This window comes from Parabacteroides sp. merdae-related_45_40, from assembly GCF_001915675.1.
In genome coordinates this window covers 1-57671 of record NZ_MNQY01000042.1, presented here as the reverse complement: position 1 = coordinate 57671, position 57671 = coordinate 1, and the positions used below count along the sequence as shown (strand labels likewise).

Sequence of the window (57671 nt, the reverse complement as noted above, 5' to 3'; positions counted from 1 at the left end):
AAATCGCTTATGATGTGGACGATAATCCGAAAGCCTATTATATCCAGCAGGCACGCAACGGACTGTTCGCCCGTCAAGCCATCATCTGCGAAGTGTTGGGCATTTCCGTTGAAGATTAAGAATCCCGTTTCCTGATTTTCAACTTTCAATTATCAATTTTCAATTATCAAAAGTTATGTCAGCAGAAAAGAAAAAAGAATTGCAGGTCGCCGCTTTAGAGAACGGTACTGCCATTGATCATATTCCCCCCAGCCAGTTGTTTAAAGTAGCCAAATTACTGGGGCTGGAAAACATGGACAATACGATTACGATCGGCAACAATTTCCACAGCAATAAAATGGGCAGTAAAGGCATGATCAAAATCTCCGACAAGTTCTTCTGTGACGAAGAGATCAACCGCATCGCCCTGATCGCCCCAAACGTGATCCTGAACATTATCCGCGATTACGAAGTGGTGGAGAAAAAGACCGTTACCTTACCAGACGAACTGGTAGGGCTCGTAAAATGCAACAATCCGAAATGCATTACCAATAATGAACCAATGCCGACTCGTTTCGATGTAATCGACAAAGAAAAGGGTACAATCAGATGCCATTATTGCGAACGCAAGATTAATAAAGAAGACATCATCGTTAAATAATTAACAATCGACAATGGACAATCGACAATTATTTGTCGCAGTCTTTTAATTGCCCATTGTCAATTACCAATTGTCATGAAACACGACTGGAAGCCCGGCACGATGATCTATCCGCTGCCAGCAGTAATGGTTAGTTGCGGCTCTGAGCCTTCAGAATACAATATTATCACTGTCGCGTGGGTGGGTACGATATGTACTAACCCACCGATGTGTTATATCTCCGTCCGTCCGGAACGTCACTCCTACCCGATCTTGAAAAAGAACATGGAATTTGTGATTAACCTGACAACCCGCTCTTTAGCATACGCAACAGACTGGTGTGGTGTCAATTCCGGCAAAGATCATACTAAGTTCGAAGAGATGAAACTGACGCCAGGAAAAGCCTCAGTCGTAAATGCTCCAATCATCGAAGAATGCCCGCTCTGCATCGAATGCCGGGTAAAAGAAGTAATGGCATTAGGCAGCCATGACATGTTTATCGCCGATGTGGTAAACGTGCAGGCCGACGACAAATATCTGGACCCGGAAACGGGAGCTTTCGATATGCAGCGTGCTGACCTGCTGGCTTATTCACATGGCAAATATTACGGATTGGGCGACTTTGTCGGTAAATTCGGCTGGTCGGTCAGAAAGAAAAAATAGTCATGAAGAAAATTTACCTTATATTGCTGATACTTCCATTCTGTTTCTCGGCCAACGCCCAGAAGTTTATCAAGATCGAAGACAAGACATTCAACTGGGGAGGAAAAGTCGGAGTCAATGCCGCGCTCCCGATTGTCAAATCGTTGACGATAGACAATCAGGAGATGGAAGACATACGTCTGCAATATAAGGTAGGTTACCAAGCAGCTGTGTTTGCACGAGTCAATATCGATCGTTTCTATATTCAACCCAGCTTGGCATGGCAATATACGGAAGGTGACATACGTTTCAACATACCACAGACGGAAAACAGCCTGCCTGACGGGACAAACACCCAAATGCCTATCGGCAAGAACCGGATTACTTATAAGTCCGCCACGCTCGAAGTTCCGGTGATGATCGGTTATTATCTGGTAAAAGAAGGTCCGTACGCATTAAGCATGATGTTCGGCCCCAATATCAAATACAACTACAAAACGCGCTACAGTACAGATATGACAGACAGACCCCGCGAGTTTGAAGACGACAATACCCCTTTCGGCATCAGCATAGCCGCCGGGCTGGGAGTCAGTATCTGGCGTCTGTTTCTTGACTTCAGTTATGAATTCGGTTTGAACGAGGTAGCTTCCGATTTCCGTGAGATAGGTACCGAGGCCAACCAGAAAGGGACTCTCAACATTGAAAAACGAACAAACATAATGAGTTTCTCACTCGGTTTCCTGTTCTGATTCAGATTTTCATTGTTAAACCATCAAAAAACATATCAGATGAAAAAAGTCAAGATTACGGTATTAAAAACTACTTTAGATGAACAACTGGCCCGCGAATACGGCGCCGAAGGACTGACCGCCTGCCCCATGCTGAAAGAAGGACAAGTTTTTTATGCTGATTATGCCAAGCCGGAAGGTTTTTGTGACGAGGCTTGGAAAGCGATTTACCAATATGCTTTTGCGTTGTCACATGGTGCCGGAAAAGAAGTATTCTATTATGGAGACTGGATCAGAAAACCGGGAGTTGCCATCTGCAGTTGCAATGACGGATTACGCCCTGTCATATTCAAGCTCGAAGCGACGGACGAAGAGTCCGAGATAGACTACACGCCTGTCCGTTGACCAAAAATCAGGATGTATACCCTTATCCTGTAAAAATGGTACTTATCCCCGTAATTCATATACAATCCGAACCAGCCTGTCACAGTAACTTTGTATCTGTTCCTCCGGAACATTTTTAATAGCGATTTAAACTAATATACAAGTATGGCAAAAAAAGTATTGATCTTATCATCCAGTCCCCGCCGAGGCGGCAACTCAGACACACTCTGTGACGAATTTATGCGTGGTGCGGCAGAAAGCAATCATGAAGTGGAAAAGATTTTCCTGAGAGACAAAACAATCCATTACTGTACGGGATGCAGTACATGCAGTCTGTACCAGAAGCCATGCCCTCAAAAAGACGACGCGGCAGAAATCATCGAAAAAATGGTGGATGCCGATGTGATCGTAATGGCTACCCCAGTCTATTTCTACACAATAAGCGCTCAAATGAAAACCCTGATAGACCGCTGCTGTGGAAGATACACGGAGATGAATGGCAAGGAATTTTATTTCATCGTAACGGCAGCCGAAGACGACCGTAAGAAAATGCTCCGCACGATCGACACTTTCCAGGGATTCCTGGACTGCCTGGAAGATCCCGTAATAAAAGGAACCGTGTTCGGATTAGGCGTTTGGCACAAAGGAGAGATCAACGGAAATCCCGCCATGAAAGATGCCTATCAAATGGGAAAACAGGTTTAAGCGATTGCAATGACAGCCCTTTTCAAAGCATATATGTTTTGAATGCAAAACATATATGTTTCGTTTTCAAAACACCGGTGTTTTGAAAAAGGAATCCTTTACTGCAATAAACTTCATGCCTCCATGAGCGGTTATATATACAATAACAACATAAAATTTAAAAGCTATGGGATTTTTATGGTACATTATCATAGGTATAGCAGCCGGCTTTCTGGCCGGTAAAATCATGCGGGGCGGTGGCTTCGGAGTAATAATCAATCTGATTTTGGGAATAGCCGGCGGTGTATTGGGCGGCTGGGTATTCGGATTACTCGGAATTGCAGCTTCCGGTATTATCGGCAGTCTGATTACGGCGACAGTCGGAGCCATTCTGATGTTATGGATCGCTTCGTTGTTTAACAAACGAAATGTAGATTAATAACAACAGGACATATAGGGTAACGCAAATCCACCCAATTGGCAAGATCTGCGTTACCCTGTTTTTTCTATGGGAACACATCCTATTTCAACACAACCAATACCTTGACCGGGCCATGTGCACCCAATACAAGAGCCTGTTCTATATCAGCTGTTTTAGAGGGGCCTGAGATAAAAGCACCGAAATCGTATGTCATGTTTTCCGTCCGTTTATAGGCTTCATGCATATTGTTCACGATCGAATTGCGGTCTATCAGCATAACCAGGCTGTTGGAGATAAAATACAATGCCTTATGCTTTACCTGGCGGGTAATCCAGACAGCCCCGTTCTCGGCTACACCAAAATGGCCTTCCACGATGGCAAGGTCTGTATTGTCCAACTCACGAGGATCGTCGAGATCGTCCGGATTAAAGGTGGCACAGGTAATACTGGACAGATTGGAGGCGATACGGATTGCATCAGGAAAATGGTGACGAATAATATCGTTGATATCGTCTCCAGGCTGCATCAGGACGACTTGCCCCCCAGCAGCTTTCAGAGAGTCGGTAAACTGGAGGATTTTATCTTCGTAAGTGATGGCATCCAGCGTCAGTTCCGGCATATCGTAACGTTTGCCGGTGTGACGACGGATAGCAGATAATATATCGTTTTTGCTACTCATTGTCGTATCATTTTAAGGGCAAGCATACTTCACCCCTACATTATTTTATCTTGTTACTTTTCCACATTTCATTGAACGACTGCTTGGCAAAAGCTGGCAGTTCACGGCCCTTCCCCCATGCATTCAAAGCGTTGTAAATCATAAAACGAGGCATGTTATTGACTACCGGGGCAAACTTCAAAGCCGTATTGAACAGTTTCGGACGTTCCATCAGGAACTTCATGCCGCCGGACATAATCTTTTTCTCCGTACTCGCTTTCCCTATCTTATCCAAGTCCTGACGCCAGCGATAGATCTGTTGGCCTAGGTCTATCTTGACCGGGCAGACATTCGAGCAAGAGAGGCACAACGAACAGGCAGAAACATTGTCCGAATATTTCACTGGATCTTTCAGCATCCCTAGATTGATCCCAATCGGGCCGGGTATAAAATATGTATAGGAATAACCACCGCTACGGCGATAGACCGGACAAGTATTCATACACTCGCCACAACGGATGCAGTTCAGCGTACGGATATGATCGGGACATGCCAGGATATCACTCCGCCCGTTATCGACTATGATGATATGAAACTCACCTCCTTCTTTCGGTTTACAATAGTGAGAAGTGTAGGAAGTGATCGGCTGCCCCGTGCCGGAGCGTGCCAGCAGGCGGGTGAAGACACCTAACGAGTCCCGATCCGGCACGATCTTCTCCATTCCGAACGTCGCAATGTGAACATTCGGGAAAGAAGTTCCCATATCTGCATTCCCCTCGTTGGTGCAGACCACTATCTCTCCGGTCGAAGCAACTGCAAAGTTAGCTCCCGTCATGGCAACATCGGCTGTCAGGAATTTCTCACGCATATTTTTGCGGACGGCATGCGTCAGATAGGTCGGGTCGGAATTGCCTTTTTCCGTACCTAACACGCGCTCCATCATCTCGCCCACCTCCTGCCGCTTGATATGGATAGCGGGCATCACGATATGGCTGGGATGAAGTTTCATCCATTGAAGGATACGTTCGCCGAGGTCGCTCTCGATTATATCGTAACCTTTTCCGAACAGGTAATCGTTCATGCCACACTCTTCTGTCAACATGGATTTGCTCTTTATCAGCGTATGCGCCTTGTGCTGTTGCAGGATTTCCTCGACGATCGCATTATGTTCCGCCGCGTCTTTCGCCCAATGGACAATCGCTCCGTTGGTCGTGGCGTTCTTCTCGAACTCTTCCAAAAGGACATCCAAATGGCTGTTCGAATAAAGTTTGATCTCACAAGCCAGTTCACGCAAGCGTTCCCATTCGGGAAGCGAATGGCTCATTTTATCCCGTTTGACACGGACCATCCAGAGGGTTTCGTCGTGCCAGGCTTCCTGCTTGCGGTTCCCGATGAAGCGGGCAGCCGCTTTTGAATGTTTCGTGCTCATAATCCGGAGGCTAATATTTCAACAATATGAATCGTTTTGATCGGAAGGTTGTCACGCTTGATCACGCCTTCCATATGCATCAGGCAGGAACTGTCGGCACCGGTGATGTACTCGGCTCCTGTGCTCATGTGGTCCTTCACCTTATCTTGTCCCATGCAAACGGAGACTTCAGGTTCTTCAATCGCAAACATGCCACCGAACCCACAGCACTCGTCGATACGTTTCGGTTCGAATATCTCAATGCCTTTCACCAAAGAGAGGAGATCGCGCAACTTAGAAAAATACGGGATATTCCGTTCACTCGGAGAAGAAAGATGCAACTCGCGCACACCGTGACAGCTATTGTGAATGCTTACCTTGTGGGGAAATTCAGCTTTCAGTTCCTTGACCTTCACAATATCGTGCAGGAACTCGCAGATATCATAAATCTTCTTGCTGTTCATACACACATGACCTGCCTTTTCCAGAATACCGGGATGATTCTCTTTCACGAAAGCGACACAACTGGCAGAAGGGCCAACCACATAATCGTACGAACGGAACAATTCTTCCATACGCAGCGCCAACCCTGCCGATTCATGCTCGAATCCGGCATTTGCCATTGGCTGGCCACAACAAGTCTGGTCTAACGGATAATCCACATCCAACCCGAGACTTTTCAATAATTTATAGGAAGCAACACCAACTTCCGGATATACCGCATTGATATAACAGGGAATAAATAATCCTATCTTCATATTGGTTTATTTTAATTACCACAAATGTAATAATTATTTCTGTTACTTTGAACTTGATCCAAAAGTAACAAATCACTTATACTCCTGCCAGCTTCGGATTTGTATATCGTCCATGCCCAGCGTGCAAAATGCTTCGATAAAGGCGCTTGCCAGACGGGCATTTGTGATGAGCGGAACGTTCAGATCGATGGCGGCACGACGGATCTTATAGCCATTATTCAACTCACCGGCTGAAAGGTCGCGCGGAATATTCACAACCATGTCAATCTTCCTTTCGTGGAGCATGGTGAGTGCTTGAGGTTCCATGTCCTCCTCGCTCGGCCAGTAAACCCGCGTACTGGAGATGCCGTTTTCTTCGAGAAAGCGGTGTGTCCCGCCTGTTGCAAAGAGGTTGTAGCCTTTCGATGCCAGCATCTTGGCGGCATCCAACATGGCCACTTTCTGTTTTGGCGTACCCGTCGAGAGCAGAATATTCTTTTCTGGGATACGGAGACCGACGGAAAGCATACTTTTCAAAACAGCCTCGGAAACATCGTCGCCGATACACCCGACCTCGCCCGTCGAAGCCATATCAACACCTAAAACAGGGTCAGCTTTCTGCAAGCGGTTGAAGGAGAACTGCGAGGCTTTGATACCTACATAATCCAGATCGAATTCGTTCTTATTAGGTTTCTCGACAGGTAAACCTAACATGATGCGAGTGGCCAGTTCAATAAAGTTAATCTTCAATACTTTGCTGACGAAAGGAAAGGAACGGCTCGCGCGAAGGTTACATTCGATCACCTTGATCTCGTTGCCTTTCGCCAGATATTGGATGTTGAACGGACCAGAGATATTCAGCTCTTTTGCGATCTGCTTGCTGATACGCTTGATGCGGCGGACCGTTTCAACATACAGCTTTTGTGCGGGAAACTGGATAGTTGCATCGCCGGAATGCACACCGGCAAACTCGATATGTTCGGAGATTGCATACATGACGATCTCACCCTTATCGGCTACAGCATCCATTTCCACTTCCTTGGCATGTTCGATGAACTGGCTGACAACGACCGGATGTTTCTGCGACACGTTGGCTGCCAGCTGCAAGAAGCGTTCGAGTTCTTCCTGGTTGGAGCAGACATTCATGGCGGCGCCACTCAGCACATAACTCGGACGAACCAAGACCGGAAAACCCACCTCAGCCACAAACTCGTTGATATCTTCCATCGACGAAAGCTCTTTCCAACGCGGCTGGTCTACACCGATGCGGTCCAGCATGGCGGAAAATTTCTCGCGATCTTCGGCATTGTCGATACTCTTGGCGGATGTCCCCAAGATATTGACATGCTGCTCGTCCAGACGCATCGCCAAGTTATTGGGTATCTGGCCGCCTGTCGAGACAATCACGCCATGCGGATTTTCCAGTTCGAGGATATCCATCACACGCTCGAAGGTCAGTTCATCGAAGTAAAGGCGATCACACATATCATAGTCGGTCGAAACTGTTTCGGGATTGTAGTTGATCATCACTGAACGCCAACCTTCCTTACGGATCGTTTCCAACGCCTGCACGCCACACCAGTCGAACTCGACCGAACTGCCGATCCGGTAAGCGCCGGAACCCAGCACGACGATGGAACGGTGGTCACCCTGATACTGCACGTCGTTTTCCGTACCGCTATAGGTCAGATACAGATAGTTCGTCTGCGCCGGGTATTCAGCAGCCAGCGTATCGATCTGTTTCACTACCGGAACGATGCCGTGTTCCTTACGAAACTGGCGGATCTGCATCATACCTTTTTCTATATTTCCCTCAAGGCCGAAGGCGCGAGCTATCTGAAAATCGGAGAAACCTTGCCGTTTCGCCTTGCGAAGCAATGAACTATAGACTATGGACGATTGACAATTATCAGGATTGCGATATTCTTTTTTAATTGCCAATTGTCCATTGTCAATTGTCAATTTATGCAACTCCTTGGAGGTGCACATGATTCCGTAGAGTTTTTGTAGGAACCACCGGTCTATCTTGGTCAGTTCGTGTATCTGATCGATGGTATATCCGGCACGGAACGCTTTGGAGATAACGAAGATACGGGTGTCGGTCGGTTCATGGAGTGCCTTGTCGATGTCGGTTATCACCAGCTCCTTGTTTTCCACGAAACCATGCATGCCCTGTCCGATCATACGCAACCCTTTTTGGATCGCCTCTTCGAAGGTGCGCCCGATCGCCATCACCTCGCCCACAGATTTCATGCTCGACCCCAACTCACGAGCCACACCATGAAACTTACCCAAATCCCAGCGCGGGATCTTGCAGACCACATAGTCGAGAGCCGGTTCGAAGAAAGCACTTGTCGTCTTCGTCACCGAGTTTTTCAAATCAAAAAGGCCGTAACCCAGTCCCAACTTGGCTGCGACGAAAGCCAACGGATAACCAGTTGCTTTAGAGGCCAGCGCAGACGAACGGGAAAGACGGGCGTTCACTTCGATCACGCGGTAGTCTTCGCTCTCCGGATCGAAAGCATATTGCACGTTACATTCGCCCACGATACCGATATGACGGATGATCCGGATAGCCAGTTCACGAAGTTTATGATACTCGCTGTTGGTCAGTGTCTGTGACGGAGCGATCACGATGCTTTCGCCGGTATGGATACCCAACGGGTCGAAGTTCTCCATGTTGCAGACCGTGATACAGTTGTCGAAACGGTCGCGCACCACCTCATATTCCACTTCTTTCCATCCCTTCAAACTCTTTTCCACCAACACTTGAGAAGAGAAAGAGAAGGCTTTTTCAACCAGTACATCCAGTTCCTCCTCATTGTCGCAGAAGCCGGAGCCGAGGCCGCCCAAAGCATAAGCGGCACGGACAATCACCGGATAGCCTAACTCGGCAGCAGCCCGGCGGGCATCTTCGGCATTTTCCACCGCTTCGCTCTTGATCGTCTTCACACCGATCTCGTCGAGTTTGCGGACGAAGAGTTCGCGATCCTCCGTATCCATGATTGCCTGTACCGGAGTACCGAGTACACGGACGTTATATTTTTCCAGCACACCACTCTGGTAAAGCGCCACACCGCAGTTCAACGCCGTCTGGCCTCCAAAAGCGAGCAGGATGCCATCCGGACGTTCTTTGGCGATCACCTTTTCGACAAAGAAGGGAGTGACGGGCAGGAAATAAACGGTATCTGCCACTCCTTCCGAAGTCTGTACCGTAGCGATGTTCGGATTGATAAGCACTGTCTGGATTCCCTCCTCCTTGATGGCTTTCAAAGCCTGGCTACCTGAATAGTCGAATTCTCCCGCTTCACCGATCTTTAGGGCGCCGGAACCGAGTATCAGGACTTTCTTTATATCTTCTTTCATTTTCAGACTCTTTTATTCGTTAACATTTTTAGATCTGTCGTCCCAATTCCTAAAGCAAATCGACAAACTTATCGAAGATAAACTCCGTATCGGTCGGTCCGCTACATGCTTCGGGATGGAACTGGGAAGAGAAGAAAGGCTTCGTCTTATGCCGGATTCCTTCGTTTGTCCCGTCGTTCATATTGACAAAGAGCGGTTCCCAGTCAGCCCCCAATGTGTCATTATCCACTGCGTAGCCGTGATTCTGGGAGGTGATAAAACACTTCTCCGTCCCCACCATACGCACCGGCTGGTTATGGCTGCGGTGGCCATACTTCAGTTTATAGATCGAAGCGCCGCCTGCTTTGGCAAGCAACTGGTTTCCCATGCAAATGCCACAGATCGGTTTGTCCCCATCCAATGCCTTGCGGATATTCCGGACAGCAACATCGCAAGTATTGGGATCGCCAGGGCCGTTCGAAAGGAAAAGCCCGTCGTATTCCAAATGATTGAAATCATAGTTCCAGGGAACACGTATCACCGCTACATTCCGCTTCAAAAGGTTACGGATGATATTGGCTTTCACACCACAATCGAGAAGCACAACACGCTTCAAGAGTTGAGAGTTGAAAGTTGAAAATTGAAAGTTGTCGAAGCCTACAGGGTAATGGGTGGTGATCCCGTCAGGTAAGTAGGCGACAATGTCTTTGCAAGAAACACGATCCACATAATTGATGCTACCGTAATCCGGTATTTCCCCTCCACTTTCACCTTCTTTATCGGCGGTGCCGATAACGATACGTCCCATCATTACCCCGTGCTCTCGTGTCTTTTTTGTCAGCGCACGGGTATCGATGCCGGTGATTCCGGGAATCTTCTCACGTTTCAACCAGTCACCAAGGCTTTCCACAGCATTCCAGTGGCTATACTCTTCACTATAGTCACTCACGATAATCGCCTCCGCATGAATTTTCTCACTCTCCATAAAGGTAGGCAAGCCGTTCTCTTCGATAGAGAAAGGAGGCACCCCGTAGTTTCCGACCAGCGGATAAGTCAGAACCATCAACTGCCCGGCATACGAAGGGTCGGTAAGACTTTCGGGATAACCGGTCATAGCAGTGTTGAACACCACTTCGCCGGCCACTGCCTTGTCAAAACCAAAAGAGAAGCCGTGAAACATGCTTCCGTCGTCTAAGACCAATGTTGCTGTTTTTCTTGTCATTTTCAATATTCAATTATCATTTTTCAATTCCCCAATATTCCTCTTCCATATAATGAATGAACGCTTCGTTCACCATTCGTACACCACCAGGTGTCGGATAATCACCGGAGAAATACCAGTCGCCCGGATGATCAGGACAAGCGGCATGTAACCCTTCGAGTGTCTGGTAGACAATCTCCACCTTCGCACGTGTTCCTACGGGGGTAAGCAGTTCCACCATCTTGGCCGAAATTTCCTCGTCGGTGAAAGACGCATAAATCTCCTTCACATAATTTACGGTCGCATCGCACGGCATAACCTGCTGCCGCTTGGCTTTCTTATAGGCATCGAGCAGAACGGATTCCATCCCCTTGTCCACTAAAAGTGCCACGGCAGCCTTGAACGCGATAAATTCGCTCATACGAGACATATCAATACCGTAATAGTCCGGATAGCGCACCTGCGGAGACGAGCTGACCACCACGATCTTCTTCGGATTCAGGCGGTCCAGAATACCGATGATACTCTGCCGGAGTGTCGTACCGCGCACGATACTGTCGTCGATCACGACCAGATTGTCCTCGAAAGGCACGACGCTTCCGTACGTGATATCGTACACATGGGCAGCCAGATCGTTACGACTGTTTCCCTCAGCAATAAATGTACGCAATTTTATATCCTTGATCGCTACTTTTTCACACCTAACACGCATGGACAGGATTTGTTCCAGTTCTTCCTCCTGAAGCAGGTGGCTACGATCGGCGATCCATTCTTTTTTCTTCTTGTTCAAATATTCGTTCATGCCCTCCTGCAATCCGAAGTAAGCAACCTCCGCCGTATTCGGGATAAAGGAAAAGACCGTATGGTTCAGATCGTTGTCCACAGCCTTCAGGACTGCAGGTACAAGATTTTCACCCAACCGTTTCCGTTCGCGGTAAATATCCCGATCGCTTCCACGCGAGAAGTAAATACGTTCGAACGAGCATGCCTTATTCTCCTTCGGCTCCATAATCTGCGAGGTATGCCAGTCACCTTGCTTGTTGATGATCAGTGCCTCTCCCCTTTTCAGTTCATGCACATCTTCGGCAGGCACATTCATGGCCGTCTGGATTACTGGACGTTCGCTTGCCAAGATCACAATCTCGTCATCGGCATAGTAAAACGCCGGACGGATGCCCCAAGGATCGCGCACGCTGAAAGATTCGCCGCTCCCGGTCAGTCCGCAGATCACGAAACCACCGTCCCACTGCGGGGCACAACGTTTCAGGACATTCGACAGGTCGACATTTGCCTCGATCGCATGGGTGATATTCATTCCTTTCAGCCCTTCGGCTTCGTACTTCCGGTACAGGCGTTCGACCTCACGGTCCAGACGGTGCCCCACCTGTTCTAGCATGATGAAAGTGTCGGCATAGGCACGCGGATGCTGACCGATGGCTGTTATCTCTTCAAAAATATCCTGTACGTTAGTAAGATTGAAATTACCGCAAAGAGCAAGGTTCTTGGCTCTCCAGTTGTTACGGCGTAAAAAAGGATGGACATAGGAAATACCGGATTTCCCGGTCGTACTGTAACGCAGGTGTCCCATATAAAGTTCTCCTGCAAAGGGAAGGTTTGTTTTAGCAAAAAGCGGATCGTTCAGTTTGTCGGGCGACAAATCCTTGTAATACTTATGAACGGCTGCGAATATCTCGGTAATGGCTTCTGTGCCTAATGCTCTTTCCCGAAACATATATTCTTCGCCGGGACTAGCTTCCAACTTGACGCATGCTAAACCGGCTCCTTCTTGACCGCGGTTATGCTGCTTTTCCATCAACAAATAGAGCTTATTGAGCCCATACATCCAGGTTCCATACTTCTGATGATAATATTCCAAAGGCTTTAGTAACCGGACCATGGCGACTCCACACTCGTGTTTAAGTACTTCCATTTGGTTCTATCTTGTTTATTCCGACTGCAAAGATACTTACATTATATTACATAATGTTCATATAAACGAAGTTTATTTGACACATTAATAGAAATAATCATTTTATCTACCATTTAGTTAAATTATTCTATAAAACAATATTCTTTCAACAAATCTACCAAATAAAAAGAAAAAGCCCTTTCATCACATACGGATCGTAAGAAAGCAAAAGGCTTTTTTATATAATCATTATCAGAGCGATTTTGTTCTGGGAAATCGCTTTTGGATTTCTCATTTACACAAACTGACTTTATAAACAAAATGCGGCATGTCCACCCCTCGGTAATGCTTTATGAAGGTTGCCACTTTTTGCATGCCATTGCGCCGCGCTACTTTTTGGGAAGCAATATTGGTATCCCGTATGATCGAATAAACCTCTTCGAAACCAAGCGTATGGAAAGCATACTCCCGACAAGCGACAGCAGCTTCGATAGCAAAGCCCTTATGCCAAAACTCCTTTCTAAAAAGGTAACCGATTTCAGGGACTCGTTTTCCGTCAAATTCCTGATAAGTAATACCACACTGCCCAATCAGTTCGTTGCTACCTTTCTCAACCACTCCCCATAAACCGAAGCCGTCGTGCCGGTACCGTCCGAACTGCCTATCCAGCCAGTTTTGCACTTCCTGATCGTTGAATGCCCCTTCATAGGCATACATGACTTCATCGTCCTGCAACAGTTTGCACACATCCTTAAAATCTCCTTGTTCCAATCCCCGTAATAACAATCGTTCCGTTTCCAGTATTTTCATATCATCCTCCACATTTATAAAATCATCAATTCCGAAACATTTAAGTTTCTCACCTTTACCAACACTATTTCCGGTAAAAGAACTTTTACCTCCTCTTCTTCTCCCGTTTTTTTCCAATACACGACAAAATTAACGCGTGCCTCTTTCAGTTCATATCCCTTATCCAGCCATTTCTCGATCTCTTTTTTGAAACTGTTTGAGAAACGGACAACTTCCTTATCCGACGAATCGCAACAACCGCCCTCCATCAACCGCAATGGCATGCCACTTTTCAGATTTCCAATCGACTCCTGCCTCCTTGCATCTTTGAAAAAATCCAACCATACATCGCGATGCGTAAGCAAGAACAGCAAACGTTCCGGCATCGGATAATAAGCCTTATCGAACCGGATAATTTTTTCCTCATTGCCGAAAATTTCCGGATAATAGCTATTCAAATGGATCGATAACTTATTTTTGGCACGTGTGAGTGCTACATAAATCTCACGTCTCTTTTCATCCGTGACAGGCTGATTATCCCCTAATAAATCCCTATTATCGTTTAAAAGCAGAAAGACATTATCAAACTCTTTCCCTTTTGCCTTGTGAATCGTAGAAACAACGATAGTTTCTCCCCGAACGGCATAGAAATCTTCCAGCTTCGATTCAAACAGATACGTTTCCCAATCCGAACGATACTTACAGGGATAAAGTTGTTCGAAATTCTGAATAATCCCTCGGCAAATTTCCCAAGAAGCAGTTTCACAATATTCATTTTTAATAGCTTGTTTTGCCTCAGCCCAGCATACTTCATCTATCAGATGAACCTCCGCTTGCGATCCTAAAATCCGGTTGAAGAAACGCATCTCATCCATATCGCACAGACGGAAACCCTCGTTCGACTGAATCAAACGGACTGGCATACGTTTATCTTTCAACAAACAGGCAACCTGTATCGCTTCCCAGTTTGTCTGAGTCAATACGCAGGTCGTTCCGATCAGAGGGGTTGCACAAATATCCTGCACCAATGGTATAACCATATTCGGCGACTGGTATTGAACGATACGGATCTCACCTTCATCCTGGTCGTGAGAAATGATCCGCGACTGCTTCATTCTTTCAGGTATAGTTTCCCAGAAACGATTCGCAAACTCAACCAAACACTTTTTGCTTCGGAAATTGACCAGCAAATCATGCGTACGAGCACCGTATTCATCGACCAGCTTTCTCATATATCGGGAATTCGAACGACGGAAACTGTAAATATTCTGGTCATCGTCACCTACCGCGACTACCTTCAAGTTCTCATTTTTACGAATAAGCGCCTCCACCAGTGCAAACTCGTCTTCAGTCATATCCTGCGCCTCATCAATCACCAGAACCGTTTTTGTAATACGATTTATCTCTACTTCCCCATTGCCTATTTTTCCCACGGCATCGATAATTACGGAAGATGATTTTTCTAAAGAACCTTGCAGCCCTAACAGGTCGAAACAATAAGAGTGGAAAGTCTTGATCTCAACATAACCAGCAGCAGTCCCTATCAAATCCCATAACCGTCGTCTGAATTCGCTCGCAGCAGCACGAGAAAAAGTCAGCATCAAGAGTTGTTCGTGCTTGACATCTTCCTCCAACAGCAAGTAAGCCAGTTTATGAACAAGTACACGTGTCTTTCCACTTCCGGGTCCCGCCATGACAACTATAGAACCGGGACGGTCATCCTTGACAATCTCCAATTGTGTTTCGGACAATTCCCCCAATAACCGCTGAAGTTTGGTATTCGTCATTTTCCGGTTAATCTCATCCCTCCGTTTACCAGGGAAATATTTTTGGAGGAATGACGAATAATTCAGTTGGAAATAGTCGTCAACAAATTCCAATGCATCGCTATTACCGGAAAGCATTTTCCGTACATATTCACCGACAATATTAATCTGCTGGATCTTATTGGCATAAAACAGTTCGAGTTTATGATAATCATCCTGTTTATATTGCATCTTATTATTCAGAACCAATCTGTCTATCTGCAATCGGTTGTATAACACCAAGAAGCCACCTTCGATCTGTAAGGCTTCTATCCGCGAAAGATACAAAAGAGTATCTTCAATGTCTTCCATCCGAATGGTATGCCCAAACAATTGTTTCCTGACATCCTTCTCATACGCCTCTTTCAGCTCAAGCATGGAAAACTCGACCAAAATATTTCCGCTCTGTTCCAGCTCGCTGGACTGTCCTGTTTTCTCAAACAAATAACGCATGATGAAATCAGACAAGAGATGCCTCCCTTCCGTCAGTTCTTCCAGATCGAGGACCGATCCGGTACGGGCAATCGTGACATAATTATGCGCTTTATCCAAGTATATCCGTTTGATCCAGTTCTTTTCAGACCAAAAATTAAGGAGTCTGTTTAGCTTATCTGGCGAAATACTTTTTCCAGTCTCGATCTCGGCTTCTTTCCGTAGCTCTTTCAGATTGAAAGATTGTTCTTTTGCGGTAAAAACGGATAAAAGGTATTCATCAAGACGGTTGTAAAGAAGGACTGTTTCAAGCGAACGATTGCTGTTTTCACCTTTTTTTATATAAGCTGTCAAGTCACAAGCGTCTGCCAGAATATTCTCTTCCCGCAACAAGCGAATGACCAGCATCACTTCTTGCCGGGATATCCCCAAATGGTCCGAGATATAATCGATACGAGATTCCGGGATCTCGCCATTTACATGCTTGCGGCTTCTCGTCGAAATTAATTTTTTGATGATACGTATCGCTTCTTCCTTTTGAGTGTCATCAAAACGTGGAGAGACTGTTATTCTATCGATAGCCTCCTGAGCTGTTTTCGCAAGGATACTATCAGCAAAAACACATGGATTGTTTTGCCCCCGCCGAATATAACCGGCCTCCTCAAGCGCGGCTATTGCAGTGGTTACACGCGTTTCCACGTCCAGAATATTTTCATTCCAACCAGCTTTACGGGCAAGTTCAAGAGCTGACAACGAAATCCTGGAACTGGTAAGTTCTTTAATTGCTTTCCAAACCTGCTGTATCTCTTTAATACGCAGTTTGGTCTGGTTTAGCAAATAGAAGTGCTTGTCCAGATCCTCTTCGTTGAAAAGAACGTAACAATCCGCCTCAATTGATTCGTCACGCCCGGCTCTACCAGCCTCCTGCACATAATTTTCCAATGAATCCGATATCTCGTAATGAACCACCAGACCGACATTTTTCTTGTCGACCCCCATTCCAAAAGCAGAGGTAGCGACCATTATCCGGATTTTATTGTCTATGAAATCATTCTGACTGGACGTTTTCATCCGGGTTTCCATCTTTCCGTGAAAAGTACCGGCCGAAAAACCATCCTGCTGCAAGCGCGTGGCAACTTTGGCTGCCGTACGGGTACGGGAAACATAAACTATAGCCGGACAATCATGGTCTTCAATGATACTCCGTAACAGTCCATATTTTTCATCTTCATTTTCTACCTTGAAAACTTTGTATTTTAGATTTTTGCGGGTACTTCCCGAACAAAATGTTTTAAAGCGTATATTTAGCTTTTCGAAAAAATAGTCTTTGATATCTTGTATTACATTCTGCTTGGCAGTGGCTGTAAAACAGGACACCGGTATCGCCTGCTTCCCTCCTTTTTGTTCCTGTAACAGACGTATGAAATCACCTATATATAGATAATCCACACGGAAATCCTGTCCCCAAGCTGAGAAACAGTGTGCCTCGTCAATAACGAAACGAACCACTTTCCGCCCGACCAACAACCGTTCTATCGTTTTCGAACGAAGCGACTCCGGCGATATATACAAGATGGAAACCGACCCTTCTTCCACCCTTTGGATAGCATGGGCACGTTCCACCGGGTCTAACATCCCGTTGATGGTAACAACATCCATGATTTCATTTTTCCACAGGTTATCCACTTGGTCCTTCATCAGGGATTGCAAGGGAGAGATAACGACAGTAAGTCCTTTTATCCGTTTACCGCTCATCAAAGCCGGGAGCTGGAATGTGATGGATTTTCCTCCGCCTGTCGGAAAAACAGCCAAAAGAGATTCTCCTTCAATCGCAGCCTCCACCGCTTTCTGCTGCAGATCTTCTCCTTCATAGGTACGGAACGAATCATATTTGAAAAAATATTTCAGTCCTTCCTTACCGTTAAATGCTCCTCTGCAATAAGCACATTCGTTATTTTCACAAGGCGTATCCCGCAAACGCTCCATCACCCATCCTACCTTCGGGTAATTATGCAATACCCAAAGCGGAATGCCGGAACTGCTATTCCAACAATTAATCAAAGACAGGCCATAAGCCAATTCCACCGGATAAGAGGTGATCAATTCAGCAAGCGGAGAAGATATACAGATGTCTTTACTGAAACACTCAAGGATACTACCCGATAAATCATCCAGAATATCCGGTGCATAATCTATGTAATCAAAAAAGCCGCCGAACTCATCCGTATCATGCAATAACCCGTAATAGATCATTTTCAGCATACTATCCAAGCGTTCAAAAGCGTTTTGTTCTTCCTCGAATAACAACAACGATTTCAGCGAATCGTTTACCGGGTTATTGGGTTTATCAGCCTGTAACTTATCATCCTTGGACAGTTGATGATGCAGTTTTTCCGGGAACAGCAACGAGGATAGATAGAGCGTATCAATTATTTTCGGTTGTCGGCAGCCTGCTTTCTCAAACTGAGGTTTCAAATAAGAAAGGTCATGTTTTAATATATTATGCCCGCCAATATAAGGTACCTGATGCAAAAAAAGCAACAGATTATCAAAGGAATTTTCATGAAAAGGAGTTCTGTCGGATCGGACAGCTCCGATATCCACTACCCGGCAGGTGTTCAGCGTTACTTCCAGATCAACAAAGGTTATGTCTTTCATGGGCTACATTTTTGTTTTGTAGCAAAAATACATTTTTTCTTTTATCCTCAAGCAACCACACCAAAAAAATCCTTTCTCGACTATCTTTCCCATATTGTCATTTTGATAATAATCTCCTGCCGAAAACGAGAGATACTACCACTCCTTCGGACGAAGAGAAGCCGAGAGAACTCTAAGACTCTTGGCTCTTGACTAAGAAATCTCACATTTTCATATTCCCTATTACAAAGAAATTAGTATATTTGTCTAACGTTAAAATTCAAATTATGAGAATTTACTACTTCATTATCACCCTCATTATCAGTTTTTGTGTTTCCCTTCAGGCACAAAACAATGCGGACAAATTCAAGCAACAGGCACAAAGTAGCTTTGAGAACAAAGACTATACGAAAGCCCGCTATCTTTATATCCAGGCATACAAGGATTACGCAAATGAAGGAAAAATAACGCAGGCAATCGAATGCGGTACACAGGCGGCATCCCTCTATCACCGCGAGAACTACTATCAGGAAGCGTTCGACCTCTGCCGACAAATGAGCCAGATAGTGGCAAATCAGGAACATGCAGAGCAAAAGAAACTGTACGGCCTGCGTTTTGGGATAACAAAAGAGCGCCTACAAATGTACATCAAGCTAAGAAACACCGCGCAAGCACAGCTCCAGCTTAACATGCTGGACAACCTGGCCGAAGAATCAGGCAATCCCGAACTTACCGAAGAACTGTTGTACACAAAAACCGATTATTTCTATATCTTCGAACAGAAAAAAGAAGGAGACGCAGCATTCAACAAGCTCATCAGCCAATACCGGGAGAAAAAGGAATACGGTAAAATCGACGAATGCTATCAAAATCTGATCGCAATTGCCCGCAAAGCCAATAATATCTCGTTGCTAGAGCAAACCTACGAGAAATATATGGTATGGACCGATTCCGTAAAAATGCTTACCGCAGAGGACAAATTGGGTGCCCTGCAACAAAAATACGACAGCAGCCTGCAAACGATACAGGAAAAAGAAGACCAGCTATCAGCCAAGCAGTATATCATCGCCGGGCTCTGCACGTTAGCCGCCATCCTAATTGCCGCATTGGCGTTTCTGGCATTTCTGGTCATACGCTTCATACTCCTGAACCGGAAGTTGAAGAAGATCATCCAGACCATCACCGAGCACAGCGAACAACAGACCGGATTCATCCAAAGTATATCGGCGCAGATGGAACCGACACTAGACGAAATGAGCAAATCGGTAGCCGGATTGCAAATCACAGCACCCAGACAAGCAAAAGCCATACAAGCCCGTATCGATGCCCTAAAACAGTTCGGAAATCATATACAAGAACTTTCTTTGTTGGAAAACTCCTTGCTGGAAACCTACGAAGCACAATCTTTTAATGTCAGCTCTTTCTGCGAGAAAGTGATGGAACAGGTAAAAGAGGATGTCCGTCCGGACGTTGAAGTCACTGCTGATATCCCAAAGATCGAAATCAAGACAAATGCCGAACAGCTGCAACGCATCTTGCTACACCTGCTGAGAAATGCGGCGATCTACACGACATCAGGCAAAATCAAGCTGGAATTCAAGAAGAAAGGAGCCCATATCTGTCAGTTCATCGTTACCGACAGCGGTCCGGGTATCCCTGTCGAAAAGCAAATGGCGATCTTCAAGCCTTTTACTGAAATCAAGGATCTGACTGATGGAGACGGACTGGGATTACCCATCTGCTCCCTAATCGCTTCGAAGATGAACGGCACACTGTCCATAGACCCCGAATACAAAAAAGGCAGCCGCTTTATTCTGGTATTGCAGGTGTAACCTGACACATACATTGCCTGCCGCAGACGAGTGCGCATCCCTGTATCGTCTGCGGCAGGTCGCATCCGGTAAATTTCATTCCATCCTCTCCTTTATTATCCTCCAAGAATACGTATCGAAAGAATACAATATACTTTCTATTTGAAAGAATTAAACAATAGTTTTATTACAAATTGTCACACAAATCAGCAAAACACTTTCAAATAGAAACAAACCAATCTATAGAATAAAAAAGCTTCTCCTTATCCGCACTCAATATTATTACATTTTGAAACAAATAACATATATTTGCCAAGCAATTTGATAAACAAATCAAATACATTACAAATATAAGGTCAACTAACAATGGATATAAGGAGCAATTTGAACAATAAGCAAGGATTATACGATCCTGCCAACGAACATGACGCTTGCGGCGTAGGACTGGTCGTAAACGTCCACGGCGGTAAATCGCACGGCATAGTGGAATCAGCCCTTAAAATATTGGAAAACATGCGGCACCGGGGTGCGGAAGGAGCGGATAACAAGACCGGCGACGGTGCAGGCATCCTGTTACAAATTCCACACGAGTTTATCTTACTGCAAGGCATCCCCGTACCGGAAAAAGGTAAGTACGGAACCGGACTAGTCTTCTTTCCGAAAGACGAGAAACAGCATTCGGCTATCCTCAGTATCATGATCGAAGAGATCGAAAAGGAAGGGTTGACCTTAATGCATCTGCGCAAAGTACCTGTCAACACGGACATCTTAGGAAAAGACGCACGGGATACAGAGCCGGATATCAAACAGGTGTTCATCACCGGATGTGACGACCAGCAAGTATTGGAACTGAAACTATACATCATCCGCAAACGAATCGAGAAACGGATGGCGGCATCCGATATACCGAACAGGAAAGATTTCTACGTAGCGTCACTTTCCACCAAGAGCATCATATATAAAGGCATGCTGGAATCAATGCAACTTCGCCATTATTTCCCTGATCTGACCAACCCCTACCTGACAAGCGGACTGGCACTCGTCCACTCCCGCTTCAGCACGAACACATTCCCGACCTGGAGTCTAGCACAACCGTTTCGCCTCCTGGCACACAACGGGGAAATCAATACGATACGGGGCAACCGTGGCTGGATGGAAGCACGTGAAAGCGTCCTGTCCTCTCCCCGCATCCCGAATATAGACGAGATACGCCCGATCATCCAGCCGGATATGAGCGACAGCGCTTCACTGGACAACGTGCTGGAATTCTTCGTGGCGTCCGGCATGAGCCTGCCACATGCCATGGCGATGCTGGTTCCGGAAAGTTTCAACGAAAAAAACCCGATATCGGAAGACCTGAAAGCGTTCTACGAATATCATTCCATCCTGATGGAACCGTGGGACGGCCCGGCCGCCCTGCTTTTCAGCGACGGACGGTATGCCGGAGGAATGCTCGATCGCAACGGCTTGCGCCCGGCACGTTATCTGATCACGAAAAACGGCATGATGGTCGTGGCATCCGAAGTGGGCGTAATGGACTTCGAGCCGGACGAGATAGAGGAAAAAGGACGCTTACAACCGGGCAAAATCCTGCTGGTCGATACGGAAGAAGGCAAGATCTATTACGACGGCGAACTGAAAAAGCAGCTTGCTGGCGCACAGTTCTACCGCGTCTGGCTAGCAAACAACCGGGTGGAACTGGACGAACTGAAGTCCGGGCGACACGTCCCGCACACCGTTGCCGGATATGACAGGATGCTACGCACTTTCGGGTACAGCCGCGAGGACATCGAGCGTATCATCGCCCCGATGTGCATAGGCAGCACGGAGCCGGTCGGTTCAATGGGAAACGACATACCGCTGGCCGTCCTCTCCGAGCATCCTCAACTGCTGTTCAACTATTTCCGCCAACAGTTCGCCCATGTGACGAACCCGCCAATCGATCCGCTCCGTGAGGATTTGGTCATGAGCCTAACAGAATATATTGGTGCTGTAGGAAGTAATATCCTCATACCGAACGAGGCACATTGTAAGATGGTACGCCTCGCTCACCCAATACTGACCAACACGCAATTAGATATTCTTTGCAACATCCGCTATAAAGGTTTCAAGTCCGTCAAGCTGCCGATGCTCTTCGAAGTATCGCAGGGCTGCGAAGGACTGAAAACCGCCCTCGACCGGCTTTGCATGCAAGCAGAACAATCTGTCGCAGACGGTGTGAACTACATCATCCTGAGCGATAAGGATGTGGACGAAACCCATGCCCCTATCCCTTCACTCCTTGCCGTCAGCGCCGTGCACCACCACCTGATCTCCGCACAAAAACGTGTGCAGACCGCATTGGTGGTGGAGACTGGGGAAATGCGCGAAGTGATGCACGCAGCCTTGCTCTTAGGCTACGGAGCAAGCGCCATCAACCCATATATGTCGTTCGCCATCCTCCAAGATCTGGTGGACAGGCAGGAAATACAGCTCAACTACGAAATGGCACGCAAGAACTACATCAAAGCGCTTTGCAAAGGTCTGTTCAAGGTCATGAGCAAGATGGGAATCAGCACGATCCGCAGCTATCGAGGCGCCAAGCTGTTTGAGGCAGTCGGCCTTTCGACCGCACTTACCGATGCCTATTTCGGAGGGACGGCCAGCAGTGTAGGCGGTATCCGCCTGCAAGAGATAGCCGCCGACGCCATCGCCCTGCATCATCAGGCCTTTAGAGGGACAATAGACAGTCTGACTCTTGAGCACAAAGGGCTATACAGTTTCCGCAAAGACGGCGAGAAACACGCATGGAACCCGGAAACGATCTCAGCCCTCCAACAGGCAACCCGTTTGGGTAGCTACAAGAAGTTCAAGGAATACACACATCTCGTAGACAAAAAGGATACACCAATCTTCCTCCGAGATTTCCTGACCTTCCGAACGGGAAAATCCATTCCGATCGAAGATGTGGAACCAATAAGCGAGATCATGAAGCGTTTCGTCACGGGCGCCATGAGCTTCGGCTCGATCAGCAAAGAGGCGCACGAGACGATGGCAGTAGCAATGAACAAGATACATGGACGCAGCAACACAGGGGAAGGAGGCGAAGACTCCGCCCGTTTCACTCCCCGCGAAGACGGTCTCTCCCTCCGTTCCGCCATCAAACAAGTGGCCTCCGGACGTTTCGGCGTAACCGCTGAATATTTAGTGAATGCAGAAGAGATACAGATCAAAGTCGCCCAAGGCGCAAAACCAGGTGAAGGTGGACAGCTGCCGGGATTCAAGGTTAACGACGTGATTGCCAAAACACGCCACTCCATTCCAGGTATCTCGCTGATCTCTCCTCCTCCCCACCATGACATTTACTCGATCGAAGACCTAGCACAACTGATCTTCGACCTGAAAAATGTCAACCCGAGTGCCGAAATAAGCGTGAAGCTGGTATCGGAAAGCGGTGTCGGGACAATTGCAGCAGGCGTAGCAAAAGCTAAAGCCGACCGCATCGTCATATCGGGAGCCGAAGGGGGAACAGGTGCTTCTCCGATGAGCTCCATCCGCTACGCCGGACTGCCTCCCGAACTGGGATTGTCGGAGACGCAACAGACACTGGTCATGAATAACCTTCGCGGGCAAGTCCGGCTGCAAACCGACGGACAGTTGAAGACCGGGCGCGACATCGTCCTGATGGCCCTGTTGGGAGCCGAAGAGTTCGGTTTCGCCACCTCCGCCCTGATCGTACTGGGCTGCGTGATGATGCGCAAATGCCACATGAACACCTGCCCGGTGGGTGTCGCCACCCAAAACGAGGAACTGCGCAAACGTTTCCACGGCCGTTACGAATATTTGGTGAACTTCTTCACCTTCCTCGCCGAAGAGGTCCGAGAATACTTGGCGGAGATGGGCTTCAAAAGGCTGGATGACATCATCGGGCGTACGGACCTGATCGATAAGCGCCCACCCACGCCATCTGCATCCGGCAAATACGCATTGCTCGATTTCTCCAAATTGCTGCACATCCCAGCACAGGCTGCTACAAATGCCATACGTCATACGGCAGAGCAGGTCCACTTGACCGGACATGTAAAAGACCAGGACATTATCCTGCATGCCATGCCGGCCATCGAGCACCGACAAGAGATTTCTTTGGATTATGCCATAGCCAACACCGACCGCTCGGTAGGCGCCATGCTCTCCGGTGAGATTGCCAAACGATACGGCAACTCAGGATTACCGGAACATACGCTTAATATCAAATTCAAAGGTTCGGCCGGACAGAGCTTCGGCGCCTTCCTTGCGCACGGTGTCAACTTCCGCCTCGAAGGAGAAGCCAACGATTATTTAGGCAAAGGCTTGAGCGGAGGACGTATCAGCGTGATGCCTCCGGTACGGTCGACCTTCGTAGCCGAAAACAACACGATTGCCGGAAACACCCTGATGTACGGGGCGACAAGCGGCGAAGTGTATATCAACGGACGTGTAGGCGAACGTTTCTGCGTGCGTAACTCCGGTGCTATCGCCGTCGTAGAGGGAGTCGGTGACCACTGCTGCGAATATATGACCGGAGGACGCGTGGTGGTTCTCGGACGTACAGGGCGCAACTTCGCCGCCGGCATGAGCGGCGGTGTTGCTTATGTGTGGAACAAGGAAGGAGACTTCGACTACTACTGCAATATGGAGATGGTCGAACTCTCGCTGATCGAAGACAGCACGACACGCAAGGAACTGCACGAACTGATCCGCAAACATTACCATTTCACTGGCAGTCACCTCGCAAGCAAAATGCTTGACAACTGGAACAAGTATGTGGATGAATTCATACAGATCGTCCCGATCGAATATAAAAAGGTCTTGCAGGAAGAGCAGATGAAGAAGTTGCAACAAAAAATCGCTGAAATGCAGCGCGACTACTAAACGGCAGGGATACGTACCCGGCAAGTGAGGAGCGACCGTCCTTATGCGTGAGGAGTCACCGTCCTTACAAGGTCCCCCCTACCCATCCGGGCCGAATTACGAAGAAAAGAAAAGTATCAGTATAAACAATCAATTACCAACATGGGAAATCCGAAAGCATTCCTCACCATACACCGGCAAGAAGCCGGATATCGTCCCGTTCATGAACGCATCGACGACTTTAGCGAAGTAGAACAAACGCTCAACAGCAGCGACCGCCGCACACAGGCTTCCCGCTGCATGGACTGCGGCGTGCCCTTCTGCCACTGGGCCTGCCCGTTAGGTAACAAACAACCCGAATGGCAAGACCTGCTCTATAAAGGCAGATGGCGCGAAGCCTTCCACGTGTTGGAGCAGACCTGCGACTTCCCGGAGTTTACCGGACGCATCTGCCCCGCTCTCTGTGAGAAAAGCTGTGTGCTGAAACTGAGCTGTGACGAGCCTGTCACGATACGCGAGAACGAAGCCTCCATCGTAGAGGCCGCTTTTCGCGAAGGATACATCCAACCGGTCCGCCCCATCCGCAACGGCAAGCGGGTAGCCGTGATCGGCAGCGGCCCGGCCGGACTGACAGCAGCCAACCAACTGAACCGCCGGGGATACGAAGTAACGGTATTCGAGAAATACGAACTCCCAGGCGGCCTGCTCCGATTCGGTATTCCGAACTTCAAATTAGGGAAGAACATCATCGACCGCCGTATCCGGCTGATGGAACAGGAAGGGATCGTCTTCAAAGTCAACACGATGGTCGGCAACGAAGTATCCGCCAAAGAGATCGCCTCGACGTTCGATGCCGTCTGTATCGCCATCGGTTCCGAAGTGCCGCGCGACCTCCCCATCGAAGGGCGTAATCTGAAAGGCGTCCATTTCGCCCTCGAACTGTTGTCACAACAGAACCGTATCCTCGAAGGCATCGTCATCCCGCCTAAAGACATCATCAACTGCAAAGGCAAGAAAATCCTCATCATCGGTGGCGGCGACACGGGAAGCGACTGCGTCGGGACAGCCAATCGCCACAAAGCCGCTAACGTGACGCAAATCGAAATCATGCCCCAGCCGCCCGTCGGACATAACCCGACAACTCCCTGGCCCCTGTACCCGCAAGTGCTGAAAACGAGCAGCAGCCACGAAGAAGGATGCATCCGCCGCTGGAACCTCGCCTCCGTCCGTTTCATCGGCGAAAAGAACACACTGAAAGGCGTCGAAGTCGAAGAGGTGGAATGGTTGCCTGCGAAAAACGGCGGACGTCCCGAAATGTGGAAGACAGGCCGTACGGAAATAATCGAAGCCGACCTCGTCTTCCTCGCGATGGGCTTCATCCACCCCGAACAGGAAGGGCTGATCAAAGAACTTTCCATCGCCGTCGACACACGCGGCAACATCGCCGTCGATCCGGGCACCAACCGGATAGCCGACACTAATATCTTCGCCTCAGGCGATGCCGTCAGCGGTGCCAGCCTCGTTGTCCGTGCCATGGCCTCCGGTCGCAAAGCAGCAGCCGCTATCGACAAATACCTGCACCCCCATAAATCATAATTCATAATTCATAAATCATAATTCCCATGTGTGGTATTACAGCAATCTTCAACATCCATAGCAGCGCCGCCGACCTTCGTCAGCAAGCCCTGAAAATGAGTAAACGTATCCGTCACCGCGGCCCGGACTGGAGCGGCATCTATCAAGGAAAAACCGCCATCCTCGCCCATGAACGCCTCTCCATCGTCGATCCTGCATCCGGCGGACAACCGCTGAGAAGCAAAGACGGCAAACTGATCCTCACCGTCAACGGCGAGATATATAACCATCGCGAACTCCGCGGACAGTTGAAAGACGAATACGAATTCCAGACCGGAAGCGACTGCGAGGTCATCCTCGCCCTCTACCGCAAATACGGCGTGGGATGCGTGGAAAAGCTGAGCGGGATCTTCGGATTCGCTCTCTACGACGAAGCGAACGACTGTTACCTGATCGCCCGCGATCCGATCGGCGTCATCCCCCTCTATATCGGCCACGACGACGAAGGGCATCTCCTTGTGTCATCCGAACTGAAAGGGCTCGAAGGCTTCGCCACCGCATACGGCCAGTTCCCTCCGGGACACTATTTCTATAGCCGTGATAAGGATTTCACCCGCTGGTATATCCGCGACTGGATGCAATATGATAACGTGAAAGATAATCCTGCCAGCGTAGAGGAACTGCACGATGCCCTCGAAGCGGCCGTACGCCGCCAACTGATGAGCGACGTGCCCTATGGCGTACTCCTTTCCGGCGGTCTGGACTCGTCCATCACCTCCGCCATAGCCAAAAAATACGCAGCCAAACGCATCGAGACCGAAGGGAAGGCAGATGCATGGTGGCCGCAGCTGCACTCCTTCGCTGTCGGTCTCAAAGGAGCGCCTGATTTAGTGGCAGCCAAGAAAGTGGCCGATTATATCGGTACTGTCCACCACGAGATCAACTACACGATCGAGGAAGGGCTCGATGCCATTCGTGACGTGATCTACTACATCGAGACATACGACGTGACGACTGTCCGCGCCTCCACTCCGATGTACCTGTTGGCTCGCGTAATCAAGTCGATGGGTATAAAGATGGTGTTGAGCGGCGAAGGGGCGGATGAGGTGTTCGGGGGTTACCTCTATTTCCACAAAGCCCCGGATGCGAAAGCATTCCACGAAGAGACCGTCCGTAAACTGAGCAAACTCTATATGTATGACTGTCTACGGGCTAACAAAAGCTTATGTGCTTGGGGTGTGGAAGGTCGCGTTCCTTTCCTCGACAAAGAGTTTCTCGATATTGCCATGCGCCTCAACCCTGAAGCCAAAATGTGTCCCGGTAGCGTGATCGAGAAGAAAATTCTCCGCGAGGCTTTCGCCGATGTGCTCCCCTCGGAAATAGCCTGGCGGCAGAAGGAACAATTCTCCGACGGCGTCGGCTACAGCTGGATCGACACGCTGAAAAAGGTGACCGCCCAAGCCGTCAGCGACACTGAAATGGCGAATGCCGCCCGGCGCTTCCCGATCAACACGCCTCAGAACAAAGAAGAATACTTCTACCGTACCATCTTCGAAGAGCATTTTCCCAGTGAAAGTGCCGCCCGCAGCGTGCCGAGCGTACCGAGCGTTGCCTGCTCCACCGCCGAAGCTCTCGCTTGGGATACCGCCTTCAAGAACATGAACGACCCCAGCGGACGGGCGGTGAAAGGGGTACATGAAGCGGCATACTGACATACCGATCTCCGTAACAAAACACACTCAAATCTGTATGTTATATAAAAAACAGAAACAAACCTCTAAACTGAAGTTTGCTTCTGTTTTTATATGACCTTCACTAATCCCGCACGCAACGGATAGGGAAATAACAAGCTCCGACTGCTGCCGCTGAGACATTATTATTAATCATATCATTGTCGCCATCCAAATATGGAAGCATCGGAATTCCCTTTGACAAGATATCGACCCAAAATAAGACAGTTCCTTCTAACTCCGTTGAATTAAACTTAGGAGTATTGGTTTTACCAAACCCTGTTGTCTGTCCCAGTGCAGGCACAGCATAAAGTGAAAGTCCACTCAAATTATCAGGAGTATTATCACCAGACTTCCACCATTGAGCAGCCACCCAATCACGACTATCTTTATTTTCCGCCACATTAGAAGCCATCATATGCCACCAGTCAAAGCCAAAAATATAATCAATATATTCCATGTCTGCATAATAATTTCCAAATACACCATGCGTAAAACTTGTCGGAATATGCCACCCTTCGGGGCAAAGACTATTATTAGTTTGTCCTTCTATATCTTGTGAAAGAATATTGTAATCTGAACCAAGATTCTGGACATATGGATCGTAATCTCCCGCCACAGCCGAAAAGTTATAATGCAAACCATATCGTTTCTTCACCTCATCGCTCTGACTTTCCACATCAAAACTATCATCTTTCTTATAATAATCATACATAGCTGCTTTCTGATACTGAGTACCTGTCGAATATTCGTTAAGATAAACAGTTTGAGACTTTTGGTCATCCGTTGCGCTCCGCTGATAAACCAAAGAAGTTCCATCCTTAAACTTTGTAGCACGCAAATTCTCTCTCATCCAATAAGACGCTCCTATCTTGACAATAGGATACTCAATACCGTCAGCATCCGAAATGGTATAGGGTTCTAACTTATACTTATCAATCCCATTTTTGCATTCCTTGACATTTTTAGATGATGTAATCATCAATTTGGAGATTTCCTCCTTCCCTCCAGTTCCCGCAATAAAAGCTGCAAGAGGTGACACATTACCATTTTCATAACTACCCCGCATTGTCCAACCAATGTTACCTCCGGCAATATTCCTACTGCCTTTAGCACCTCCTAGATATTTCGCTATATATCCATTGGCAAGGTCTACCTTGTTATCTTCACCTACAGGATAAACGGCTACGACCTGATAAGTCACGCCATTTTGCCCCGGAATACGGCCGAACCCTTCCTTACAGATCTCCGCAACCTGCTTATCGCCATCCATCACTTTCCACACGTTGGATTTATCCCAATCTATATCATTTATATCGATATAATTCTCAACTGTGACAGGCATACTGAACCGGGTTCCATCAGTCAAGATAAATTCCACATAGTCATCATAGACCTTCACATCGCTAAAGAACGAGCTACCACCGCCCCCACCGCTACCGGCAGGACCTTGTGAGCCGGTCGGACCCTGTTCTCCCGTTTCGCCACGCTCACCTGAAACTTTCGCCCACTGCTTACCTCCGTCTACAGAAAGATAAACGGCAGTATCATTCTTCTTACCCCCGCCAATCAGAATGGCATCATCCGGCAATTGGCTTCCTAATTTCAATTCAGGAGGTATACTCTGTGTATTAGCGCCGATTATATTGCCTTCAGAATCTTTCATCAGTTCGCCGTCAAGTGTCCAATACCAATTTCCATCTTCCGACTGCTTTATACCGATTAGGGGGGTATTCCCTTTTTCGCCTTTCTCGCCGTGATAGATCGTAGCCGGTTCCTGATTCTTAAAACGTATCGTATAACCGACCGTATCACTGCCTAAAACCACAGGAGTGACATCCGTGATATAGTCATTTTCGTCCATCAACTTTTGAAGAGCATCAATATTGCTACTGGCCGCAGCCTGCCAGGTTTCCAAAGCTTCGATACGGTTCTCCAATCCCGAAATCTTATTCCATAAATCTTCATCATTATAGCATCCGGTCATAAACACAGCAGAAAGAGCTAACCAAACACAAATACTCGTTTTTATCTTTTTCATTTTTCTATTATATAAAAATTCGATTAATAATACTAATCAGTCTTGACTACCGGCATCGCTGGATGCCGGTAGTCAAGACCATTCGGTGCCAGTTACCAGCACCGTTCAGTGCCGATGACCGGAACAAATTATAATTCACCCGGACGTTCTTCTTCTCCGGGAATATTTCCCACATACAAAGGATAGGGGAAGCGGTTTCGACGGGGTTCCTTCAACAACTTCTTTGAATTTGTGCTTGCCTGAGTCGCAACCTCCAAATAGTAAGCCCCCTTATTTAACTGAGGAATGATAAATGAAAAAAAAGATGGGTCGTTGCGTAGTAAAGCAGAAACCGGGACAGGGATTTCCGTTTTATCCGTATCGGACACGAAGAAGAAGCCGACCGTCTGCCCTTCAGAACCGGTTATCTTCACCCGGTTGCCTTCGCCGTTAAGACCACCGCCCGGAGTGATCCGAAGATTTTCACTGCCGGTTGCCACATCGACAACTTTCGTAATGGTCGGCAATCCTTCTTCCGTACCAGCGACAATCACACTGATGTTTTTCAAATCTTCCTTAAATTCGATACGGGGTGAACAACGTAAAGTTACATTGTTGACCGACGGATCGAATTTGGCATCCGGACCTATAAACGGACCGTCCACGCCAAGTGAATTATTCGCAAACCCGAACTCTACGGTAGAAGCATTGTAAAGTTCTATCTTAGCCTGGGCCATCAAGTCGTTATAGGCACTCTCCAACTCAGACGCCGTAAATTTACTGTTCGTTGCAGCCAGCTTGCATAAGTCTTTGACTGAACGATTTGCCTGATAAGTTACATTAAAAGAAAAGTCATCATCACGCTCCGTCAGCTTATTAGCAACTAATTTGCCGGTAATGCTACGCATTTTAGGTTCGTTTAAAGCCATAAATTTAAAATTTGATTAAGTTCGATTAGAACTATTTCCTTTTATGGCGTTTTTCAAGTAACGAAATCCATATCAACAACCAAAACACACTTTATTTTGGCAAAAAGGTTCAAACGGGTAATAAAAATTAATACAAAAACCCGTTTTGTTAGGATTTATTTTATAGATTTGCATCATTATTAACGTAGTTCTAATCGAACTATGTCTATTTTTTTGTTTCCTTTTAATTATCAATTATTATTACAAATACGAACTTCCGGCTACTTTCGTAGTACAAATGGGATTCCTGCCATTTATAAGAAATCCTCCCGCATCGGACTGAACGTGTCGATCAGAACACCAGCTTCCAAGCATATGCAACCATGCAGAATACCCGGTTTCATATATACGCCGTCACCCGGACGCACAATCTTCGTTTCACCGTCCGTCGTGAACTCGAACACACCACTCGCTACATAAGTCGTTTGCGTATGCGGATGTGTATGCGGCGTTCCGATTGCTCCTGTTTCGAACTTGACTTTGACCATCATCAGGTTGTCGTTATAACCCATGATTTGCCTAACGATACCTTCACCCGCTGATTCCCATGGCATTTCTGCCTCAAACTGAAAATTGTTACTCTCGTATTTCATGATTTTGCAATTTAATTATTACAAAAATAATCGTTTTTTCGTACATTTGATGCATTATTAAATCTATCAACATGAAAAATAGAATTTCTACTGGGGCGCTCTTCGCCATGCTTATGCTTATGGCCATGCTTCCCCGAACCGGACATTCACAAGAAATCGATCCCAACGCCTATTACGAGATCGTAAGCAGCAACAACCTGGTTCTCGACAATCAAGACAGCGAAGACGACGGGACCCAGATATTCATCAACAACCGTGTGGAGAACCGCGTGTCGCAGGTATGGCAACTGACGACTCCCGGCCATGGGGTCTATAAGATCTGTACGCCCCTCTCCGATAAATGCGTGGACAACAACAACACGAAAGAACCGGGCCCGGTTATCCAGTGGGACAACGGAGCGACCAATATGAACCAATTCTGGAAACTCACGAAGATAGGAGGAAACACCTACACGTTCACCAACATAACAAACGGGTTGAACCTCGGTATCAGTGACGACGGGCAACCAGGAAAAGCGGCTCTCCAGCTTGTCGCTGATTCGACCAGTGCCAGACAACACTGGACACTACGCCGGTCAAACATCAAAATTGACAAGGAGGCCCTGCGCAGTTCTAGTGACAAGGATTGGGAGAACGAAACTATCTTTGCCGTCAACAAGGAGCCGGGGCATACGACTTATGTCCCCTTCCCTTCCGTGGAAAGCCTGAAAAGTTCGCCAGACTATCGCAAAGCCTGGCTTCGCCCGAACTCGCCGCGCTACCAGTTGTTGAACGGCAACTGGAAATTCAATTGGGTAAAACAGCCGTCCGAACGTCCGGTCAATTTCTATAAACCGAACTACGATGTTTCCGGCTGGAAAGAAATTCCGGTTCCTTCCAATTGGGAAATGTACGGATACGGTACTCCTATTTATACAAACATCACGTATCCGCATCGCAACAACCCTCCTTTCATACAAGGCAAGAAAGGATACACGATTATGGACGAACCGAACCCGGTCGGCTCCTACCGCCGTGACTTCAATATTCCGGACGACTGGAAAGGAAGTGAAATCTTTATCCATTTCGACGGAGTCTACAGTGCAATGTACCTCTGGGTGAACGGAAAGAAAGTCGGGTACAGCCAGGGAGCGAATAACGACGCAGAGTTCAATATCACGAAATATGTAAAGCCGGGAAAGAACGTCCTGGCTGTCGAAGTGTACCGTTGGAGCGACGGCAGTTACCTGGAAGATCAAGATATGTTCCGCCTGAGCGGTATCCATCGCGATGTTTATCTGTTCGCGACTCCCAAGCTGCGCTTGCGCGATTACTATCTGACCGCTTCCTTCACAGGAGATGACCTGAGCAAGGCGATATTCAGTGTCCGTACAAACGTGACGAACTATGGCAAAACAGTGGACGAAGCGGTTGTCGACATCACGTTGCTGGACCAAGACGGCAAACAGGTGGCCTTTATATCCGATGTTGTCAAAGACATCAGGAAAGGACAGGAAACGGTCAACACGGCCAGCGTCGAAGTCAAGAACCCGCGTCTCTGGTCTGCCGAGACTCCCTACCTTTACACGGCGATACTGGAATTGAAAGACAAGACTGGCAAAACACTAGAAGCTATGTCTTCACAATTCGGTTTCCGCAAAATCGAGATCAAGAACAAGCGGGTATATATCAATAATGAGCAGGTGTTCTTCAAAGGAGCCAACCGCCATGACATCCACCCTCAGCACGGAAAAGCGGTTCCGGTCGAGTCGATGATCGAGGATATATTGCTTTTCAAGCGTTATAATCTGAACACGATCCGCACGAGCCACTATCCAAACGATGCCAAGATGTACGCATTACACGACTACTATGGCCTCTACGTGATGGACGAAGCCGATATAGAGTGTCACGGCAACCATTCGATCAGCAACAAGGAAAGCTGGTTACCCGCCTATGTAGACCGTATGGTTCGCATGGTCGAGCGTGACAAGAACCACCCGTCCGTCATCTTCTGGTCTATGGGTAACGAATCCGGTGACGGCAAAAACTTCGACACCGTATACAAGGAAGCCCGCAAACTCGATCCGCGTCCGATCCATTATGAAGGCAAAAACCGGATCGCCGACATGGATTCCCGAATGTATCCTTCCATCGAGTCGATGAAGCAACAGGACGAGGAGAAGAGCGACAAACCGTTCTTCCTTTGCGAATATGCGCATGCAATGGGTAATGCGATCGGTAACCTCGATGAATATTGGGATTATATCGAAAACCATTCCTGCCGCATGATAGGCGGTTGTATCTGGGACTGGGTGGACCAGGGTATCAACAAATATGGCGAATTGTCTGACCGTTACTACTTCGGCGGTGGCTTCGGCGACAAACCTAACGATTTTGATTTCTGCTGTAACGGTATCGTAACTCCCGACCGCCAGGTAACTCCTAAATTGATCGAAGTGAAAAAAGTGTACCAATATATCAAATTCAAACCGGTAGAGTTGAAGGCGGGTAAAGTGAAGCTGGAAAACCGCTACGATTTCCTTAATCTGAATCAGTTCGATTTACAATGGCAGTTGTTGAAAGACGGCCAAATAGTCGAATCGGGCGTATTATCTTTAGGCGATGCAGCTCCGAACAAAGACATCGAAGTGACGATTCCTTATAAAACGGCTTTGGATGCCGGCAGCGAATACTTCCTCAACCTGTCAGCCCGGTTGAAAAAGGATTGCAATTGGGCGAATGCCGGACACGAAGTAGCCTCCGAGCAATATTCACTGACCGGAAAGATTGCAGTAGCTCCTGTCGACACAGCTTTCAACGACACACTGAAAGTCGAAGAAGAAAAAGGGCAGATCGGTTTTCGCGCTCCGGGATTCTTCATCGCTTTCAATCCAGAGACGGGCAAGATGGTTTCTTTACGCTATGCCGGTACGGATATGATCTATAATAAGGAAGGTTTCGATTTCAACTGGTTCCGTGCAATGGACAATGATAAACGGGACTATCTGCCGACCACCGTCAAAAAGCAGGCATTCGACTGGAAGCAGGCCACCGACAAAAAGTCGGTGACCATTACCACGAGCTTGGAAGCTACCGTAGGAAGCGGAACCCAAAAAGTGGTACTGCCATTCGACGTCACTTATACAGTCTATGCAAACGGTACGGTCGATGTAGACGCGACTTTCAAAGCTGGCAACGACTTCAACCTGCCTCGCCTCGGCCTCCAGGTTGCTTTGAACCCGACACTCGAACAGGTGGAATGGTACGGACGCGGCCCGATTGAAAACTATTGGGACCGCAAAAATGCAGCCTATGTCGGCCTGTACAAGAACACCGTGACTGGAATGGAAGAAGCCTACGTACGTGCCCAGTCGATGGGTAACCGCGATGATGTACGCTGGCTGACGCTAAAAAGCCTCGATAACCAAGGTATCCGAATCACATCTAAAGACCACCTGAACTTCAGCGCACTCCACTTCACCGATCCGGAACTGTGGGAACTGACTTACGGGCATGACCTCGACAATATCCGCCGTGCGGAAGTGATTCTAAATCTCGATTGCATCCAGCGTGGTATTGGAAACGGCAGTTGCGGCCCAGGCCCGCGCCCACATTATGAAATTGAAAAGAACAAAAACTATAGCTACTCGTTCCGCATCGAGAACGCGAAGTAACCTATCGGCGAATGAAGACTTAACCGCCTTGTTTCCACGCTCGACGCGGGATCGCAAAAGAACAGGCATTATCTACGGCCAGTTATAACGCGATCCTGTGCCCAGCACAGGAATAAGGCGGTTTTTATTCACCGATAAAGCATCATTCAAACAAAGCAACCATTTACTAAGCCCCTATAAAGAATGAAGAAAATCTTATTGACCGCAGGCTTTACCCTATTCGCTTGGGGATCGACCTGCCTGGCGCAAAGCACGTATTTCAGCGACAGTAAAGAATGGCTCCGGAAAGCTGAGGCCTGCAAGCCGGAGTTGAGTTATCAGACTATTTCTCCCGTCAAAGTCGTCCGTTCCGTACAGGACACAAAAGCATTCCAGGGCTGGCGGATGGAAGATGCCGGACAACCGGATATCCTCTTCAACGAGCCGTTCAAAAAGCATCCAGCCATTACCCTGGATTTCGGCAATCATTATACCGGCTATCTCACTTTCTCCATCAAACCGTCCGGATTAAAAGCAGCAGACGCACCCGTCCGGCTTAAGTTCACCTTTGCAGAAGTTCCGGGAGAGTTGAACACCCCGCTCGAACCTTATAAGGGAGGTTTGGCCCGTTCCTGGGTGCAGGACGAGATCGTGACGGTCATGAGCGTCCCCCACGAGATGACGATCCCGCGCCGCCTGGCAGGACGCTACCTGAAAATCGAACTGCTGGGCATATCGGGCAGTTTCGACTTCGTGTTCGACAAGCTGACCTTCAAGACACAAACCTCCGTCACCAACGAAGCACCGGCTTTAGCCTCTACCACCGATCCTCTGGTCCGGGATATATATAAAGTAGGCTTGAATAGCCTGAAAGAATGCATGCAGACTGTCTATGAAGACGGCCCCAAACGGGATCGCCGCCTGTGGATCGGCGACCTCTATCTCGAAGCATTGGCAAACGCCCATACGTTCAAGAACCATGAACTGACCAAACATTGCCTGTATCTGCTCGCCGCCTTCGCCAACGACGAAGGCTTGCTGCATGCCACACTGCTCGAAAAGCCTCAACCCCATCCGCAATACGGCACGCACACACTGGACTACTGCCTCATTTATAACGTAGCATTGTTGGAATACCTGAAAGAGACGGGAGACAGGGAAACAGCGAATGACCTGTGGCCTGTTGTTGTCCGCCAGATAGAGTTAGCACTTCGCCAGTTTTCACCGGAATGGATCTATGACATGGACAAGAAACCTCAATACTGGTTGGTATTCGACTGGAAAGACGGATATGACCGGCAGGCTTCCATGCAAGGACTAACGATTTTCGCCCTACAACACAGCTACGAATTGGCTAAAATGTTAGGCAAAGAAAAGGAGGCCGGCGAATGGCCGACAATAGCCGGCAAGATGAAAAAAGCTGCCCGCCAACATTTCTATGACAAGAAGCGAGGAGTAATGGTCAGCGGCAAAGACAAACAAATCTCCTATCTGTCGCAAGTTTGGATGATCCTATCCAACACACTGGACAAAAAAGAAGGGGCTAAGGCAATGGCTACCGTCATGTCCATGCCCGACGCTTGCTATCCGGGCTGCCCCTATGCTTACCATTATGTGATAGAAGCCCTTCTGCAATGCGGCATGCCGCAAGAAGCACGCAAACTGATTACCGATTATTGGGGTAGTATGGTAAAGCGGGGAGCCGATACCTTTTGGGAAGTCTATGACCCGAACAATGATTACCTTTCCCCCTATGGCTTCTTCGTAATCAATAGCTATTGCCATGCCTGGAGTTGCACCCCGATCTATTTCATCAACAAATATCCGGAGATATTCCAAAAATAACCTCTTTCATGCCGGTTAAGGAACTGTATCAAAATACCTATATGATTTCTCTTAGGCACGGATTACATGGACTTTTTTATTCTTTCCTCGTGTAACCCGTGCCAAAAAAACAAATAGCAAGCGAATTTTTATTTTGACCTCATGAAATCTTTCAGGAGGTGTGTCGATCAGCAGTCAGAATTTCTTCCCATCCTTCCAAAACCAAAAGTCCTCATCATAAACTCAGATAGCCATTCGCATAGAACAACTTACAATAACAAAGATAAAACAAGTATCTCCATTACTATTTATAACATAAAACAGCCCTATTTATAACAATTCATCACAAACACATTATTATTATACATTAAGACATAATTTACATATCAAAAATATCAAAACGTCGTATATTTGCATTGTAATAAAACAAAAAGACATATCAAACAAAATAATAGCGATAAAAATGACAGAACCAATCAGATTTACAAAGATGCACGGAGCCGGAAACGACTACATATACGTGAATACAATGGCTTTTCCGGTCCGGAACCCGGAAGAGCTTGCCATTAGGTTGAGTGCTCCCCATACCGGGATCGGCTCGGACGGACTGGTTCTGATCGGTTCATCAAAAATCGCCGACTTCAGCATGCGTATTTTCAATGCGGACGGTTCCGAAGCCATGATGTGTGGAAATGCCTCCCGTTGTATCGGCAAATATGTATATGACAAAAGACTGACGAACAAAAAAAACATTACGCTGGAAACATTATCCGGCATCAAGGAGTTGCAACTGACCACCCGGAAACTTTCCGGTCCCCACGAAGAGGTAACCGAAGTGACGGTCGACATGGGCTGTCCGGTAATAGGTGAAACAGCCCTTGAAATAGAAGCCGGAGACTATTTTTATACGGGAACGGTCATCTCGATGGGGAATCCGCATCTTGTCATTTTTGTCGAAGATATCACGAATATAAATCTGCCGGTCATCGGACCTTTATTGGAATGCCATCCGCTGTTCCCGAACCGGACGAATGTCGAATTTGTCCAGGCGCTAAGTACAGACGAAGTACGGATGAAGGTTTGGGAACGCGGTTCCGGCATTACGCAAGCCTGTGGGACCGGAGCCTGTGCGACAGCCGTAGCAAGCGCAGTGCGCGGGAAAACCGGACGAAAAACCAAAGTCGTCATGGATGGAGGCCCTCTTACCATCCATTGGGATGAAAGTTCCGGACACGTCTATATGACTGGCGGGGCGGTCAAAGTATTCGAGGGGGAACTGGAAATATAAACACAACAAAAAACTATTGATAGAATATGGCACTGATTAATGAACATTTCCTGAAGCTGCAAAACAACTACCTGTTCTCGGACATCGCAAAGAAAGTAAACAGTTTTAAGGTTACACATCCCAAAAAGAAAATTATCCGCATGGGTATCGGCGATGTGACGCAACCGTTAGCCCCTGCCGTCATCGAAGCCATGCACAAGGCGGTCGACGAGATGGCAAGCAAGGATACATTCCACGGATACGGCCCCGAACAAGGCTATCCGTTCCTGATAGATGCCATCATCAAGAACGATTATGCCAGTCGCGGCATCTTCCTCGAACCCGGAGAAGTGTTCGTGAGCGACGGAGCCAAAAGCGACTGTGGAAACATCGGTGACATGCTTCGTCACGACAACAGTATCGGTGTGACAGACCCGGTCTATCCGGTATATATCGACTCGAACGTGATGAGCGGACGGACCGGTACGCTGGAAAACGGCAAATGGAGCGACGTGGTCTACATCCCCTGCACCGAAGCCAATAACTTCGTGCCCGATCTGCCCAGCCGCCGCGTAGACATCATTTACCTCTGCTATCCGAACAACCCGACCGGGACAACGCTTACGAAAGAAGAACTGAAGAAATGGGTGAACTATGCCCTTGCCAATGATTGCCTGATTATGTACGACTCGGCTTACGAGGCCTATATCCAAGATCCCAATATCCCCCACTCTATCTACGAGATCAAGGGAGCGAAGAAGGTGGCGATCGAGTTCCGCAGCTTCTCCAAAACAGCCGGTTTCACAGGTGTGCGCTGCGGTTACACGATTGTTCCGAAAGAGTTGAACGCCTTTACCCTGGCAGGCGAACGGGTTCCGCTGAACCGGATGTGGAACCGCCGTCAGTGCACGAAGTTCAACGGTACGAGCTACATCACCCAGCGAGGAGCCGAAGCAGTCTACAGCCCGGAAGGGAAAGAGCAGGTCCGGAAAACGATCGATTATTACATGGCCAACGCCCGCATCATGCGGGAAAGCCTCCAGAGCTGCGGCCTGCGGGTGTATGGCGGCGAAAACGCCCCTTACATCTGGCTGAAAACACCGGACGGACTCTCTTCTTGGAAATTCTTTGACAAACTGCTTTACGAAGTCAATATAGTAGGGACTCCCGGTGTGGGGTTCGGACCCGGTGGCGAGGGTTTTCTCCGTCTCACCGCTTTCGGAGACAGAGACGACACGCTGGAAGCCATGAGCAGGCTGAAGAAGTGGTTGCTCTAAGCTAACAGTCGATGAATTCCAATCCACAGGTTAATTTGGAAAATTATCACATCAAATCATTATATCTATGTCAAAGTTAAGATTCAGAGTAGTAGAAACAGCCTTCAAGAAACGGGCTGCAGAAGTACCGGCTCCGGCCGAACGTCCATCCGACTATTTCGGGCAGAACGTATTCAACCGGGCGAAGATGTTCAAATATCTTCCTGAAAAAGCGTACGAACGGATCACGGACTGCATCGACAACGGCGCTCCGCTCGACCGAGAAACAGCCGACATCGTAGCTGCCGGCATGAAGAAGTGGGCGATCGGAATGGGAGCCACCCACTACACGCATTGGTTCCATCCGCTGACCGAAGGAACAGCCGAGAAGCATGATGCTTTCGTCGAACACGATGGCAAGGGCGGCATGGTCGAAGAGTTCTCTGGCAAGCTACTGATCCAGCAGGAACCCGACGCATCCAGTTTTCCGAACGGCGGTATCCGGAACACATTCGAGGCACGTGGCTATTCCGCCTGGGACCCCTCCTCTCCCGCTTTTATCGTAGGTGACACACTCTGTATCCCGACTGTTTTCATCGCTTATACCGGAGAATCGCTGGACTACAAAGCCCCGCTATTGAAAGCCCTCGAAGCCGTTAACAAGGCTGCCACAGACGTCTGCCATTACTTCAATCCAGATGTAAAGAAAGTATACGCTTACCTGGGCTGGGAACAGGAATACTTCCTAGTCGACGAAGGACTGTATGCCGCACGTCCCGACCTGTTGCTGACAGGCCGTACGCTGATGGGACACGAAAGTTCGAAGAACCAGCAATTGGAAGACCACTACTTCGGCGCCATCCCGACCCGTGTCATGGAATTTATGAAGGAGTTGGAAATCGAGTCGCTCAAATTAGGCATTCCTTTGAAAACACGCCACAATGAAGTCGCCCCGAACCAGTTCGAGCTGGCTCCCGTCTTCGAAGAATGCAACCTGGCGAACGACCATAACCTGCTTGTAATGGCTCTGATGCGCAAGATCAGCCGCAAACATGGCTTCCGTGTCCTGCTGCACGAGAAACCGTTCAAAGGCATAAATGGTTCCGGCAAACACAACAACTGGTCACTGGGAACCGACACAGGCATCCTGCTGATGGCTCCGGGCAAGACACCGGAAGAAAACCTCCGCTTCATCACCTTCATCGTCAATGTACTGATGGCTGTCTACCGCCACAACGGATTACTGAAAGCCAGCATTTCGAGTGCCACCAATGCCCATCGTTTAGGAGCTAACGAAGCACCTCCTGCAATCATCTCCAGCTTCCTCGGAACACAGTTGTCGAAAGTCCTGGAACATCTCGAAAAAAGCGAACCGGAAGACCTGATGCTGGCAGGCAAGCAAGGCATGAAGCTCGACATCGCCCGTATCCCCGAACTGCTGATCGACAATACCGACCGTAACCGTACCTCACCTTTTGCCTTCACCGGCAACCGTTTCGAATTTCGTGCCGTAGGCTCCGAGGCCAACTGCGCTTCCGCCATGCTCGCCCTGAATGCTGCCGTAGCCGAACAGTTGAAGACATTCAAAACCGAGGTCGATGCAAAAATTGCCGATGGCAAGGAGACATTCGCCGCCATCCTCGAAGTACTACGTAAAGACATCAAGGAATGCAAGGCGATCCATTTTGACGGCAACGGCTACAGTGACGAATGGAAAGCCGAAGCAGCCCGTCGTGGCCTGGACTGCGAGACAAGCGTGCCGGTGATCTTCGACAACTATCTGAAAGAAAGCAGCGTCCGGATGTTCGAATCCACCGGCGTCATGACACGCAAGGAACTGGAAGCCCGTAACGAAGTCAAATGGGAAACCTATACGAAGAAAATCCAGATCGAAGCTCGCGTACTCGGTGACCTGGCGATGAACCACATCATCCCGACCGCCACCAGATACCAGACTTCCCTGATCGACAACGTCTACAAGATGAAAGACCTCTTCCCTGCCGATAAGGCTTCCGCCCTTTCGTCCCGCAACCTGGAGATCATCGAAGACATCGCCAACCGCACCAACTTCATCAAAGAGAAGGTCGATGAAATGGTGGAAGCCCGCAAGGTCGCTAACAAGATCGAAAGCGAACGCGAGAAGGCAATCGCCTACCACGACAAGATCGTCCCGATGCTGGAAGCCATCCGCTACCACATCGACAAATTAGAACTGGTTGTCGACGACCAGATCTGGACATTGCCGAAATACAGGGAACTATTATTTATCAGATAGTTTTTTGTTGATTGTTTTGTGTTTGCAAGGGGAACGTGCTGTGAAGTATGGATCCCCTTCTTTTTTATTACAAAGGAATTGCATACCTTTGGAGCATAATTCAATAAGAAAGGAGTTTACGTCATAACGGCAATGGAATTACAACAATGGAAACAGAACTTTATCCGCGATTATCTGGACGAGATAGACAGTCTGGAAGTGATGGATAAGCTGGAAAAATATACAAAACGGATACTAAATAAAAAGCCGGTGGCTCTATCCCCTATCGCTTTCAATATAGACGAAGCAAATGCAGAAATCGATATTGCCGAAAAAGAATTAAGCGAAGGAAAAGGTATCAAAGAAATGGAGAACCTGCCTTTGCAAACAGGACAAAGCAGTATCGCTCTCTGGTAGAAGGCTACTATAAAATTATCTATACCATGAGAAAACGATCACACGATACAAGTCGTTTTATTATGGGATTGCCGTCAGAACCCCGACAAGCTCAAAAAACTATAAGACAAATATAAACAAATATGAACTACGGATTTGTAAAAGTTGCCGCCGCCGTACCGCTTGTACAGGTAGCGGATTGTTTTTATAATATAGAAAAAATAGAAGGACTGATGCGGCAAGCATCGGAAAAAGGCGTGCAGATCATCGCTTTCCCGGAACTGTCCGTCACCGGCTATACCTGCCTCGACCTCTTCGCCCAGCAGACGTTGCTCGATGGCGCAGAAGAGGCACTGCTCCAGTTGGTCAGCAACACGGCCGACCTGGATATCCTGACCATCGTCGGCGTTCCGCTACGGACGGAAAACCGGCTGATCAATGCCGCCGTTGTCTTCCAGAAAGGAGCCATACGGGGTGTCGTCCCCAAAACATATTTGCCCAACTATAAAGAGTTTCAGGAACAACGCTGGTTCACATCTGCCACGGAACTTCGGGAATCGACAATTTCCATCGGGGAAGAAGAATATCCGATGGGCAGCCACCTGCTGTTCCGTTCGGGACGGCTGACTGCCGGCATCGAGATATGCGAAGACCTATGGGTTCCCGTCCCCCCCAGTTCCCTGCTGGCGATGGAAGGAGCCAACATCATCTTCAACCTCTCCGCCAGCAACGAGCTGATCGGCAAGCACGCCTACCTGCGTTCGCTGATCTGCCAGCAATCCGCCCGTTGCATGGCAGGCTATGTCTACGCCTCTTCCGGCTTCGGCGAATCGAGCACCGACCTCGTCTTTGCCGGTAACGGGATCATAGCCGAGAACGGCAACCTGCTTGCCGAATCTCCCCGTTTCACGATGGAAGAACAGCTTGTCATCAGCGAGATCGACATAGAGACTTTGCAGAACGACCGGCAAGTCAACACCAGCTTCATGTATGGCACATCCGGTCTACCGAAGGAAAAGGCACAGGTTGTAGACTTCCAAGTCCGGATTCCGGACGGATTCAGCCTGACGCGTCCGGTCGATCCGCATCCGTTCACTCCCTCCGGAGAGGCTTTGAAGGAACGCTGTGAAGAAATATTCCACATACAGGTAGCCGGCCTTGCCAAACGACTCGTCCATGCACATGCTCAAACGGCTGTCGTCGGTATTTCAGGCGGGCTGGACTCCACCCTGGCTCTGCTCGTGACCGTCATGACGTTCGACGCTCTGAAGATGCCACGGGGGCAGATCATCGGCATCACGATGCCCGGCTTCGGTACGACCGACCGCACCTATACTAACGCTTGCGACCTCATCCGCTCCCTCGGCGTCACACTGAAAGAGATCCCGATCAAGGAAGCCTGCCTTCAACATTTCCGCGACATCGACCATGATCCGTCCGTCCATGACGTGACCTACGAAAACAGCCAGGCACGCGAACGGACCCAACTGCTGATGGATGTCGCCAACCAGAAGAACGGCCTCGTGATCGGAACCGGCGACCTCTCCGAACTGGCACTCGGCTGGGCGACCTACAACGGCGACCATATGTCGATGTACGGCGTGAACGGCAGCATCCCGAAAACATTGGTCAAATACCTGGTCGAATGGGTTGCCAATCACAAGGTGGACGATGCCTCCCGCCTCACCTTGCTGGATATCGTCGACACGCCGATCAGCCCCGAACTGATCCCGGCAGACGAGAACGGCAACATCAAGCAAAAGACAGAGGACTTGGTCGGCCCGTACGAACTGCACGACTTCTTCCTCTACCATTTCCTGCGTTTCGGTTCCCATCCGTCCAAGATTTATTTCTTAGCGCAAAAAGCCTTCGCAGGCATCTACGACAATGCAACGGTCAAGAAATGGCTCTACACCTTCTTCCGCCGCTTCTTCCAACAACAATTCAAACGCAGTTGCCTGCCAGACGGCCCCAAGGTCGGCTCCGTCAGCCTCTCGCCACGTGGTGACTGGCGTATGCCGAGCGATGCGGTGTCACGACTTTGGTTGGAAGAGATAGAACGGATCAACATATAGATACCGAACCGATTCACCCGACAAAGATACGAAACCATAAAAAAGCAAAGTCGATTAGAGTCGATTAGAGTCGATTAAAATGACTGCTAAAACGATTTTTATTGGTATTCATTGTTTTATTGATAGCTATGTCCATTTGCAAACGATCAATAAAACAATGAATACCAATACATTGCAACAGCAAATCACCACCTCTTGACCTTTTGCTATGACGATTCCTTATATATAATAACTAAGTATTCTCTTATAACTAATTATAAAACGGGACTTTTTTCAATTTTTGAAAACGACAAAAGGCGAAACTTCAAAAAATCCCGCCAACTCCTAAAGGACCGGTATCTCAGCCCCCCAATCAAAACACCGGTGTTTTGAAAACGAATCACCGGTGTTTTGAATTCAAATCACCGGTGATTCGCACCATAAAGCAGCAGGCTATATATAAAAGCAGATCACAATCCGGAAGAATCGATCCATGAACATGAAAAGATTAATCGACTCTATTCGACTCTAATCGACTCCGCTTTTTTATAATACCATATATTTGCAGGGTAATCGATTCACAAACGCTCTTTGAAATATTTACATATAGCCAACCGTTCCCACAAAAAAAGGCTACCGGAACCCGATAGCCTTTTAATGGATATTTCAGTTTTCTTATTCAGACAATGCAAATGCCGGCTGACGGTGAATCCACTGTCCACGAGTAAAGTCGGGGAAGTCTACCAATGCGCCGCCACGGGCGATAGACATCTCGGACAAAGCGGAAATAGCGCTCCATGCAGCAGCATCGTAGCAGTCCATAGGAGCCGGTTTCTTGTTATGGATAGCGTTGATCAAGTCGAACATCATCACGTAGTCCATACCACCGTGTCCGGCCTGAGCAGCTTCGGCTTCATGTTTGGACCACAATGTATGGTCGAACTTCTTGAACCATTCTTCCGAATCATCCCAACGGTGAGGTTTGGATTGGTTTTCAACGTATACGTGATCGCCATCGTTCATCCATAAACCTTCGGTTCCCTGAATGCGGAATCCCAAAGAGTAAGGACGGGGGGAATTCGTATCATGCGTAACGATAACCGTCTGTCCGTTCGCACACTTGATCATGGAAGTCACGATGTCACCCAAGTTGAAGCGGACTTTTGCCAACGGATGATTTTCACCGCCATTGTCCACGATGAACTTATGCAAACCGCGAGACTGGGTTGCCATAGCAGACAAGGAGAGAAAACGGTTACCACGGTTGATGTCTAGGCAGTTTGCCACCGGTCCGATTCCATGCGTCGGATAGACATCGCCGTTACGGCGGACAGAATGGTTCGTACGCCACTGGGCTTCTGCAAACGCATCTTTACCCATGCGCAACTCACCGCCTTTCTGGTAAGTATAATGTTTACCATCATTGAATTTGACATCGCGCAAATCATGTTCGTAACCGCAAGTCGCATGCAGCAATTCACCGAACAGGCCTTTGCGGACCATGTTCAACGCAGCCATGCAGTCGCGACGATAGCAAACGTTTTCCATGATGTTCAGATGGCTTCCCGTAGCTTCCGATACGTTGACCAGATCCCAGCATTCTTCCAGCGTATTGGCGGCAGATACTTCCACACCGACATAAGGGACACCGGCTTTCATGGCTGCAACCGACATCGGCACGTGCCATTCCCACGGGCTGGCGATGATGACACAATCGAATTCTTCGTTGTTCAACATTTTTTCAAATTCACGTTCGCTGCCTGTATATACCTTCGGAGCCGGAACATTGAACTTGGCGATATGATCCAGCGTACGCTGGATCGGACCAGCTTGGATATCGCAGATAGCCACGATCTTGTTTCCGGGGATAGACAACACGTTGTTAATATGTTCGTGACAACGAGAACCTGTACCGATAAAACCGAAGCGTAATTTACCATCGTCTTTGCCGGCGGGTTTCTTTTTCTTCTCTGCACTAGTTTCTGTTGTAACCGTAGCAGCAGCATTGCTACTCAATGCAAGACCAGCCGTACCGATTCCGGCAGCGGTCATCTTTTTCAGGAATGAACGACGAGTGTTTTCCATTTTTCAATTTAGAATTTTATGTTAAGTGGGCAAATGTATAACATTCCATGCATATATCAAAGGAGATAGCCCATTATTTTGCAGCCGTTCTCTTCTTATTCCGCCAAAAGCTGCCATCCCGTTTGCTACCGAACATATTCCGGCGCTTGGACTCTTCTTTTATCGCTTTTTTCTTCTCGGCTACCGCTTCCTTTACCTCGACCGTCTCGAACATATGGCCTCCTGCAACCGGCACTTCTTTACCGATCAGCTTCTGGATATCTTTCAGATACGGAACCTCTTCCACATCGCAAAAGGAAAAAGCGATCCCGCTACGGCCGGCACGACCGGTACGGCCGATACGGTGCACATAGGTTTCAGGTACATTCGGCAAATCATAGTTGATGACATGCGAAAGATGGTCGACATCGATACCGCGGGAGGCGATATCGGTCGCGATCAAGACACGGAGCGTATGATCCTTAAAACTGGATAAGGCACGCTGACGGGCACTCTGCCCTTTGTTTCCATGAATGGCTTCCGCACCGATCCCGGATTTGTTCAGGACACGGGCAACCTTGTCGGCTCCGTGCTTCGTACGAGTAAAAACCAAGACGGATTCCAGTGAGCGGTCTTCCAGCAGATTCTTCAACAGGTTGATCTTTTCCACTTTCTCAACAAAATAGACAGACTGGTCGATCGTATCGACGGTTGAAGAAACAGGAGTCACCTCCACTTTCTCAGGTTCATGAAGGATCGTTCCGGCCAGGCGTTCGATCTCCGGCGGCATCGTTGCAGAGAAGAACAGGGACTGGCGCTTTCGGGGCAGTAAAGGAAGGATGCGTTTGATGTCATGGATAAATCCCATATCCAGCATCCGGTCGGCTTCGTCCAAAACAAAATATTCCAATGTGTCCAGGCGGATAAAACCTTGGTTGATCAAATCCAGCAGACGCCCGGGAGTTGCGATCAATACGTCTACACCCCGTTCCAATGCATCTGTCTGCGGCTTCTGCCCCACGCCACCGAAAATAACGGTATGTTTTACGTGAGTATAACGCCCGTATGCCGTAAAACTTTCACCTATCTGGATCGCCAATTCGCGTGTCGGAGTCAGGATCAAGGCTTTGATGCCCGGTTTACGTCCCCTCGAAATCCGCTCTTCGATCTTTTGGATGATAGGGATGGAGAAAGCTGCCGTCTTACCTGTTCCGGTCTGTGCGCAACCTAATAAATCAGATCCGTCCAATACTACGGGAATGGCTTCGGCTTGTATGGGAGTGGGAGTTGTGTACTTTTCTTTTTTGAGAGCCTTTCGTATCGGCTCGATTAGTTCCAATTGTTCAAATGTCATATAATAAGAATGAGCCGTCACGGCTCGTTAAATAAATAATGGTGACAAAGATACACAAAAATCCGGCATCTCTGCAATAATTTGCTATATTTGCGTGCTTTTTAAAAATATTCAGTTCTTTTTGATTCTCATGAAAGAATTATTGTCACTACTCAAACGGTTCTTCGGATACACTTCATTCCGCCCCTTACAGGCCGAAATCATACAGCGCACCTTGCAGAAAGAAGATTCGCTGGTCCTGATGCCTACGGGTGGCGGCAAGTCGATCTGTTTCCAGCTTCCGGCGATCTATATGCCGGGAACCGCCATCGTAGTATCTCCCCTTATCGCTCTGATGAAAGACCAGGTCGAAGGACTGATCGCCAATGGCATACCGGCTGCTACGCTCAACAGCATGATGCCGGAGGAAGAACGCCACCGGGTACGACAACTCTGCATACAGGGAAAGGTGAAACTGCTTTACATCTCCCCCGAAGGGATCATTAGCGAACTGCACTGGCTCCTGCCCCGCATCGACATTTCGCTGATCGCCATCGATGAAGCGCATTGTATCTCGCATTGGGGACATGATTTCCGCCCCGAATATACCCAGTTGTCCGTTCTGAAAGAGAATTTTCCGAAAGTACCGATCATCGCCCTGACAGCTACGGCAGACAAAATCACCCGGACGGACATCCTAAATCAATTGAAACTGCGTGATCCTAAAACATTCATCTCGTCTTTCGACCGCCCGAACCTGTCGCTCACTATCCGCCGCGGGCTGAGCAAAAAGGAAAAGATCGCAGCGATCGTCCATTTCATCAACCGGCATCACCGGCAGAGCGGTATCATCTACTGCATGAGCCGTAACAGTACGGAGTCTTTGGTCGAAGAACTGTCTGAGTACAGCATCCGGGCAGTCGCCTATCATGCCGGGCTAAGCTCCGACAAACGCGAGAAAGCACAGGACGATTTCATCAACGACCGTGTTAATGTAGTGTGTGCAACGGTCGCATTCGGGATGGGGATAGACAAAAGCAATGTCCGCTGGGTCATTCATTATAATATGCCGACAAGCATCGAGAACTACTACCAGGAAATAGGCCGTGCCGGACGGGACGGAATGAAAAGCGACACGCTTCTGTTCTATTCCGTGGGCGACATCCTGCTCCTTCGCCGTTTTGCAGAGGAAAGCGGACAGAAAGACGTCAGTTTACAGAAGTTGAACCGGATGCGCAGGTATTGCGAGGCAGACATCTGTCGGCGTCGTATCTTGCTGAGCTATTTCGGAGAAGAAACGGACAAGGACTGCGGGAACTGCGACGTCTGCAAGAACCCTCCCCAACGTTTCGACGGGAGCATCTTGGTACAGAAAGCCCTGAGCGGTATTTTTCGTACCGGGCAAACAGCCAATATGCACCTGCTAATCGATATACTCCGGGGAGCCGAAAAGGATGAACTGAAGGAAAAAGGATACGACAAGCTAAAAACCTATGGTGTTGGCAAAGACCTCAGCTACAAAGAGTGGAAAGAATACTTATATCAGATGCTTCAGCTCGGTTATATTGAAATCGACTATATGTCGGCCGGTCACCTGAAAGTGACTCCATTAGGACGTAAAGTCCTTTTCGGCGAGCAGCAGGCGCTCATGACCATTTACCAAAAGATCAAAGATTTTGCCCTGCCGACCAAGAAAGGCGGCTACAAATACCGTCCGATCCGTCCGATCGAATCCACTTCCGTGGATGAAACGTTGCTCGACTCCCTGCAACAACTCCGTAAGCAGATTGCCGAACGCGAACATACCCCGGCTTATATCCTCTTTTCGGATGACGCCCTCGAAGATATGGTCCGTAAGAAACCGGTTACGCTCGACGAGTTCAGCGAAATACGAGGTGTCGGACAGCTCAAGCTAGACAAATACGGCAAGGTATTCGTCGCCCTGATCCGCTTTGTCCTTCGTTTGCCTAAAAAGGAATAAAAAAAGAAAAACAAACAATCGTTCTATTCTTTTGTTTATATTTATATAATGAATAGAATGACAGATACAATGAAAACAATTCCCATACTCTTGTTGCTTTGCCTTTCCACACTGAGTTTCTGTACGACAAAGCCAGGAGAGCCGCAAGGATCCGGTTTACCCGGACTAGACACTCCCGTTGCAGAAACAGTACCGGAGGCGGCCCCTCCCCTCATTGAAACCGTTATAGAAAAGGAACTGCTTTACGACCAGCATACGTTAGCCGATACTTACCCATACAAGGATACAATGCGGGAATTCCAATGGGATAAGATCCGTGCCGGTCTCCGTCTGCTCGATTCGCTCCGGCAGAAGCCGTCCCGTTGGGCGATCTTTCAAAACTACAGGAACAAGAACGGGGAAGCCCCGCTGGTCCGGAAGTTTCATCGCGATGCTTACAAGCGGGTTTCCGACACTTTAGGTATCGAACGTTACCAGTCTGTCCCGCTATATCTGCCGGAAGATACACTGACTGCCGAACGCTATGGCCGTGACGGTGCTCTTGTGAAATTGCTTGATGACAGCAACCGCCTTTTCCGTATCCAAACGATCTATACAAACGGGGAATGGCTGGTTCCCGGAAAATATGTCAAGCCGATAGCCGATAGCGTCACGTTCGACAAGGCCATATTCGTCGACGTCACCAACCAGAACATCGCAACACTCGAGCATGCAGGTTCCAAATGGTTGGTCAGAAGCATGAATCCGGCCACAACAGGGCAGCACCGTCCTCCATACGCACAGGAAACGCCATTAGGCATATTTGTCGTTCAGGAAAAGAAGGCAAGGATGATTTACCTCGTAGACGGCAGCAAAGAGACAGGCGGATTCGCTCCTTATGCCAGCCGGTTCACCAACGGAGGTTATATCCACGGGGTCCCGGTAAACGCGCCACGCAAGTCGCTGATCGAATACAGCCCAACACTTGGAACGACCCCACGCTCCCATATGTGCGTCCGGAATGCGACCTCTCACGCCAAGTTCGTTTATGATTGGGCACCTGTAAATGAGACTATTGTTTTCGTTTTTGATTAAAAGTCTTATCTTTGTGCGACATTATTCAATCTTATGTTATTGCGTATCTGTTTATACTTGTTTTTATTATTTCTTCCGGCTAATTATACGACAACCAGAAGTTCGTCTCCCCTGATTCCGGCTGATCCCGCGGCGGCCATGTCTTCGGTATGCCGACAGCTCTATGCTGATATGCAGCTGGATAGTATGGTGGACTATACCGCTTTCGAACAGGCGATAACCGGAGCACAGGCAATCGAACGGCGTAACAAGGATATCATTACCCTAATCGACTTCACAAAGCCTTCCACAGAAGAACGGCTTTACGTCCTGGATATCCGGCATAAGAGACTCCTGTTCTCCTCTCTCGTCTCACACGGAAAAAACAGCGGAGGAAATTACGCCACTTCTTTCTCCAACAAAGTCAATTCTTACAAAAGTTCATTGGGATTTTTCGTTACGGAAAATACCTATCAGGGCAAAAATGGCTACTCCTTAGTCCTGAACGGCTTGGAAAAAGGGATCAACGACCGGGCAAAAGAACGGGCGATCGTAGTGCACGGGGCGAATTATTGCAGCCCGTCTGTTGCCGTCTCGACGGGCCGCTTAGGAAGAAGTTTCGGTTGTCCCGCCCTACCCCCGTCTCTTGCCAAGCCGATCATTAACACCATCAAGGACGGGACCTTACTCTACATCTATGCCAACGACAAGGAGTATCTGAGTCAAAGCACGATCTTATCAACCGGAAGATCGATTTCCCCGAACTCGATCATCGCATTGAACAGCCTGATACGGGAATAGCCCGGTAAATCCTCCGGACGGATATCACCTGCAACCAGCTCTCCCTGATCCAACAACGAAGCCCTCTTCGTCCCTGCCAGTAACGGTGCGGAGGGAGTGATCCATTGTTTCCTGTTCCAGAATGCCACGTTGCAAATAGAGGTGTCGGTCAACAACCCTTTCCGGACGACCAACACATCATCTTCTGTCTCGCGACACGCGAACAAGCGGTTCAGCACACTCCGATCTCTGCTTTTATACCGATAGTCGGCTTCGTCATCGACAACCAACCGCAAAGAGGATACTGGGCGGAAGTGATAGGCGGCATACTCCACGTTCCGGATATCCACATCATATTCGACCCGACACTTCGTCCGCTCCCGATAGTTCACAGGGCGGATGTAATCGTTCAAATCAAGCACATCGGTTTGACATAGCACGTTCCGACGTGTCTCATTCATACGCCGGTTATGGTAGGATAGGTTATGAATCCGCCCGTTCTCGATCCGGATTGTTTCAATAAATAGGGACATATACTTTCTGCTTCATTTCATTATATTCGCTTGTCAAATCACTTTGGGAAGTGATTCCCCCTCCACTCTTAAAGATCAACGAGCCATCCGCCTGCTGTTCCAAAAAGCGGATCATAACGGCACTGTCCAGGCTATTCCCGTCAAAATAGCCCATGACACCCGTATAAAACCCCCTTTCGTAGGTCTCGGCTTCCGCGATAATCTCCATTGTCTTCTTTTTGGGCGCCCCGGTAATGGAACCTGCCGGAAGGAGCCGGAAGAACAAATCTCCCACTTCGGCCTGCCAACCTCCGGCAAGACGGCCCCGGATCTCCGAACTGACCTGCAACAAAGCCCCCAGATGTGTCGGTAGTTCGTCTATGTAGCGATAACGGGTCACCATCACCTCGGTCGCCACCATACTGAGGTCATTGCGGATCAGGTCGACAATCGTAGCATGTTCGGCCGTTTCCTTCGGATCTTCTAATATCCGCCTGCGAGCATCCGGCAATGTAGCATCGATCGTCCCTTTCATCGGATAGGAATAGATATGTTCATCCCGAATCTTCACGAATATCTCAGGAGAGAAAACGACAAAACGGTCTTTCATCCAGAGCTTATACCGGGCTTCCGAACTGACAAAAACGTCCTTCAAGCTCAGATCGGTCCGAACAGGAGTAGCGCAAGTCAGATTGACCAGGTAGGAGTTTCCGGCCCGGATATGTCCGACCACCTTATGAAACGAGTCGGCGTAGGCCGATTGTGTGATAGGGTATGTTTCCCATCGGATCGCAGAAGTTCGGTTCTCCCGATCATTCATACGGCTTGCAGTCGCAACATTCGTCACACCGTCCAGATTGTAGAGCAATGCCTCCGAATCGATCTGATCCGGCTCTTCCACAATCACCTGCTCTTGCTTGTAATCGATCACAAACAGGAAAGGCCGCCTTTCCGCACCCAATCGGTTCATACGGCAGACGGCCTCTATGCGGTTATAGAATCTCATATCAGAAAACGTTCGGTCAAACCACCAAAAGCGTCGATACGGCGATCTCGGAAGAAAGGCCACCAACGGCGGACATTCTCGCTACGCGTCTTGTCGATCTCCACAATTCGTATTCCTTCATCATTATTGGAAAGTTCGGCCAAAAGTTCACCCTGCGGACCAGCGACGAAACTGTTTCCCCAGAACTGAATGCCATTCGTTTGTCTGGACGGATCGGCCTCGTGTCCTACCCGGTTTACCGTAACGACCGGAAGACCATTGGCTACGGCATGCCCCCGCTGAACAGTTACCCACGCTCCTAACTGGCGTTTTTTCTCTTCCTCCGTGTCACTGCTTTCCCAACCGATAGCTGTCGGATAAATCAGCAGTTCCGCTCCTTTCATCGCCATTAGGCGGGCTGCTTCGGGATACCACTGATCCCAACAAACCAATACACCCAATTTACCAACAGAAGTCTCGATCGGCTCAAATCCGAGATCACCGGGAGTAAAATAGAACTTCTCATAATAGGCCGGATCATCCGGAATATGCATTTTACGATATTTTCCGGCAATAGCGCCATCTTTCTCAATAACGACAGCCGTATTATGATACAGACCGGGAGCTCGTTTCTCAAACAAAGAAAGTACCAGTACGATCCCCAGTTCCTTTGCCAACGCTCCGAAGCCCTCTGTAGAAGGTCCTGGAATCGGTTCAGCCTGATCGAACACTTCGGTATTCTCCGTCTGGCAAAAATAAAGCCCGTTATGCAACTCCTGCAAAACGACCAATTCAGCTCCTTGCAAAGCACAAGCCCGAATATTTTGTTTCAGTTTCTCAATATTAGCAGCCCGATCACTGCTATTCGCCTGCTGCACCAGCCCTAACTTCATGATTTATGATTTATAATTTATGATTTAGATTTGAAACCTCAATTGTCAATTGACACGACTCCCTCCGGGTACTGCATCGTCACACAATGTAGCGAACCATGCTGTTTAATCAACGGCAAGCAATTGATTCCTATAATCTCACGCTCCGGAAAAGCCTGTTGCAAAGCTTTCTTCGCCAGTTCGTCCTTCGGAGATTTATAATAGGGTAACAACACAGCCCCGTTGATAATCAAAAAATTGGCATAAGTGGCAGGAAGACGTTCTCCCTCCCATTCCACAGGGTCCGCCATCGGCAAGGCGATTAACCGGTAAGGTTTGCCGTCAGCCTGTCTGAAAGCCTGTAACTCCTGTTCCATCGCTTGCAACTCCTCGAAATGTTCATCCGACTCATCCTTGCACTGCACGTACGCAATCGTATCTTCGCTACAGAACCGTGCCAGCGTATCGATATGGCTGTCCGTATCATCACCGGCAAGATAACCATTTTCCAGCCATAAGATGCGTTCAAAGCCGAAGACATCCTTCAGATAGGCTTCCAACTCTTCCTTTTGCAGATATTCGTTCCGATTCTGAGACGAAAGACATTCGACCGTCGTCAACAGTGTTCCCTTGCCATCCGATTCGATACTGCCGCCTTCCAAGACAAACGGTTGCATATTGATGACCTGAACCCCGTCGGCAAATGTTCCCTGTACCGACAGGTTACGCGTAACCAGGTTATCCAGATTCGCCGCGAACTTCATCCCCCACCCGTTGAACACAAAGTCATACACGACTGGTTCTCCCTGGTCGAATACAGTAATGCCGCCATGATCACGAGCCCAGGTATCATTCGTCGCCATCTCCCTGAAAATGATCCGGCTGTCATCCACATCGCCCAATTGTCTGCGTACTTCCTGTTCGTCCGGACAGACAATCAAGAGCTTCTCATGTTTGATCACCTCCTTGGCAATCGATACGAAACAAGGAATCACCTCGTCCAGTATAGGCGCCCAATCCGTTTCCTCATGCGGCCATGTCAACTGGACGGCACTTTGCGGATACCATTCCGCTGGTAATATGATTTTATTTTCCATCTGCGTTTAATAAAATATGCGATTGTATTGCGGCACAAATATAGGCTTATTTTCCATCATTCTTAATACAAAGATTCTATCACCTCTGTCAACTTGCTGTTTTTCTTCCACGTCTCAAGCAAACAAAGAAGCGGTGCGTATGTCACCTTCGGCCAGTTATTGACTGTTTGAAGTTCCGCAAAAACTTCCAATAACCGCTTTAAATCCTTTACCGGATTTTCCGGCAGGCAAGACAAGAAAGAGACAAACAGCACAGACAGTTCTTTGTTATGAAAAGATGATCTATTTATCAACATTTCGACAACCAAACCTGAAACTCTCTGCGCAGGAGCCCATTCCAACGCTTGGATCTTCCCCAACACCCGACCTAATGCCACATTGTCTATCAGGTCTTTTTCCACAAGTTCGCCCCAAAGATTCGCCGCACACAAACGAACAGGACGATCAATGCTCAACAGGCACACCGCCAGGTATGTCAAAGCCATCCCCCCTCTCCACTCCAAATCAAGTTCGCGCAGGGTATCAAGAGCAACCAGGTTAAGCCTTGCCAGTTCCAAATCGTTCCAATAAGCATCCCTTACGCGATCCCGCACCAATAAAGCCAACCAAATCCGAGGTGCATTCGGAGAAAGCAACAAAAATCTCTTCAGATCCTTCTCCCGCAAAGGAACCTTCCAAAAAGTCTCCACCAAAAGCGGAATACGGGAACAAGGACGATAAGCCATATATAAGGCATAACCTCCAAACCTCCACTTTATCGCAACATTCTTACTTGCCGGCGGAATCAACTGCAAGATACGATCGACTTTCCCAAACGGCTTTTCAAAAGTAAATACATCGCATGGAATATCTCCCGTCAGATAGGCCCGGTTCACAGCAGAATAAGGAAAATCCTTGAACTCGTCATAGACGGTATCAGGACTTTTGACCAAAGCGGCGGTCATCCAGACAGCCTGAAACGTAAAAGGACCATTAGGGCGTGCTTCCGGCTTGAACAAGAAAAGCAATAGCTCGCGATATTCGCCCGCCAACTCTTGTTCGGCTAACCGGACAGCCTCTTCCGTATCATCCAATGCCACACGCGAAAGTGCGATTTGAAAGTCCAGACTGTCCGGTTTGATTCTCTTTTTCTGATATGCAGACAACCGGGAGACAAGCACGGACGGATCGATCCAAGCCGGACGGTGGGTCGGTGTCGATAGCAAAGGCAGCGTATTATAATCTTTTATCCGGTTAAAAGCCAATTTTACAAGATCCAGATAGGGTTTATAGTCCTGAAATGATTGTTGTTTCGAGCTTTTGACACGTCTTTCCGATCCGGTAAGCATTTGAGCATAATCAAGAAGAAAAGACGCTGCCAGCACATCCAATTCTCCTATCCCGTCTTTTCCTTCCTCCACAACGGTACGGGCCATTTCGAAAACCGGAACCATACGTTCCACATCCTCCTGCTTTACAAACGGATGCATACGGGACAAAGAAGCCAAAAGTAAATCGATATGGAAACTCTCTTCGTTATCCATCGACCGGCCCATCAGAGAAACCAGCCCATCCATATTCGTGACATCCGGAATACGCATTTCTTCCCGAATGAAGGGTTGTTTTTCTATTCTTTCCATACTACTTCAATATTGTGCGATACAAATATACGGAGAAAAATACCCCCATCAGACAAAGTCTCCATTTACCCTTGTGTTTTCCGGTATTCCATGGGGGTCATGCCATATTTGTCTCTAAAAATGCGCTGGTAGGTTCGCACATTGCCAAAACCGGAATCGATAGCGACAGCCTCAATCGTATAATGCTTGAAATCTTTCAGCAGCACAAGCGAATAATCGAGTCTCAACCGATTGATGTATCCGTTGAAATTTTCGCCTGTGAAAGTCTGCAATAACGGAGAGATACGATTTTTCCCAACAGGTGTCCATCAAGACGATGATCCTACGCCGACGGTTGTTGAAGAACCCGATTGGAAATTGGAATTGGTGGAAAACGATCCTGAACCGGAATGGGAAATGCCGGAAAGCGGAATCTATAAGGCTTCCGAATCTTTCCCCTTCATTGATGAAGGAGTGAAAGGCACCGAAGAAGAGCCGTTCACGATATCTTTACAACCTGTTGTAAATTGACACTAAACTCCAATAAAAAGAAGGTGTGTCGTAATACCCGATGCACCTTCTTTTTTTTCGTTGACTATAAAAATCGGCTCATTTTTTTTAGCTGCGATATTTTGAGGATTTCTTTGATTTATGTGTTCGCAGCATCTAAATATAGCTACTGTAAGCTCATAAAACAGTCCAGTCAGCCAATCCATACCTTCTTTAGCCATTTTTGCACATATCT

The 57671-nt window shown here is 48.2% G+C and carries 41 protein-coding genes and 1 pseudogene (1 of these 42 running past the window's edge); 22 read left to right on the top strand and 20 right to left on the bottom strand.

The window, feature by feature from the left end; all coding sequences use genetic code 11:
- From pyrB to BHV83_RS04580, 7 genes are all read left to right on the top strand, one after another.
- Nucleotides 1-119: the end of an aspartate carbamoyltransferase gene (pyrB, locus tag BHV83_RS04610; RefSeq protein ID WP_005638580.1), read on the top strand. Its footprint begins 802 nt before the window's first position; the window shows 119 of its 921 coding nt (coding positions 803-921); the start codon falls outside the window, past its left edge; the stop codon is at nt 117-119.
- 56 nt (nt 120-175) lie between these two features.
- On the top strand, nt 176-640 hold the full coding sequence (gene pyrI, locus BHV83_RS04605; RefSeq protein WP_005638582.1) for an aspartate carbamoyltransferase regulatory subunit: 465 nt from the start codon (nt 176-178) through the stop codon (nt 638-640).
- A 75-nt stretch (nt 641-715) separates the two neighbouring features.
- Nucleotides 716-1282, top strand: a complete 567-nt coding sequence (locus tag BHV83_RS04600) for a flavin reductase family protein (protein WP_005638584.1) — start codon at nt 716-718, stop codon at nt 1280-1282.
- A gap of 2 nt (nt 1283-1284) precedes the next feature.
- The gene (locus BHV83_RS04595) at nt 1285-2010 is read left to right on the top strand and encodes a porin family protein (protein ID WP_005638586.1); all 726 of its coding nucleotides are present in this window, start codon (nt 1285-1287) and stop codon (nt 2008-2010) included.
- Nucleotides 2011-2049: 39 nt separating this feature from the next.
- Entirely contained in the window at nt 2050-2394 is a 345-nt protein-coding gene (locus BHV83_RS04590) for a TIGR04076 family protein (protein ID WP_005638588.1), read from the top strand.
- 144 nt (nt 2395-2538) lie between these two features.
- A complete protein-coding gene (locus BHV83_RS04585) occupies nt 2539-3078 on the top strand; it encodes a flavodoxin family protein (RefSeq protein WP_005638590.1) in 540 nt (179 codons plus the stop codon).
- A gap of 166 nt (nt 3079-3244) precedes the next feature.
- Complete coding sequence (locus BHV83_RS04580) at nt 3245-3496, top strand: GlsB/YeaQ/YmgE family stress response membrane protein (RefSeq protein WP_039850049.1); 252 nt, start codon at nt 3245-3247, stop codon at nt 3494-3496.
- A gap of 82 nt (nt 3497-3578) precedes the next feature.
- On the opposite strand, the gene BHV83_RS04575 is transcribed toward BHV83_RS04580, so the two are convergent.
- From BHV83_RS04575 to BHV83_RS04540, 8 genes are all read right to left on the bottom strand, one after another.
- A complete protein-coding gene (locus BHV83_RS04575) occupies nt 3579-4157 on the bottom strand; it encodes a LutC/YkgG family protein (RefSeq protein WP_005638596.1) in 579 nt (192 codons plus the stop codon).
- A gap of 40 nt (nt 4158-4197) precedes the next feature.
- Nucleotides 4198-5565: a lactate utilization protein B gene (locus tag BHV83_RS04570; protein ID WP_122205610.1), complete on the bottom strand. Its 1368-nt coding sequence runs from the start codon at nt 5563-5565 to the stop codon at nt 4198-4200.
- Complete coding sequence (locus BHV83_RS04565) at nt 5562-6302, bottom strand: (Fe-S)-binding protein (RefSeq protein WP_122203612.1); 741 nt, start codon at nt 6300-6302, stop codon at nt 5562-5564. The genes BHV83_RS04570 and BHV83_RS04565 overlap by 4 nt, the downstream gene beginning before the upstream one ends.
- Nucleotides 6303-6374: 72 nt before the next feature.
- A complete protein-coding gene (carB, locus tag BHV83_RS04560; RefSeq protein ID WP_005638602.1) occupies nt 6375-9647 on the bottom strand; it encodes a carbamoyl-phosphate synthase (glutamine-hydrolyzing) large subunit in 3273 nt (1090 codons plus the stop codon).
- Nucleotides 9648-9696: 49 nt separating this feature from the next.
- The gene (carA, locus tag BHV83_RS04555) at nt 9697-10848 is read right to left on the bottom strand and encodes a glutamine-hydrolyzing carbamoyl-phosphate synthase small subunit (protein ID WP_122205611.1); all 1152 of its coding nucleotides are present in this window, start codon (nt 10846-10848) and stop codon (nt 9697-9699) included.
- A 16-nt stretch (nt 10849-10864) separates the two neighbouring features.
- Nucleotides 10865-12757, bottom strand: a complete 1893-nt coding sequence (locus BHV83_RS04550; protein WP_286756508.1) for an amidophosphoribosyltransferase — start codon at nt 12755-12757, stop codon at nt 10865-10867.
- A gap of 270 nt (nt 12758-13027) precedes the next feature.
- On the bottom strand, nt 13028-13546 hold the full coding sequence (locus BHV83_RS04545) for a GNAT family N-acetyltransferase (protein WP_005643860.1): 519 nt from the start codon (nt 13544-13546) through the stop codon (nt 13028-13030).
- A 14-nt stretch (nt 13547-13560) separates the two neighbouring features.
- Nucleotides 13561-18420: a RecQ family ATP-dependent DNA helicase gene (locus tag BHV83_RS04540; RefSeq protein ID WP_122205613.1), complete on the bottom strand. Its 4860-nt coding sequence runs from the start codon at nt 18418-18420 to the stop codon at nt 13561-13563.
- Between the two features lie 266 nt (nt 18421-18686).
- On the opposite strand from BHV83_RS04540, the gene BHV83_RS04535 reads away from it, so the two are divergent.
- The 4 genes from BHV83_RS04535 to asnB all read left to right on the top strand — a co-directional run bounded on the left by BHV83_RS04535 (nt 18687) and on the right by asnB (nt 28366).
- A complete protein-coding gene (locus BHV83_RS04535; protein WP_022321617.1) occupies nt 18687-20231 on the top strand; it encodes a sensor histidine kinase in 1545 nt (514 codons plus the stop codon).
- Nucleotides 20232-20576: 345 nt separating this feature from the next.
- Entirely contained in the window at nt 20577-25100 is a 4524-nt protein-coding gene (gene gltB / locus BHV83_RS04530) for a glutamate synthase large subunit (protein WP_286756504.1), read from the top strand.
- A 141-nt stretch (nt 25101-25241) separates the two neighbouring features.
- A complete protein-coding gene (locus tag BHV83_RS04525; protein ID WP_005638618.1) occupies nt 25242-26675 on the top strand; it encodes a glutamate synthase subunit beta in 1434 nt (477 codons plus the stop codon).
- A 26-nt stretch (nt 26676-26701) separates the two neighbouring features.
- Nucleotides 26702-28366 carry an asparagine synthase B gene (asnB, locus tag BHV83_RS04520; protein WP_005648812.1) on the top strand — a complete coding sequence of 555 codons (1665 nt, stop codon included), beginning with the start codon at nt 26702-26704 and terminating at the stop codon, nt 28364-28366.
- A gap of 103 nt (nt 28367-28469) precedes the next feature.
- Here the strand turns inward: asnB and BHV83_RS04515 are convergent, their stop codons facing one another.
- From BHV83_RS04515 to BHV83_RS04505, 3 genes are all read right to left on the bottom strand, one after another.
- The gene (locus BHV83_RS04515) at nt 28470-30425 is read right to left on the bottom strand and encodes a PL29 family lyase N-terminal domain-containing protein (protein WP_005638627.1); all 1956 of its coding nucleotides are present in this window, start codon (nt 30423-30425) and stop codon (nt 28470-28472) included.
- 128 nt (nt 30426-30553) lie between these two features.
- Nucleotides 30554-31333 (bottom strand): DUF4469 domain-containing protein, encoded by a 780-nt coding sequence (locus BHV83_RS04510; protein WP_005638629.1) that lies wholly within the window; start codon nt 31331-31333, stop codon nt 30554-30556.
- Between the two features lie 293 nt (nt 31334-31626).
- On the bottom strand, nt 31627-31965 hold the full coding sequence (locus BHV83_RS04505) for a cupin domain-containing protein (RefSeq protein ID WP_022322245.1): 339 nt from the start codon (nt 31963-31965) through the stop codon (nt 31627-31629).
- A gap of 71 nt (nt 31966-32036) precedes the next feature.
- Here BHV83_RS04505 and BHV83_RS04500 point away from each other — a divergent pair, with 71 nt between their 5' ends.
- The 7 genes from BHV83_RS04500 to BHV83_RS04470 all read left to right on the top strand — a co-directional run bounded on the left by BHV83_RS04500 (nt 32037) and on the right by BHV83_RS04470 (nt 44672).
- Complete coding sequence (locus tag BHV83_RS04500; RefSeq protein ID WP_122205615.1) at nt 32037-35621, top strand: glycoside hydrolase family 2 TIM barrel-domain containing protein; 3585 nt, start codon at nt 32037-32039, stop codon at nt 35619-35621.
- Nucleotides 35622-35804: 183 nt separating this feature from the next.
- Nucleotides 35805-37445, top strand: coding sequence for an alpha-L-rhamnosidase-related protein (locus BHV83_RS04495; protein WP_122205616.1), 1641 nt, complete (start codon nt 35805-35807; stop codon nt 37443-37445).
- Nucleotides 37446-37887: 442 nt separating this feature from the next.
- Nucleotides 37888-38712: a diaminopimelate epimerase gene (gene dapF / locus BHV83_RS04490; protein ID WP_005638635.1), complete on the top strand. Its 825-nt coding sequence runs from the start codon at nt 37888-37890 to the stop codon at nt 38710-38712.
- Nucleotides 38713-38738: 26 nt separating this feature from the next.
- Entirely contained in the window at nt 38739-39968 is a 1230-nt protein-coding gene (locus BHV83_RS04485; RefSeq protein WP_005638636.1) for an LL-diaminopimelate aminotransferase, read from the top strand.
- A 67-nt stretch (nt 39969-40035) separates the two neighbouring features.
- A complete protein-coding gene (locus BHV83_RS04480; RefSeq protein ID WP_005643974.1) occupies nt 40036-42222 on the top strand; it encodes a glutamine synthetase III family protein in 2187 nt (728 codons plus the stop codon).
- A 132-nt stretch (nt 42223-42354) separates the two neighbouring features.
- Complete coding sequence (locus tag BHV83_RS04475) at nt 42355-42618, top strand: hypothetical protein (protein ID WP_005638639.1); 264 nt, start codon at nt 42355-42357, stop codon at nt 42616-42618.
- Nucleotides 42619-42740: 122 nt separating this feature from the next.
- Nucleotides 42741-44672 (top strand): NAD(+) synthase, encoded by a 1932-nt coding sequence (locus tag BHV83_RS04470; protein WP_122203100.1) that lies wholly within the window; start codon nt 42741-42743, stop codon nt 44670-44672.
- 654 nt (nt 44673-45326) lie between these two features.
- On the opposite strand, the gene BHV83_RS04465 is transcribed toward BHV83_RS04470, so the two are convergent.
- On the bottom strand, nt 45327-46736 hold the full coding sequence (locus tag BHV83_RS04465; protein ID WP_005638644.1) for a Gfo/Idh/MocA family protein: 1410 nt from the start codon (nt 46734-46736) through the stop codon (nt 45327-45329).
- Between the two features lie 73 nt (nt 46737-46809).
- Nucleotides 46810-48069 (bottom strand): DEAD/DEAH box helicase, encoded by a 1260-nt coding sequence (locus BHV83_RS04460; protein ID WP_036723667.1) that lies wholly within the window; start codon nt 48067-48069, stop codon nt 46810-46812.
- Between the two features lie 130 nt (nt 48070-48199).
- On the opposite strand from BHV83_RS04460, the gene recQ reads away from it, so the two are divergent.
- The 3 genes from recQ (at nt 48200) to BHV83_RS04445 (ending at nt 51883) form a co-directional block, all read left to right on the top strand.
- The gene (recQ, locus tag BHV83_RS04455) at nt 48200-50029 is read left to right on the top strand and encodes a DNA helicase RecQ (protein WP_122205618.1); all 1830 of its coding nucleotides are present in this window, start codon (nt 48200-48202) and stop codon (nt 50027-50029) included.
- Between the two features lie 69 nt (nt 50030-50098).
- The gene (locus tag BHV83_RS04450; protein WP_022322585.1) at nt 50099-51103 is read left to right on the top strand and encodes a L,D-transpeptidase family protein; all 1005 of its coding nucleotides are present in this window, start codon (nt 50099-50101) and stop codon (nt 51101-51103) included.
- Between the two features lie 33 nt (nt 51104-51136).
- Nucleotides 51137-51883 carry a murein L,D-transpeptidase catalytic domain family protein gene (locus BHV83_RS04445; protein ID WP_005648795.1) on the top strand — a complete coding sequence of 249 codons (747 nt, stop codon included), beginning with the start codon at nt 51137-51139 and terminating at the stop codon, nt 51881-51883.
- On the opposite strand, the gene BHV83_RS04440 is transcribed toward BHV83_RS04445, so the two are convergent.
- The 6 genes from BHV83_RS04440 to BHV83_RS04415 form a co-directional block, all read right to left on the bottom strand.
- On the bottom strand, nt 51805-52395 hold the full coding sequence (locus BHV83_RS04440; protein ID WP_005638655.1) for an aminotransferase class IV: 591 nt from the start codon (nt 52393-52395) through the stop codon (nt 51805-51807). The genes BHV83_RS04445 and BHV83_RS04440 overlap by 79 nt on opposite strands.
- Nucleotides 52379-53380, bottom strand: coding sequence for an aminodeoxychorismate synthase component I (locus BHV83_RS04435; RefSeq protein ID WP_122205620.1), 1002 nt, complete (start codon nt 53378-53380; stop codon nt 52379-52381). Before BHV83_RS04435 ends, BHV83_RS04440 begins: the two co-directional genes overlap by 17 nt.
- On the bottom strand, nt 53377-54252 hold the full coding sequence (locus BHV83_RS04430; RefSeq protein WP_122205621.1) for a carbon-nitrogen hydrolase: 876 nt from the start codon (nt 54250-54252) through the stop codon (nt 53377-53379). The genes BHV83_RS04435 and BHV83_RS04430 overlap by 4 nt, the downstream gene beginning before the upstream one ends.
- A gap of 38 nt (nt 54253-54290) precedes the next feature.
- Nucleotides 54291-55328, bottom strand: a complete 1038-nt coding sequence (locus BHV83_RS04425; protein WP_122204975.1) for an agmatine deiminase family protein — start codon at nt 55326-55328, stop codon at nt 54291-54293.
- Nucleotides 55329-55390: 62 nt separating this feature from the next.
- Nucleotides 55391-56947 carry a DUF7824 domain-containing protein gene (locus BHV83_RS04420; RefSeq protein ID WP_122205622.1) on the bottom strand — a complete coding sequence of 519 codons (1557 nt, stop codon included), beginning with the start codon at nt 56945-56947 and terminating at the stop codon, nt 55391-55393.
- A 65-nt stretch (nt 56948-57012) separates the two neighbouring features.
- Nucleotides 57013-57219, bottom strand: coding sequence for a helix-turn-helix domain-containing protein (locus tag BHV83_RS04415; protein ID WP_229032805.1), 207 nt, complete (start codon nt 57217-57219; stop codon nt 57013-57015).
- Between BHV83_RS04415 and BHV83_RS04410 the strand changes: the two genes are divergently transcribed.
- A complete protein-coding gene (locus BHV83_RS04410; protein WP_224204424.1) occupies nt 57206-57457 on the top strand; it encodes a hypothetical protein in 252 nt (83 codons plus the stop codon). The genes BHV83_RS04415 and BHV83_RS04410 overlap by 14 nt on opposite strands.
- A gap of 2 nt (nt 57458-57459) precedes the next feature.
- Here the strand turns inward: BHV83_RS04410 and BHV83_RS04405 are convergent.
- Nucleotides 57460-57671 (bottom strand): annotated as a pseudogene (locus BHV83_RS04405) (IS1182 family transposase); the annotation flags it as partial.

Excerpts from the sequence above, each read along its gene's own strand:
- pyrI (WP_005638582.1), top strand. The coding sequence starts at position 176 with ATGTCAGCAGAAAAGAAAAAAGAATTGCAGGTCGCCGCTTTAGAGAAC.
- BHV83_RS04600 (WP_005638584.1), top strand. The coding sequence starts at position 716 with ATGAAACACGACTGGAAGCCCGGCACGATGATCTATCCGCTGCCAGCA.
- BHV83_RS04595 (WP_005638586.1), top strand. The coding sequence starts at position 1,285 with ATGAAGAAAATTTACCTTATATTGCTGATACTTCCATTCTGTTTCTCG.
- BHV83_RS04590 (WP_005638588.1), top strand. The coding sequence starts at position 2,050 with ATGAAAAAAGTCAAGATTACGGTATTAAAAACTACTTTAGATGAACAA.
- BHV83_RS04585 (WP_005638590.1), top strand. The coding sequence starts at position 2,539 with ATGGCAAAAAAAGTATTGATCTTATCATCCAGTCCCCGCCGAGGCGGC.
- BHV83_RS04580 (WP_039850049.1), top strand. The coding sequence starts at position 3,245 with ATGGGATTTTTATGGTACATTATCATAGGTATAGCAGCCGGCTTTCTG.
- BHV83_RS04575 (WP_005638596.1), bottom strand. The coding sequence starts at position 4,157 with ATGAGTAGCAAAAACGATATATTATCTGCTATCCGTCGTCACACCGGC.
- BHV83_RS04570 (WP_122205610.1), bottom strand. The coding sequence starts at position 5,565 with ATGAGCACGAAACATTCAAAAGCGGCTGCCCGCTTCATCGGGAACCGC.
- BHV83_RS04565 (WP_122203612.1), bottom strand. The coding sequence starts at position 6,302 with ATGAAGATAGGATTATTTATTCCCTGTTATATCAATGCGGTATATCCG.
- carB (WP_005638602.1), bottom strand. The coding sequence starts at position 9,647 with ATGAAAGAAGATATAAAGAAAGTCCTGATACTCGGTTCCGGCGCCCTA.
- carA (WP_122205611.1), bottom strand. The coding sequence starts at position 10,848 with ATGACAAGAAAAACAGCAACATTGGTCTTAGACGACGGAAGCATGTTT.
- BHV83_RS04550 (WP_286756508.1), bottom strand. The coding sequence starts at position 12,757 with ATGGAAGTACTTAAACACGAGTGTGGAGTCGCCATGGTCCGGTTACTA.
- BHV83_RS04545 (WP_005643860.1), bottom strand. The coding sequence starts at position 13,546 with ATGAAAATACTGGAAACGGAACGATTGTTATTACGGGGATTGGAACAA.
- BHV83_RS04540 (WP_122205613.1), bottom strand. The coding sequence starts at position 18,420 with ATGAAAGACATAACCTTTGTTGATCTGGAAGTAACGCTGAACACCTGC.
- BHV83_RS04535 (WP_022321617.1), top strand. The coding sequence starts at position 18,687 with ATGAGAATTTACTACTTCATTATCACCCTCATTATCAGTTTTTGTGTT.
- gltB (WP_286756504.1), top strand. The coding sequence starts at position 20,577 with ATGGATATAAGGAGCAATTTGAACAATAAGCAAGGATTATACGATCCT.
- BHV83_RS04525 (WP_005638618.1), top strand. The coding sequence starts at position 25,242 with ATGGGAAATCCGAAAGCATTCCTCACCATACACCGGCAAGAAGCCGGA.
- asnB (WP_005648812.1), top strand. The coding sequence starts at position 26,702 with ATGTGTGGTATTACAGCAATCTTCAACATCCATAGCAGCGCCGCCGAC.
- BHV83_RS04515 (WP_005638627.1), bottom strand. The coding sequence starts at position 30,425 with ATGAAAAAGATAAAAACGAGTATTTGTGTTTGGTTAGCTCTTTCTGCT.
- BHV83_RS04510 (WP_005638629.1), bottom strand. The coding sequence starts at position 31,333 with ATGGCTTTAAACGAACCTAAAATGCGTAGCATTACCGGCAAATTAGTT.
- BHV83_RS04505 (WP_022322245.1), bottom strand. The coding sequence starts at position 31,965 with ATGAAATACGAGAGTAACAATTTTCAGTTTGAGGCAGAAATGCCATGG.
- BHV83_RS04500 (WP_122205615.1), top strand. The coding sequence starts at position 32,037 with ATGAAAAATAGAATTTCTACTGGGGCGCTCTTCGCCATGCTTATGCTT.
- BHV83_RS04495 (WP_122205616.1), top strand. The coding sequence starts at position 35,805 with ATGAAGAAAATCTTATTGACCGCAGGCTTTACCCTATTCGCTTGGGGA.
- dapF (WP_005638635.1), top strand. The coding sequence starts at position 37,888 with ATGACAGAACCAATCAGATTTACAAAGATGCACGGAGCCGGAAACGAC.
- BHV83_RS04485 (WP_005638636.1), top strand. The coding sequence starts at position 38,739 with ATGGCACTGATTAATGAACATTTCCTGAAGCTGCAAAACAACTACCTG.
- BHV83_RS04480 (WP_005643974.1), top strand. The coding sequence starts at position 40,036 with ATGTCAAAGTTAAGATTCAGAGTAGTAGAAACAGCCTTCAAGAAACGG.
- BHV83_RS04475 (WP_005638639.1), top strand. The coding sequence starts at position 42,355 with ATGGAATTACAACAATGGAAACAGAACTTTATCCGCGATTATCTGGAC.
- BHV83_RS04470 (WP_122203100.1), top strand. The coding sequence starts at position 42,741 with ATGAACTACGGATTTGTAAAAGTTGCCGCCGCCGTACCGCTTGTACAG.
- BHV83_RS04465 (WP_005638644.1), bottom strand. The coding sequence starts at position 46,736 with ATGGAAAACACTCGTCGTTCATTCCTGAAAAAGATGACCGCTGCCGGA.
- BHV83_RS04460 (WP_036723667.1), bottom strand. The coding sequence starts at position 48,069 with ATGACATTTGAACAATTGGAACTAATCGAGCCGATACGAAAGGCTCTC.
- recQ (WP_122205618.1), top strand. The coding sequence starts at position 48,200 with ATGAAAGAATTATTGTCACTACTCAAACGGTTCTTCGGATACACTTCA.
- BHV83_RS04450 (WP_022322585.1), top strand. The coding sequence starts at position 50,099 with ATGAAAACAATTCCCATACTCTTGTTGCTTTGCCTTTCCACACTGAGT.
- BHV83_RS04445 (WP_005648795.1), top strand. The coding sequence starts at position 51,137 with ATGTTATTGCGTATCTGTTTATACTTGTTTTTATTATTTCTTCCGGCT.
- BHV83_RS04440 (WP_005638655.1), bottom strand. The coding sequence starts at position 52,395 with ATGTCCCTATTTATTGAAACAATCCGGATCGAGAACGGGCGGATTCAT.
- BHV83_RS04435 (WP_122205620.1), bottom strand. The coding sequence starts at position 53,380 with ATGAGATTCTATAACCGCATAGAGGCCGTCTGCCGTATGAACCGATTG.
- BHV83_RS04430 (WP_122205621.1), bottom strand. The coding sequence starts at position 54,252 with ATGAAGTTAGGGCTGGTGCAGCAGGCGAATAGCAGTGATCGGGCTGCT.
- BHV83_RS04425 (WP_122204975.1), bottom strand. The coding sequence starts at position 55,328 with ATGGAAAATAAAATCATATTACCAGCGGAATGGTATCCGCAAAGTGCC.
- BHV83_RS04420 (WP_122205622.1), bottom strand. The coding sequence starts at position 56,947 with ATGGAAAGAATAGAAAAACAACCCTTCATTCGGGAAGAAATGCGTATT.